This is a genomic window from Microcoleus vaginatus PCC 9802, assembly GCA_022701275.1.
GTDB classification, from domain to species: Bacteria; Cyanobacteriota; Cyanobacteriia; order Cyanobacteriales; family Microcoleaceae; genus Microcoleus; species Microcoleus vaginatus_A.
Window position 1 is genome coordinate 538701 of sequence record CP031740.1, and the last position, 57671, is coordinate 596371.

Annotated in this window: 45 protein-coding genes, 2 tRNA genes and 3 pseudogenes (2 of these 50 cut by a window edge); 20 read left to right on the forward strand and 30 right to left on the reverse strand. The window is 45.3% G+C overall.

Annotated elements, in window-relative coordinates:
• From topA to D0A34_02225, 4 genes and pseudogenes are all read left to right on the forward strand, one after another.
• On the forward strand, positions 1-990 hold the 3' portion of the coding sequence (topA, locus tag D0A34_02210) for a type I DNA topoisomerase (GenBank protein ID UNU17834.1). It extends 1782 nt beyond the left edge of the window; only the last 990 of its 2772 coding nucleotides appear in the window; its start codon lies beyond the left edge, outside the window; its stop codon occupies positions 988-990.
• A 194-nt stretch (positions 991-1184) separates the two neighbouring features.
• On the forward strand, positions 1185-1430 hold the full coding sequence (locus D0A34_02215; GenBank protein ID UNU17835.1) for a hypothetical protein: 246 nt from the start codon (positions 1185-1187) through the stop codon (positions 1428-1430).
• Positions 1421-1525, forward strand: a pseudogene (locus tag D0A34_02220) (HNH endonuclease). Before D0A34_02215 ends, D0A34_02220 begins: the two are co-directional and overlap by 10 nt.
• A gap of 67 nt (positions 1526-1592) precedes the next feature.
• Positions 1593-4145 carry a helicase gene (locus D0A34_02225; GenBank protein ID UNU17836.1) on the forward strand — a complete coding sequence of 851 codons (2553 nt, stop codon included), beginning with the start codon at positions 1593-1595 and terminating at the stop codon, positions 4143-4145.
• A 150-nt stretch (positions 4146-4295) separates the two neighbouring features.
• On the opposite strand, the gene D0A34_02230 is transcribed toward D0A34_02225, so the two are convergent.
• Genes D0A34_02230 through D0A34_02240 form a run of 3 tightly spaced genes read right to left on the reverse strand, consistent with a single transcriptional unit; the run spans position 4296 to position 5326 of the window.
• Complete coding sequence (locus D0A34_02230; GenBank protein UNU17837.1) at positions 4296-4502, reverse strand: hypothetical protein; 207 nt, start codon at positions 4500-4502, stop codon at positions 4296-4298.
• Between the two features lie 18 nt (positions 4503-4520).
• Positions 4521-4949 carry an HNH endonuclease gene (locus tag D0A34_02235; protein UNU17838.1) on the reverse strand — a complete coding sequence of 143 codons (429 nt, stop codon included), beginning with the start codon at positions 4947-4949 and terminating at the stop codon, positions 4521-4523.
• Positions 4950-4954: 5 nt separating this feature from the next.
• Positions 4955-5326, reverse strand: a complete 372-nt coding sequence (locus D0A34_02240; protein ID UNU17839.1) for a hypothetical protein — start codon at positions 5324-5326, stop codon at positions 4955-4957.
• Positions 5327-5879: 553 nt separating this feature from the next.
• Between D0A34_02240 and D0A34_02245 the strand changes: the two genes are divergently transcribed.
• Positions 5880-6128, forward strand: a complete 249-nt coding sequence (locus D0A34_02245) for a hypothetical protein (GenBank protein UNU22130.1) — start codon at positions 5880-5882, stop codon at positions 6126-6128.
• Positions 6129-6264: 136 nt separating this feature from the next.
• Here the strand turns inward: D0A34_02245 and D0A34_02250 are convergent.
• Positions 6265-6525, reverse strand: a pseudogene (locus D0A34_02250) (hypothetical protein).
• A 64-nt stretch (positions 6526-6589) separates the two neighbouring features.
• A pseudogene (locus D0A34_02255) lies at positions 6590-6916 on the reverse strand (DUF433 domain-containing protein).
• Between the two features lie 747 nt (positions 6917-7663).
• Between D0A34_02255 and D0A34_02260 the strand changes: the two are divergent.
• The 5 genes from D0A34_02260 (at position 7664) to D0A34_02280 (ending at position 13948) form a co-directional block, all read left to right on the forward strand.
• On the forward strand, positions 7664-10138 hold the full coding sequence (locus D0A34_02260) for a phosphoketolase family protein (GenBank protein UNU17840.1): 2475 nt from the start codon (positions 7664-7666) through the stop codon (positions 10136-10138).
• Positions 10139-10287: 149 nt separating this feature from the next.
• Positions 10288-11370 (forward strand): hypothetical protein, encoded by a 1083-nt coding sequence (locus tag D0A34_02265; GenBank protein UNU17841.1) that lies wholly within the window; start codon positions 10288-10290, stop codon positions 11368-11370.
• On the forward strand, positions 11363-12049 hold the full coding sequence (locus D0A34_02270; GenBank protein UNU17842.1) for a hypothetical protein: 687 nt from the start codon (positions 11363-11365) through the stop codon (positions 12047-12049). The genes D0A34_02265 and D0A34_02270 overlap by 8 nt, the downstream gene beginning before the upstream one ends.
• A 32-nt stretch (positions 12050-12081) precedes the next feature.
• On the forward strand, positions 12082-12723 hold the full coding sequence (locus D0A34_02275) for a histidine phosphatase family protein (GenBank protein UNU17843.1): 642 nt from the start codon (positions 12082-12084) through the stop codon (positions 12721-12723).
• Between the two features lie 13 nt (positions 12724-12736).
• On the forward strand, positions 12737-13948 hold the full coding sequence (locus D0A34_02280) for an acetate kinase (protein UNU17844.1): 1212 nt from the start codon (positions 12737-12739) through the stop codon (positions 13946-13948).
• Positions 13949-14352: 404 nt separating this feature from the next.
• Here the strand turns inward: D0A34_02280 and D0A34_02285 are convergent, their stop codons facing one another.
• Positions 14353-16539: a HAMP domain-containing protein gene (locus D0A34_02285; GenBank protein UNU17845.1), complete on the reverse strand. Its 2187-nt coding sequence runs from the start codon at positions 16537-16539 to the stop codon at positions 14353-14355.
• On the opposite strand from D0A34_02285, the gene D0A34_02290 reads away from it, so the two are divergent.
• Positions 16538-16894: a hypothetical protein gene (locus tag D0A34_02290; protein ID UNU17846.1), complete on the forward strand. Its 357-nt coding sequence runs from the start codon at positions 16538-16540 to the stop codon at positions 16892-16894. The genes D0A34_02285 and D0A34_02290 overlap by 2 nt on opposite strands.
• Before the next feature lie 98 nt (positions 16895-16992).
• On the opposite strand, the gene D0A34_02295 is transcribed toward D0A34_02290, so the two are convergent.
• Positions 16993-22506: a GAF domain-containing protein gene (locus D0A34_02295; GenBank protein ID UNU17847.1), complete on the reverse strand. Its 5514-nt coding sequence runs from the start codon at positions 22504-22506 to the stop codon at positions 16993-16995.
• Positions 22507-23423: 917 nt separating this feature from the next.
• On the opposite strand from D0A34_02295, the gene D0A34_02300 reads away from it, so the two are divergent.
• From D0A34_02300 to D0A34_02310, 3 genes are all read left to right on the forward strand, one after another.
• Positions 23424-24950 carry a ferredoxin:protochlorophyllide reductase (ATP-dependent) subunit B gene (locus D0A34_02300; protein ID UNU17848.1) on the forward strand — a complete coding sequence of 509 codons (1527 nt, stop codon included), beginning with the start codon at positions 23424-23426 and terminating at the stop codon, positions 24948-24950.
• A gap of 82 nt (positions 24951-25032) precedes the next feature.
• A complete protein-coding gene (locus D0A34_02305) occupies positions 25033-25254 on the forward strand; it encodes a hypothetical protein (GenBank protein ID UNU17849.1) in 222 nt (73 codons plus the stop codon).
• The gene (locus D0A34_02310; GenBank protein UNU17850.1) at positions 25251-25535 is read left to right on the forward strand and encodes a type II toxin-antitoxin system mRNA interferase toxin, RelE/StbE family; all 285 of its coding nucleotides are present in this window, start codon (positions 25251-25253) and stop codon (positions 25533-25535) included. Before D0A34_02305 ends, D0A34_02310 begins: the two co-directional genes overlap by 4 nt.
• A 36-nt stretch (positions 25536-25571) precedes the next feature.
• Here the strand turns inward: D0A34_02310 and D0A34_02315 are convergent, their stop codons facing one another.
• The 4 genes from D0A34_02315 to D0A34_02330 all read right to left on the reverse strand — a co-directional run bounded on the left by D0A34_02315 (position 25572) and on the right by D0A34_02330 (position 28448).
• Complete coding sequence (locus tag D0A34_02315) at positions 25572-26006, reverse strand: PIN domain-containing protein (protein ID UNU17851.1); 435 nt, start codon at positions 26004-26006, stop codon at positions 25572-25574.
• 2 nt (positions 26007-26008) lie between these two features.
• On the reverse strand, positions 26009-26305 hold the full coding sequence (locus D0A34_02320) for a hypothetical protein (GenBank protein UNU22131.1): 297 nt from the start codon (positions 26303-26305) through the stop codon (positions 26009-26011).
• A 209-nt stretch (positions 26306-26514) separates the two neighbouring features.
• The gene (locus tag D0A34_02325) at positions 26515-27351 is read right to left on the reverse strand and encodes a GDSL family lipase (protein ID UNU22132.1); all 837 of its coding nucleotides are present in this window, start codon (positions 27349-27351) and stop codon (positions 26515-26517) included.
• 719 nt (positions 27352-28070) lie between these two features.
• Complete coding sequence (locus D0A34_02330) at positions 28071-28448, reverse strand: nitrogenase (protein UNU17852.1); 378 nt, start codon at positions 28446-28448, stop codon at positions 28071-28073.
• A gap of 470 nt (positions 28449-28918) precedes the next feature.
• On the opposite strand from D0A34_02330, the gene D0A34_02335 reads away from it, so the two are divergent.
• A complete protein-coding gene (locus tag D0A34_02335) occupies positions 28919-29509 on the forward strand; it encodes a rhomboid family intramembrane serine protease (GenBank protein ID UNU17853.1) in 591 nt (196 codons plus the stop codon).
• Positions 29510-29631: 122 nt separating this feature from the next.
• Here D0A34_02335 and D0A34_02340 read toward each other — a convergent pair whose 3' ends face one another.
• Entirely contained in the window at positions 29632-32520 is a 2889-nt protein-coding gene (locus tag D0A34_02340; protein UNU17854.1) for a PAS domain S-box protein, read from the reverse strand.
• A gap of 51 nt (positions 32521-32571) precedes the next feature.
• On the opposite strand from D0A34_02340, the gene D0A34_02345 reads away from it, so the two are divergent.
• The 4 genes from D0A34_02345 to D0A34_02360 all read left to right on the forward strand — a co-directional run bounded on the left by D0A34_02345 (position 32572) and on the right by D0A34_02360 (position 34677).
• The gene (locus D0A34_02345) at positions 32572-32769 is read left to right on the forward strand and encodes a hypothetical protein (protein ID UNU17855.1); all 198 of its coding nucleotides are present in this window, start codon (positions 32572-32574) and stop codon (positions 32767-32769) included.
• A gap of 447 nt (positions 32770-33216) precedes the next feature.
• Entirely contained in the window at positions 33217-33597 is a 381-nt protein-coding gene (locus tag D0A34_02350; GenBank protein ID UNU22133.1) for a hypothetical protein, read from the forward strand.
• Between the two features lie 222 nt (positions 33598-33819).
• The gene (locus D0A34_02355) at positions 33820-34017 is read left to right on the forward strand and encodes a DUF2949 domain-containing protein (GenBank protein ID UNU17856.1); all 198 of its coding nucleotides are present in this window, start codon (positions 33820-33822) and stop codon (positions 34015-34017) included.
• Positions 34018-34473: 456 nt separating this feature from the next.
• Complete coding sequence (locus tag D0A34_02360; GenBank protein UNU17857.1) at positions 34474-34677, forward strand: hypothetical protein; 204 nt, start codon at positions 34474-34476, stop codon at positions 34675-34677.
• Between the two features lie 109 nt (positions 34678-34786).
• Here the strand turns inward: D0A34_02360 and D0A34_02365 are convergent.
• From D0A34_02365 to D0A34_02440, 16 genes are all read right to left on the reverse strand, one after another.
• A tRNA-Met gene (locus tag D0A34_02365) sits at positions 34787-34863 on the reverse strand.
• Positions 34864-34937: 74 nt separating this feature from the next.
• Positions 34938-35014, reverse strand: a tRNA-Met gene (locus tag D0A34_02370).
• A 117-nt stretch (positions 35015-35131) separates the two neighbouring features.
• A complete protein-coding gene (locus D0A34_02375) occupies positions 35132-36085 on the reverse strand; it encodes an asparaginase (GenBank protein UNU17858.1) in 954 nt (317 codons plus the stop codon).
• A gap of 180 nt (positions 36086-36265) precedes the next feature.
• Positions 36266-36775 carry a DUF1230 family protein gene (locus D0A34_02380; GenBank protein UNU17859.1) on the reverse strand — a complete coding sequence of 170 codons (510 nt, stop codon included), beginning with the start codon at positions 36773-36775 and terminating at the stop codon, positions 36266-36268.
• A 2-nt stretch (positions 36776-36777) separates the two neighbouring features.
• Positions 36778-37197, reverse strand: a complete 420-nt coding sequence (gene rsfS, locus D0A34_02385; GenBank protein ID UNU17860.1) for a ribosome silencing factor — start codon at positions 37195-37197, stop codon at positions 36778-36780.
• Positions 37198-37335: 138 nt separating this feature from the next.
• Positions 37336-37968: an HD domain-containing protein gene (locus D0A34_02390; GenBank protein ID UNU17861.1), complete on the reverse strand. Its 633-nt coding sequence runs from the start codon at positions 37966-37968 to the stop codon at positions 37336-37338.
• Between the two features lie 191 nt (positions 37969-38159).
• The gene (locus tag D0A34_02395) at positions 38160-41156 is read right to left on the reverse strand and encodes an ATP-binding protein (protein ID UNU17862.1); all 2997 of its coding nucleotides are present in this window, start codon (positions 41154-41156) and stop codon (positions 38160-38162) included.
• Positions 41157-41167: 11 nt separating this feature from the next.
• A complete protein-coding gene (locus D0A34_02400) occupies positions 41168-41755 on the reverse strand; it encodes a hypothetical protein (GenBank protein ID UNU17863.1) in 588 nt (195 codons plus the stop codon).
• Entirely contained in the window at positions 41755-44796 is a 3042-nt protein-coding gene (locus tag D0A34_02405) for a DUF1156 domain-containing protein (protein UNU17864.1), read from the reverse strand. Before D0A34_02405 ends, D0A34_02400 begins: the two co-directional genes overlap by 1 nt.
• Positions 44793-48221, reverse strand: a complete 3429-nt coding sequence (locus D0A34_02410) for a DUF3883 domain-containing protein (GenBank protein ID UNU17865.1) — start codon at positions 48219-48221, stop codon at positions 44793-44795. Before D0A34_02410 ends, D0A34_02405 begins: the two co-directional genes overlap by 4 nt.
• Before the next feature lie 167 nt (positions 48222-48388).
• Entirely contained in the window at positions 48389-49657 is a 1269-nt protein-coding gene (wcaI, locus tag D0A34_02415) for a colanic acid biosynthesis glycosyltransferase WcaI (protein UNU17866.1), read from the reverse strand.
• A 161-nt stretch (positions 49658-49818) separates the two neighbouring features.
• Entirely contained in the window at positions 49819-50256 is a 438-nt protein-coding gene (locus D0A34_02420; protein UNU17867.1) for an ATP-binding protein, read from the reverse strand.
• A 547-nt stretch (positions 50257-50803) separates the two neighbouring features.
• A complete protein-coding gene (locus D0A34_02425; GenBank protein UNU17868.1) occupies positions 50804-51802 on the reverse strand; it encodes an STAS domain-containing protein in 999 nt (332 codons plus the stop codon).
• A 373-nt stretch (positions 51803-52175) separates the two neighbouring features.
• Positions 52176-52844: a DUF3318 domain-containing protein gene (locus tag D0A34_02430; protein UNU17869.1), complete on the reverse strand. Its 669-nt coding sequence runs from the start codon at positions 52842-52844 to the stop codon at positions 52176-52178.
• Positions 52845-53905: 1061 nt separating this feature from the next.
• Positions 53906-54139 (reverse strand): hypothetical protein, encoded by a 234-nt coding sequence (locus D0A34_02435; GenBank protein UNU17870.1) that lies wholly within the window; start codon positions 54137-54139, stop codon positions 53906-53908.
• Positions 54140-54161: 22 nt separating this feature from the next.
• On the reverse strand, positions 54162-55217 hold the full coding sequence (locus D0A34_02440) for a hypothetical protein (GenBank protein UNU17871.1): 1056 nt from the start codon (positions 55215-55217) through the stop codon (positions 54162-54164).
• A gap of 211 nt (positions 55218-55428) precedes the next feature.
• On the opposite strand from D0A34_02440, the gene D0A34_02445 reads away from it, so the two are divergent.
• A complete protein-coding gene (locus tag D0A34_02445) occupies positions 55429-56277 on the forward strand; it encodes a hypothetical protein (protein UNU22134.1) in 849 nt (282 codons plus the stop codon).
• Between the two features lie 166 nt (positions 56278-56443).
• Here D0A34_02445 and D0A34_02450 read toward each other — a convergent pair whose 3' ends face one another.
• Complete coding sequence (locus tag D0A34_02450; protein ID UNU17872.1) at positions 56444-57145, reverse strand: hypothetical protein; 702 nt, start codon at positions 57143-57145, stop codon at positions 56444-56446.
• Between the two features lie 113 nt (positions 57146-57258).
• A protein-coding gene (locus D0A34_02455) for a ferredoxin:protochlorophyllide reductase (ATP-dependent) subunit N (GenBank protein ID UNU22135.1) crosses the window boundary here: on the reverse strand, positions 57259-57671 show its 3' portion. It continues 988 nt past the right edge of the window; 413 of the gene's 1401 nt are visible here — the last part of the coding sequence; its start codon lies beyond the right edge, outside the window — the gene reads right to left on this strand; it ends in the stop codon at positions 57259-57261.

A 57671-nucleotide genomic window follows, 5' to 3' on the forward strand; every position in this document is an offset into this window, starting at 1 on the left:
GCGAAAGTTGCCCGAACTGTGGTACTGGAGAATATTTCTGCTAAAGTCTGCATCGGCAAATTCGGCGCATACCTGGAATCTGAAAACGAAGAAGGCCTGGTAAAAGCATCGATTCCCCAAGATTTGACGCCGGCAGATTTAGACCCGGATCAAGTGGAGTTTCTGTTAAAGCAAAAAATGGAAGGCCCGGAAAAATTGGGTCTTCACCCGGAAACTGGGGAACCGATTTATGTGCTGATTGGCAGTTATGGGCCATACGTTCAGTTAGGGGATGTTTCGGAAACGAACAAGAAACCGAAGCGGGCTTCTTTACCGAAGGGGACGGATAAGGATAGCGTGACGCTGGATATGGCGGTGAGTTTGTTGACTTTACCCCGGTTGTTGGGCAGTCACCCGGAGACGGGGGCGAAGGTGCAAGCTAATTTGGGGATGTACGGGCCTTATGTGGTGCATGACCAAGGTAAGGTGGGGAAAGATTATCGATCGATCAAACCGCCGGATGATGTTTTGACGATAACGCTCGATCGGGCATTGGAAATGTTAGCGCAACCGAAAGCCGCCCGCGGCAGCAGCAAAACAGCTACACCTTTGAAGGAATTGGGCGCGCATCCAGAATCGGGAGAACTGATCAATGTTTACGACGGCCGTTATGGGCCCTACGTCAAACACGGCGATATCAATGCTTCTTTGGCTAAGGATGAATCTGTGGAGAATTTCACATTACAAAAAGCACTGGATTTGTTAGCAGCGAAGGAAGCAGCGGGCCCAAAAACTAGCAGCAAGTCGAAGAAGTCAACTAAGACTACTGCGGCGAAGTCGGAAACTGCTGAGAAGAAAACAACTACTGCGAAGAAAACGACTGCGGCGAAGTCGGAAACTGCTGTGAAGAAAACTACTTCGGCAAAGTCGGAAACCGCTGCGAAGAAAACAACTACTGCTAAAAAGGCGGCGACTGCGACAAAGACGAAGAAAGAAACTAAGTCAAGTTAGCAGGATTTACGCACTGTACGGTCAGAAACCGGGTTTTTTGCGAAAATAATTTGTTTTAGCAGACAGATTCGCTAAAAAATCCGGTTTCTTCGATCGCGCCCTGCGTAAGTAGGTCGGCTCTTTCTAAAGTAATCCTTTCGTTCTCATGATATAATCAAGACCATCCATGTAGTAATTGGAGTAATTGAATCACCATGATAGCTGAACTTATGGTACAACCTTCCTACTGGATCGATCGTGAGATTTCGATTCAGAAAGTCAGAAATCTTTACTTATTCAAATTTACGGAAAACCTGCAAGCCAGATTAGAAGAATTAGCCGAGAGAAAAAAGGCTAATCTTTTAACTTCAGAAGAGGTTGTAGAATTAGCAAGCTTACTCGAACTAGATCGGATTTTTACCTTAATTAACGCTAAAGTTATAGCAGCCTCATGTCCGTAAACCGCGCTACTAGAAATTTAGTAAGAAGTAGAGCTAATTTTATTTGTGAATATTGCCATTCAGCGGAAGAAAGTAGCTCTATTCTATTTAGGTTGGCTAAAACTCTGAAAATTATGTTATCTTGGGTAAAAGCTTGCAAGCTAGCAAATTCGGGGTTTGGATATGGATTTCTCCCAACTTAAACGACCTACACGTAACGTCAAGCCACTAGATCCGATCGCAATTTTTGAGCGAAGACCAAGTTTACCAAATACCCCGAATGACCTATGGAGGGGGCAAACTGAGGCATTAAGTGAATGGCACAAAAATCGTGCTGCATCTGATGTGTTTATCGCCCTCAACACAGGTGCAGGAAAAACACTGGTTGGATTGCTGATAGCCCAAAGTTTAGTGAATGAAGGTGTAGAAAATGTTACTTATCTTTGTGGAACGAACGATCTTGTTTTTCAAACCTATCGAGAAGCGGAAAAATTTCGAGGAACAATAAACTGCACATTACGAATTAGTGGCAACTTCACTAACTCACTTTTTGAAACAGGAAAGGGATTTTGTATCACGAATTATGACAGTTTATTCAATGGATTAAGCATTTTACAGCGCAACCACTTTCCAGGAGCAGTGATTTTTGACGACGCTCATGTTGCTGAGCGGATGATTCGACAATCGTTTACATTGAAAATTACAGCATCAAGCCACTCAGAGCTATTCAAAGAAATTACAAATCTATTTAAGCCACATTTTAAAGAAGTGGGTAAATTGGCTTCTTTTGAGGACATTATTGACAATCCCTTTCAATCCTCAATTATGGCAAGTCCAAGTGCTATAAAAGAAAAATCGGGACGGCTCTACACTTTACTAGTTGATTCAGGCATCAAGAATGACAATAACCTCAAGTATCCATTCAATCACCTGAAAGACAACTTGGTACATTGTGCTGTTGTCTTTGATTATGGAACAGTAGAAATTGCACCACCATTTTTACCTCTCTTCAGCCTCCCAGTATTTTCAAGAAATGTCCGAAGGTTGTATCTTTCTGCAAGTCTAAACTACAAATCTGATATTGCTAGAGCTTTCGGTCGAATTCCTGACATTTCTATTGAGCCTAAAAATGATGCTGGTAATGGAGAACGATTAGTCTTATTTGCAGAGGAACTTTCTAAAAAGAAGGTTGATACTGAGTTTGTCAAATCCTTATCAGAGAAACATAAAGTTCTCATTGCTGTTCCATCTTATCCTCAAGCTAAGACATGGGAAGCAGTTGGTACTCCACCCACTTCAACGAATTTTAGTGAAAAGCTTCAGGAATTTCGCGAGGCTTCATCTGGCACCTTTGTCCTGGTATCTAGAGTAGATGGCATTGATCTTCCTCATGACACCTGCCGCATCATGATTTTAGATGAGTTGCCGAAGGGCGCTTCTCTATTGGAGCAATTCCAATGGGACGTTTTGGACATGAAAAATTTTCGTGCGGCTAAGGTTAGCAACCAAATCATTCAACTGTTTGGACGTATTAATCGTGGACGCAACGATTACGGGGCTTTCGTCATCAACGGTAAAACACTCAGCAACTGGTTAAATACTGATCGTAAGCTCGCACTATTACCAGAGCTATTGAGGAAGCAAATTCGCTTGGGAGCTGAGCTTCATAAGCAAAAAAAATTATCGGATACATCTCAATTTATTGAAGTAATTGATTCAGTTTTAAGTCGAAATCAATCTTGGATTGACTACTATGGCGAGAGCATTGATGAGATGGATTTAGATGCTGAAGCTGCTGAACGAACTCAACAAATTGAAGAACGAATGACACAAGCTGCTCTAGCTGAAGTGAAATTCATGAGCTTTGTGTGGGAGAGAGATTATGTAGCTGCTCGTCAAGCTATTGAAACGGTAATTCAAGAGACACTGCGAGCCGATACAAAGCTTTCAGGTTGGCACAACCTTTGGCTGGGGATGTGTCTAGAAAGTGAAGAAGATTATGAGGCGGCTCAAGAAGAATACTCTCGTGCTCGTCAACGGCTTGGAAATCAAATCATCGTGTCTAAGGTTGTTGGTAGTGACTCTGAAAAACTAGCTGATACTGCATCTTTAACCACAGACTTTGAACGAGACATTGATTTAATTGTGGGACGTAGTTCACCAGAAAAATACCAAAAAACTTTGCAACGCCTTCGTAGTTCTGTAATGGGGCTTGACGAACCCAACGTCTCTGTTCCGCAACAAGAAGAAGCTGTTCGTGCATTGGGTGAATGTCTAGGGTTAGCGTCTACTCGTCCAGATAATGATGACGGAACTGGACCTGATGTGTTGTGGATTGATGAAACATCTCATAAATGTCTTGCCTTTGAACTAAAGACTGATAAAAGCTCAAATCCAATCTATTACAAAAAGGAGGTTGGGCAAGGACATGATCATCTGGAGTGGGTTCGACAAAATTATCCAAATTACTTGTGCTTAGGTCTAGTTTATGTTGGAGCAGATGGCAAAAGAGATAAAGCTGCCAATCCATCTCCGGAAATGTATTTGTGTGATTTGTCGGTCTTAGCGACTGTCAAAAATCAACTGGTTGCAGGAATTGAAGATTTACGGACAGTGATACCAACCCGGCGTGCAAGCAAAGTAAAAGAGTTTTGTGCGGAGTCGCAATGGAAACTTGAAGGTCTTGCCTCAAGGGTCAAGGTGAAATCTATGCAATCTCTTGAAGTATCAAGCTGATTATTGTACCTAGCGCCATGCAGCTCAACACTGTGCTGCAACGTACAGTAGGGAGATCCTGGTGCTTAGTTTGAGTCCGCTTGCCGTCGCTGGCTTTTGTCGCTCTTGTTGCTTGCATCGTCTGTGGAACACCTTACCATTCCATCCGGTTCAACCACATTCTTGCCCCATCACCAACTCAAAAATCGGGCGATTCCCCAAAAAAAAGCGGTGACGCAAGACGCAACCGAAACCGCGAAACTTCCTCATAGCTGTTCTCACGCCACCAAAGCCGATCGCCCAAACCCCATATCCCTGACCTCGCGCTGGTCTAAAATTTCCTAGGCCACCACAAAGGCGATATGCGCGATCGACCATTTGTGACCCTCAAACGTTTTAAGGAGAAATGTCTGTGGGCGGATGCCATCCAGCACTAACCCACTGACGCCTGACACTAACAGCAATATTATTGTTTAGTTGTATTGCTGTGACTGTTGCGCCACCGCAATCTGTAAGTCCAATAATTTCTGTAGCATCTTCACTCCAAGCAAAATTTTGTGACCATTGTTGAGTGCGCGGATTAAACAACTTAACGTGCTTTTGCGTGACCAGATCGAATGCGTCAGCTTGGGTTCCTTTGTAATTATTGCACAGACTACAAGCCAGCCAGAGATTTTCTTCCTCGTCACTACCGCCAATCGCTTTAGGAATAATATGCTCAATTTCCAGTATTCCCAAAACATACATTTGTAAACTGCGACAATAACCGCACCGATTTTGAGCTTGTGCGCGAACTCTGGCTCTAACTTGTTCAGAAATTGCCATTTTGATTATCCTTTCAATGGTTCGAGCAAGCCGCGTCGCACAGCTTCATTTAAGGCTTGAGCTTGTCGCAATAGTCGAGTTTCATATATGTGGATTAAAGCCTGCAATTCAGCCAGTTCTACAGATGCGATCGTACCGGATTGTTGGCGGTCTAGCAATTCACTCAATCGTTGTTCTTGGAGTGGTTGCAGCCGGAGTTGAGTCTGAGTGATTACTTCTGAATCAGACAGTGCTGATACTGGTTTAGCGGTTGGTAAGAGAAAATTTTCCAGAGTTTCTACTAGAATCTCACTCACGGTGCGGTGGCGTTGCAGCGCTAGCAATTCTGCTTGGTGATAGACTTCATCTGGCAGATTTAGGGTGATTTGGGCGGTCATAGGTGCAAAGCTATGAAACTAATATTTATATTATGCCATATTTTACTTTGAGTATTAGACATCTGCCCAAAAGAAATGAAGCAGGATCTCGCTTGCTAAAAATACGGCGACTGCGACAAAGAAGAAAACCAAGTGAAATTAGTTTAGTTTTCACTCATCCAGCAACCCGGTTTCTTAAAAAAACCGAGTTTCTTTATTTATAAAATATTAGCCAAGCTGGCAAAAATAGGTTTGTACTTCCGTCCTTAAAATTCTCTTTTGTTCTCTTCCTTTGTGTCATAAACGTCTGCGCGGTTCGATCGCCCCTATTTTTTTTGAGACATATCAACTCAAACTCTTGTCAAGCCTAGCTTTTGGGCTTACTTGTCACCCGTCGGTCAAATCATCCTATTTACTTATTGACAATTGCTCTTCTCTGTTGAATTGTCAGGGAACGTATATATAAGGTTACAAATTGTATCACAAGCAACAGAAAGTACCCAATGTTTTATGTAGCGCCCTACAATTGAGAAAAGGAACAAGATTAAGAGGCGCGATCGCTATGGATATGAATATGGATATGAATGGAAACCTCGACTGGGAAGAAGCATTTGAGTACAGAGCGGGCTTGACAGTAGAGTTGAAGTCCCAGCCTGGGGTTTTGCATACGATCGCTTACTATGAAGTGATGATGGTACCGCCCATCTGGTTAGAAAATGACCCCCGTCCCCGCTATTCTCACGAAGTGCGAGTCGTTTCCCACCAGCCAACTGTGTCCAATATTTGCCGGATTTCACAGTGTCCTGTTTTAGTCGCCTCCTAGGTTTTTTCAGCGGGAAATATCGGCGATGGCATCTAGCCAGCAATCAAACCGATGCAGTGATTTTCGGATTGAGATTGCTTGAGTTTACTTTGTGGCGATCGCTTAAGATATAGATGGCGACGAGAGCGCGATCGACTCAAATCACTTGACCTGTTAATGTTTCAAGTGAGGAAATAGCCTGATTAATGTTACCAGCCCTTCTTGTTACATCATCTTCTCCCCTACAGACAATAATTCCAGCAGGGTCAGACTGTAAGCTGTGCAGTCTGATAAAATAACGGCAATTTTGAGTTAAAACAGCTCGATTTTCACTGACTGTAAAAGCTAACACTTCTTACTCCGGATTTTTTGGGTTATCTTTTCCGGCTGCTTGCACTGTCAGAATATTGTGCCCCATCTGGCGCAGCAATTCTACAACCACTCTGGGAAATAGTTCGTCAGCCTCAAGACGCGCCATTATTTCAATCCTCGTCATTCTCGCCGATAGCTATTTCAATTTCATCTGGAAAAGCTGCCGCATAACCCCACGCATTTGCTAAATCAGTAGCAGTTAGTGTGAGTATGTCAACTAATAGTTGAGACTGGTTCATACCCAAACGATGAAAGCTCACCAGTTCCCAAACAAGAATGCAAGTATTTCTCATACAAGCATCACCCCCACAGACACCGGGAGTTTGGCTAATTCCTTGCCAGGTGTTAGCTAAATTTTGCGTTAATAATTAGATAATTCGAGCTTTCTTTTTTGGCGTGCAAGCTAGGAGTTCAGCTTCTAATTTTTGGATGGTAATAGAAGCTATTTGATTTAGTAAATCTGTATTTATTCGCTATTATACGCAATTCCTTTCTCTCTGCTCTCTTCCTCTGCGCCCTCTGCGCCTCTGCGGTTCAGAAAAAAAAGCTTTTTCACAAATGAAATAGCATTGCTATATCTGTTTAACTTCAGGATAAATCTCTCTCCTTATAAAAATTGCTCGCCCTTTTACCCTGAGCTTAAACGAACCTAAAAAACTTTAACCCAAAACGAGTCATACCATTTTAAATTTTAGATTAAAGAATGGGGAATGACTGAGGACATAAAGCTTTGGATATTGCCTACAGTTGCATTTTGTTTGATAACTGGTATCAGCCATCAGCAGGCATCAAGTAAAATTAAGTTCACTTATAAATCCTTATGACTTCTACCTTGAGAAGTATCTTTGTGGGGACTTCCACAACACATCCTACCACCCGCAACATATACTACGGCTCAGTGCGGAGTGCACAGCCTACAAAAACTATTGTGTAAATCCTATTATGTATTGCTGAATCCCTTGATCCCCGCAAGTAGTGGCCTTTATTGCATCAAAGTCGTGCGATATTTAGCCATAAATTAACATTGATTTAAACTTTTATTTAGGTATAAACGAGCTAGAATTCAAGAGTTTGTGTGGAAGACATCGAGTTTAAAGACAAAATGTCACAGATAAAAAATTAATATCGATCGCACTTCTCGATCGCACTTTACAAAACAACCAAAACTTAGGAGTCAATCGCTGATGATGCTAGGAACAACCGAGATTCCGCAATTAAAGCCGCTTTCCGACTCAGAACTACATAAAATGAACGCCTACTGGCGGGCGGCAAACTACCTATCCGTCGGACAAATCTATCTCTTCGACAATCCGCTACTCAAAGAACCACTCAAACTCGAACACGTCAAACCCAGACTCCTAGGACATTGGGGCACCACTCCAGGCCTCAACTTCATCTACGTTCACCTCAACCGCATCATCAAAGCCCAAGACTTAAACGCTATCTACATCGCAGGCCCCGGACACGGCGGGCCGGGCTTGGTCGCCAACACCTATCTCGAAGGCACTTATACCGAATATTACTCGAACATTTCCCAAGATGAAGAGGGTATCAAACGGCTGTTCAAACAGTTCTCCTTTCCCGGCGGTATCCCCAGCCACGTCGCCCCGGAAACCCCCGGTTCGATTCACGAAGGCGGCGAACTCGGCTACGCCCTCGTCCACGCTTACGGGGCGGCCTTCGACAATCCCGATTTGATTGTGGCGGCCGTTGTCGGCGACGGGGAAGCGGAAACCGGCCCGCTGGCTGCTAGCTGGCACTCTAACAAGTTTCTCAACCCGGTTCGCGACGGGGCCGTGTTGCCGATTTTGCACTTGAACGGCTACAAAATTGCCAATCCGACGCTGTTGGCCCGCATTCCGCAAGAGGAATTGGAAAGTTTGATGGTCGGTTACGGCTACAAACCTTATTGGGTGGAAGGTTCAGACCCGGAAACCATGCACCAGTTGATGGCTGCAACGATGGATACGGCGATCGGCGAAATTAAGGCGATTCAGGAAAAAGCCCGGACGGAGGGCTATTCCGGCCGTCCCCAGTGGCCGATGATTGTGATGAAAACTCCCAAAGGCTGGACGGGGCCCAAGGATGTTGACGGTAAGAAAACTGAGGATTATTGGCGATCGCACCAAGTCCCACTTTCGGAAATGGCTTCTAAGCCGGGACACGTCCAACTTCTGGAAGATTGGATGAAAAGCTATAAGCCGGAAGAACTCTTCGACGAAAAGGGCAAGTTAATTCCCGAATTGGCAGAATTAGCGCCCAAGGGATCTCGACGCATGGGCGCAAATCCCCACGCTAACGGCGGCCTGCTGCTGCGAGACTTGAAAATGCCGGAATTTGAAGAGTACGCCGTTGATGTGCAAAAACCGGGCACTGTCATGGCAGAAGCAACCCGCGTTTGCGGCCGCTTCCTGCGAGAGGTGATGACACTGAATCAGGAAAACGCCAATTTCCGCATTGTCGGGCCTGACGAGACGGCCTCAAACCGCCTCGATCCGGTGTTTGAAGTGACGAACCGGGTGTGGGCGGGGGAAATTTTGCCCGAAGACGACCACATCTCCCCCGACGGCCGGGTGATGGAAGTCCTCAGCGAACATCTCTGTCAGGGATGGCTGGAAGGCTATTTGCTGACGGGACGCCACGGCTTTTTCTCTTGTTACGAGGCGTTTATTCACATCATCGATTCGATGTTCAACCAACACGCCAAGTGGTTGAAAACTACTAACGACATTCCTTGGCGCCGACAGATCGCCTCTCTCAACTACTTGCTAACTTCTCACGTTTGGCGGCAAGACCACAACGGTTTTTCTCACCAAGATCCGGGTTTTATCGACCACGTAATTAACAAGAAAGCGGAAGTGGTGCGGATTTATTTGCCGCCGGATGCGAACACTTTGCTGTCTGTAACGGATCACTGTCTCCGCAGCCGCCACTATGTCAACGTGATTATTGCAGGGAAGCAGCCGGCATTGCAGTATTTGGATATGGATGCTGCGATTAAACACTGTACGGCCGGCATCGGCATTTGGGAGTGGGCTAGCAATGATAAAGGCGGCGAACCGGATGTGGTGATGGCTTGCGCGGGTGATGTTCCGACGCTGGAAACTTTGGCTGCTGTTGACATTCTCCGCCGAGATTATCCGGATTTAAAAGTGCGGGTGGTTAATGTGGTGGATTTGATGACGTTGCAACCTGCTAGCGAACATCCTCACGGTTTGTCTGACAAGGATTTTGATGCTTTGTTCACGATAGATAAGCCGGTGATTTTTGCTTTTCACGGCTATCCTTGGCTGATTCACCGATTGGCTTACCGCCGCACGAATCACTCGAATATTCACGTTCGGGGTTACAAGGAAGAGGGAACGACTACGACGCCGTTTGATATGGTGGTGATGAATGACCTCGATCGATTCCATTTAGTTGCAGATGTACTCGATCGCGTTCCGAAACTGGGTTCTGTAGCAGCTTACGGCAAACAAGCTATCCGTGACAAGCTGATCGAGCACACGCAGTATATCACGAAGCACGGCGATGATATGCCGGAAATCCGCGACTGGAAGTGGCCGCACGCGGGCCCGGTTTCGCCGGAAGCGCCGCAGGAAACGAAAGATCCGGCGGGGACACCAGATCAAACCGTGCGATCGGGTGCGCCTGGATAGCGATATTCTGGGTAGGGGCACGGCAATGCCGTGTCCGGCACAGGATCGTGGATCAGGACAAAGGCTGTCGCCGTGTCCCTACGAGATTCTATTTGTTTTAGAATAAATCTGCCGTAATTCAAGATTTAGATATCCACAAGGGATTGGTCATGCTTAAAGAAATAGAAATCCAAAATTTTAGGTGCTTTGAGCAAATCAAAATTTCTGGGTTTGAAAGAGTAAATTTAATCGGCGGTAAAAATAATGCTGGCAAGACAGCCTTGTTAGAAGCATTGCTGCTCAATGACTCTCCGCAAGCTAAAAGTTTAGTAACGCTGAAAGCGCTGAGAAGGGAGCCGTCAAAAGTTATGGAAGCCATGCCTAATAGAGCTTGGGATAATTTATTTTATGTACTTGATAAAGAGAAAATTATAGTAATTTTAGGAAAATATGAGAGTAATAAAAATCATCGAATAGAAGTATTAATAGATAAATCTAGCAATTTAAAAAAAGATGTTTTTGCAGATAAAGATGCCGAGGAGATTATAGATTTTTTGTCGAGTAACGAGTCGGGTTTATCTGTACTAACTATTAAGTTGACTAGAGAAAGTGGGGAATATATGCAATCCTCTGTTATCGCTAGCTCTAAGGGTGTAATAACTTCTGCCATTCCTACTGCTGACGGCTCATCGCCTATCATTCCATCTTTTATGAGGATTTCGGGAAAAAATCTTACAGAAGCATACGATCGCGCGCGTTTGGATGACAAAGATAGCGAAGTTCTGAAAGCTTTTCAAGTTCTCGATCCGGAGCTCGAATCAGTAGAAAGTTTTTCGATCGGGGAACCGACGCTGTACTTGAGAAGAAAGGGTGAAAGTCGCTTACCTCTATCATTATTTGGAGATGCCATTAATCGAGTTGCCGACATTATTCTAAAACTGGTAAATAGCGAACACAAAATACTGTTAGTAGATGAAATAGAAAACGGCATTCACTATACAAATCAGCGAGATTTCTGGAGAGTGTTATTTCGGTTAGCGGTAGAACTAGATACCCAAATATTTGCCACAACTCACAGCCTAGAAATGCTTGAAGCATTTGCTGATGTTGGTTTAGAACCCAATCAGGAATGCCGCAGCGCCTATTTTGAACTAGCAAAGAAGCCGAAAACAAATCAAATCATCGGCATCAGACGCGACTTGGAAACTCTTAATTACGCACTAGAGCATCAAAAAGGAGTGAGAGGTGAGTAATATTGTCATAGTAGAAAGTAAAAACGATGCAATTTTTATGCAGGCAATGGTTGAGAAAATAAACTGCGATATCCAGGTAGAAAAACCTATTTATATAGATGATTATGAACGTTTGGAAGGCTTGAGCGAAACAAAATTAATTACTACTTTAAAAGCTTTAGAAGCCGACCTTCAAAAAAGAGATATACAAAAGATTGGGATTATTATTGATATTGATAACTATTCAGAGGCAGAGCGGCTGGAATTCGTAAATGAATGTATACAACAGGTGTTTGAATCTGAAACTTTGTCAAACACTAAACAATTTATAGATATTTGTGGAGATAATGGAACAAAGGCCAAATTGGCTTGTTACTTTACAAATGTTCGAGGTAAAGGCGAACTGGAAACGCTTTTAAAGGCAATAAAGGCTATAGAATCTCCTCATGCTGATTGTTTGGATAGCTGGAAAACTTGCATAGAAAAGGAGGGACAGCAAATCGACCGGAAAGGTTTTGATAAATTCTGGGTGAGCATCTATCTCAGGTATGATACTTGCTCAGATAAGGAACAGCAACAAGCTGGAAGGAAATGCACTATGTCTGGGTTTGATTATGTTATGGAACACAAAAAAGATATTTGGGATTGGGATAATCCTGCACTCGATGATTTGAAGGAGTTTTTTACACTCTTTTGCTAATATAGTAAAATTCACACACAATTAACTAACTCATGAGCTTAAGAATCTACTTTGTACGACACGGTGAAACGACTTACAGCCAAACAGGCGGTTTCTGTGGGGCTATCGACCCAGAATTAACGCCCGCAGGTTCTCAAATGGCAGAACAGTTTGCCGCCACTTACGCAAAAGTGCCCTGGGAGGCTGTTTATGTCAGTCCGATGAAACGCACAATTGCTACTGCAAAACCTTTGTGCGATGCTGTGGGAATTGAAATGCAGCTTCACGACGGACTGAGAGAAATTAATTACGGTGATTGGGAAGGCAAAACAGTAGAAGAGGTCAAAAAAGACTACGAAGAAGATTATATTAACTGGCTGACTGAACCTGCTTGGAATGCACCGACGAATGGCGGCGAGACTTCCGTGGAAATTGCTAGCCGATCGTCCTTAGTTATCGCAGAAATTCAGGAAAAGTACAAGAGTGGTAATGTTTTGGTTGTCTCGCACAAGGCGACTATTAGAATTCTTCTGTGCAGTTTGTTGGGGATTGATTTGGGACGTTATCGCTATCGCATTGGCGCTTTAGCAGCTTCTGTCAGTATTGTCAAATTTGATGTGCGCGGGCCGCTGCTGGAGGTTTTGGGCGATCGATCGTACATGGATGAAAACCTCCGCAATTTGCCCGGTACTTGAGGTTGAGTTTGCTATGAAAATATTGGTGTTAAATGCGGGCTCTAGCAGTCAAAAAAGCTGTCTTTACGAGTTAAACGATGTCCTGCCCGATCGCCCGCCGCAACCCCTCTGGGAAGCGCAAATTGACTGGAATCACCGCGAAGGTGTGGCTGAGTTGAAAGTCGAAACTGCCTCGGGAACTGAACAGGAGGAAGAATTCCCCTCAGACTCTGGCGAAGCCGCCATTTCTCGAATGCTGGAGACTCTGTGGCAGGGTAAAACTCAAGTTATTAATAGTTTAAAGGAGATTGATATTGTCGGCCACCGCGTCGTACATGGCGGACAAGACTATCAGCAAAGTACGTTAATTTCGCCGGATGTTAAAGAGGCGATCGCGCGTTTATCGGTTTTCGCCCCCGTACACAATCCCGTCAACCTCGAAGGCATCGAAACCCTTGAAAAAATCCTGGGAAATGTGCCGCAAGTAGCAGTATTTGATACAGCTTTTCACGCACAATTGCCACCCGCCGCCTTTGTTTATCCCGGCCCCTACGAATGGCTCGAAAACGGGATTCGCCGCTACGGTTTTCACGGCATTAGCCATCAATATTGCGCGCGCAGGGCGGCTCAAATTCTCAACCCTGATTTGACCGATTTGCGGCTGATTAGCTGTCATTTGGGCAACGGATGTTCTCTGGCGGCGATTCGCGGGGGCGTGAGTGTTGACACGACGATGGGTTTTACGCCTTTGGATGGTTTGATGATGGGAAGTCGATCGGGTGCGATCGATCCGGGGATTATAATTCATTTGTTAAGACGAGAAGATTTAACTTCTGAAAAATTAGATAATATTCTCAATCGTAATTCTGGTTTAAAAGGAATTTCTGGGGTATCTAGCGATATGCGGCAGATTGGAGAAGCCATTACCCAAGGTAATGAGAGAGCTCAACTTGCTTTGGATATTTACATCCACCGTTTGCGCGCCGGAATTGCGGCGATGCTGGCGAGTTTGGGTGGGTTGGATGCTTTGATTTTTACGGCGGGAGTTGGGGAAAATTCTGCTGTTGTGCGGGCTGCTGCTTGCGAAGCTTTTGGATTTATGGGTTTGAAATTGGATGGGGAGAAGAATCAACAGTCGTCGGTGGATGAAGATATTGCGGCAGTGGATTCAGCGGCGAGAGTTTTAGTCATTCACACGCAGGAGGATTGGGAAATTGCGCGAGAATGCTGGAAACTTTATCACTAATTTATTTTATGGATTCTCGCCTCTTCCGTACTTAGTGTGCTGGCGTTAACTTAAATTTATCCTGAAGGCTTGCTAGGTAAGGCTTGGAAATTATTTACATCTGCTTGCGCTGTTGAGCAACTTGCTCAAGTAGTGGCGATTGCCTTGAAATCCCAGCCAGCTATGGTGTAGGACAGCAAAAAACTAATAATTTGGCACACTAACTACCTAAGAGCCGATATTATTAGGCTGATTAATCATAATTGGGGAAAAAACTCCCTTTTTTCAGAGGGATATGACGGCCATGTCCTTGATTATATCAGTGTTCTGACGGGGTTCTCACCCTGTCAGCGCAATGCGTGGCCGGATTGTTAAGGGTTGCTAACTGGAACTGATTTGGGAAAGTCGGTTGATGGTAGCTCCGGTTACAAAACTTGCCTGGGGGCGATCGGAATTTCAATAATAAACTCGCTCCCCTCTCCTGGTGCAGAAACGCAAGTCAATTTTCCGCCGTGAGAACTGACAACAATCGAGTGAGAAATAGACAATCCCAAACCTGTTCCCGAACCCACGGGTTTAGTTGTAAAAAATGGATCGAATATCTTTTGCAGCACCTCATTGCTCATCCCCGGCCCGCTGTCGGCAATTCTAATTATGACAGAATTCCTGTCTGTCACCTCTGTAGAAATAGTAATAGCAAGCTGTTGATGAGAGTTTTCTGGGTGATCTCTTGCTACGAGGAGAGCATCGATCGCATTGGTGAGAATATTCATAAACACCTGATTGAGTTGTCCGGCGTAGCATTCCACCAGGGGTAGAGAACCGTAGTCTTGAATCACCTTAATAGACGGTCGTTCCGGTCTATCTTTGAGGCGGTGTTGCAAAATCAGTAGGGTGCTGTTAATACCCTCATGGATATCCACTGGTTTAAAGTCTGCTTCGTCCATCCGCGAAAAGTTTCGTAGCGATAGGACAATTTGGCGGATGCGATCGGTACCCATTTTCATCGAAAACAGCATTTTTGGCAGGTCTTCTTGCAAGAACTTCAGGTCGATTTCTTCGGCTGCGATTTGAATTTCGTCAGCAGGGTTAGGATAGTGCTGTTGATAAAGCTGCACGAACCCTAACAAATCTTGGGTGTATTGCTGTGTATGGACGAGGTTGCCGTGAATGAAGTTGACCGGGTTGTTAATTTCGTGGGCGACTCCAGCAACCATTTGCCCCAAACTAGACATTTTTTCGCTATGAATTATCTGTGATTGGGTGCGTTGCAATTCACTTAGGGCGTTTTTGAGTTCAACGGTGCGGTGTTCCACCCGGTCTTCTAATTCTGCATTACTTTTTTCTAAGGCGGTAAACGATTCGCGCAGTTGTCTTGCCATGTGGTTAAAGGAGTTGGCAAGGGCGTTGAGTTCTTGAATACGGCTGTCTTCTACAGCTTGGTCGAAGTTGCCAGATGTTATTGCCTCACTCGCCCAATTCAGTCGCAGAATCGGACGCGCAATCCAGCCGGAGGTGAGAACGCCCATCCCACAAGCTACCCCCAATGCTGCTAAGCAGAGCAAGATTGTGGTGCGGGTGTTGGCCTCAATCTGGGCCATGAATTCGCTTTCTGGCACACTCACCACCACTAACCAATCCAATCCATATTCGTCGCGCCAAGGAGTGACTTGCACATAGTAGAGTTCTCCCTGAAAATCAAGTCGGAGATCCGTGTCTCCAGAAATGGATTGAAACCCTTTGAAGCGTTGCTCGATTTGTTTGGCAATTCCCTGCACTATGGGATTGCGACTGTCGATCGCCTTCAAACGCCGAATCTCGTCTTTGATGGTAGTAAAGGGCTGTTCTTTCGCAGAATTAGCAATCAACATTCCATTGCGCTCGATGATGAAAACCTGCCCTGAGCTACTGACATCTATATTCCGTAAGAAATCGCTCAGTTTCAACAGATGGATATCGGCTGCGACCATTCCTAGCAAGCGATTATTTGTGGCATAAATCGGGCGACCCGCCGAGGCAACAATATAAGGATGACCGGGATAATTCCAGGTATAGATCCGCGACCAAATAGGTTTACCTGCTCTCACGGGTTCGGTGTACCAAGTTTCAGTAAAGTTATCCCAATTAGTGACACTAACAATATGGGTACGATTACCCCGGTCATCGGTGGCGTAGGTTTGGAAATTGTTTGGAGGTTTGGGACTCCAATCATCGATCGTGAGCGTTTTGCCGTCGTAGCGTCCGGCTCCGGCCCCATAACCAGTCGTTAGTCCGATGCCGATGTAAGTCAGGTCATAAGCCTGCATTTGATGCCCAAAATACTTACCGACGGTTTGGCGATCGCGCACATCCAGCAATCCCATCCGAATCGCATCGGCGTTAATCTGAATCACTTGATGCGGAATAGATAAATAAGCCTCCAGATGTTGATTCACCGAAATGCTGGTTCGATCCATCAACCGATCCGCCAGGTCGTTTACTGCTTTCTGTCCATTTTTGAACGACAAATATCCCACCAGACCGACCGCTCCAAAGATTTGCAAAACAAATGGCACGATCAGTATGAGCTGCAATCGGATCGCCTTAGTTTTGCCGAAGTGACGTATGTTCATGCTCGAAAATTACTTTTCTTTTAGTATGATCTACTATCTACAGTTCGATCATGAAGATACACACAATTTTTATTTGTTTAATGAAAAATATGAAATTTTTTATGCTTTGCCGGAGCATTGCCACCTCGTCGTGATTAAAAGTCCTCAGTGCGGCTGCAAAAGAGCGATCGCCCTATTAGGAAAACCCGATCGCTCGACTTTGCTACAGAGTTTTCACCTAGTTAAAATTGCGAATTCAAAGTTTAGTAAACTGAGATGTTGCACCATTTTCAATAAGGCTTTTATGGGCGGGTTCGGGGGCGCACCCCACAAGAAATTCATTTTTTGTGGAACAGGCCGGAAAGCCTGTTCATGAAAATGGTGAAAGATATCAGGTAAACGCAATGCGTGGCCGGATTGTTAAGGGTTGCTAACTGGAATTGATTTGGGGATGTTGGTTGATCGTAGCTCCGATTACAAAACTTGCCTGGGGGCGATCGGAATTTCAATAATAAACTCGCTCCCTTCTCCTGGTGCAGAAACGCAAGTCAATTTTCCGCCGTGAGAACTGACAACAATCGAGTGAGAAATAGACAATCCCAAACCCGTTCCTGAACCCACGGGTTTAGTTGTAAAAAATGGATCGAATATCTTGTGCAGCACCTCAGTGCTCATCCCTGGCCCGCTGTCGGCAATTCTAATTATGGCAGAATTCCTGTCTGTCACCTCTGTAGAAATTGTAATCGTAGGCTGTTGATGAGAGTTTTCCGGGCAATCTCTTGCTACGAGGAGAGCATCAATCGCATTTGTCAAAATATTCATAAATACCTGATTCAACTGAGACGCATAACAAGTAATTAGGGGTAGCGTGCTGTAATTTTTAATCACCTCAATTCCCAAACGCCCGCCCTCTTTTCTCAGGCGCGGTTGCAGCAACATCACCGTACTGTCGATGCCTTGATGGATATCTACCGACTTCATTTGCGCTTCGTCGAGGCGCGAAAAATTCCGCAAGCTTAGCACAATATCCCGGATTCTTTCCGCTCCTACTTTCATGGAATCCAGGAGCTTTTGCAAATCCTCGCTCAAAAATTCCAGCTCAATTGTTTCTATTTCTTCTAGAATTTCATCAGCCGGTTCTGGATAGTGCTGCTGATAAAGCTCAATCAATTTTAGCAAGTCTTTAACGTATTCGCTAGCCGGATTAAGATTGCCGTAGATGAAACTTACAGGATTATTAATTTCGTGAGCTACACCAGCGACCATTTGCCCCAAACTAGACATTTTTTCCGTTTGGATTAATTGAGCTTGAGTTAGTTTAAGTTCGCGCAAAGTTTGTTCTAAACGCTCGTTCTTTTCATTTAACTCCTGCGTCCGTTCTTGCACTTTCTGTTCCACAGAATTGTAAAGCAGAGCATTTTCCAAAGAAATAGCCACTTGGGAAGAAAGCAACCTTAAAACTTCCAATCTGTGGGGAGTAAATGCTCCGACAGTCAAATTGTTTTCTAAATAAAGAATGCCGATTAGTTTGCCTTGATTGATGATTGGAGTACACAAAATAGATTGCAGTTGGTGTTTAGCGATGTAAGGATCTGCTGTGAATAGTCCCTCAGCCGCCGCATTGCTCAACACCAAATCCGAGCGAGTCCTTTCCACATAATTAATCACCGTCACAGGTAAATCATGATAGTCTCCAACAGGCGTAAATTGCAGCACAGCTACATCTTCAGCAAATACTGACGCTTTAGCTGAAATCAACAGTTGACCATCTCTAACTAAAATCAGAAAACCTAATTGAGCACCTGCATTTTCTAAGGAGATTCTCATCAAAGAAGCCAGCAACTTATCGAGCACAATTTCGCTAGAAATCGCCAGAGATGCTTTCATTACCGTTGCCAAATCCAGCACTCTCGCATCGCTGCCAGTAGAAGTATGAATAGTTGTGGTAGTTTGATTGTTGTTAAAACTTCCGTTGAGAGGCGTCATTTCCCGCAACTGCGGATACTTCTGTTCTAAATCTTCTACTTTGCGAACTGCACCCCAGCGCAAGTAGCACGAGTGAGCTTCGCGCAAGTGGATTTTGGCATATTGATACTTGCCTTTACTCAACCAAAACTTAGCTGCTAGTTCATTAGCTAGGGCTTCATTTTGGACAAACTCATTGTCTTGGGCTAAATTTATAGAGAAATCGTACAATTCTACAGCTTCTGAATCTTTCTTGGAAATTCTGGCTATTTCTGCTTGTACTAAAAGATACTTGTGCAGAAAATTTTCGGCACAGTTGTCTGCCCAAATTTTCATCTGTTTTTGGTTTTCCTCTAACTTTTCCAAGTATTCCTTTTGCTTGTCTTCTGAAACATTGGGGAAAACGGCGGCTAAAGTTAGAGAAAAGAAAAAATTCCATTCGGTAGCGGGTATCGCTCCGGTAATAAAAGATAGCTGTTTTTCTACTTCAAAAGCTAGTTGTAGCGCTTCGTTGAAGTTGCCGTACCAGTACATTACCTGGCATTTGCGAATCTGATAAAGGCAGAGCGAGTACAAATTTTGATGAGCTTGACAGTTGTGTACGTATTCAGCTTCGCTGATATCTTCGCTTTCAAATACAAACTTTTCAGGAGTTAGTTTGCTCAAGTTACGCAGGATTAACTCTACCCCTAATAATATATCGGTTACGAGCTGATTTTTGGTTTTTTGGCTGAACTGCAAATATCTGCTCGTGTCTGCCAGAATTTGCGAGATTTCTTTACCTTGAAAAAATGAGTTAGCTATGCGGTTGGACAGGATATAACCCGCATACTCTAAATCTCCAGATTCTAAAGCTGCTTGATATCCTTCATTGCTGATTGCGTGGGAATCTTTGATGTGATTGAACCAGTAATAAAAAATACTGACCAGGGATGAACAAGCTCTGCACTTCAAGCCGATATTGCCAGATTTTTCGCTGAGATTCAGCGAGAGCAAGCCGAATTGATACGCAGCTTTGTAATCTCCGGAAACTGCGTTTAAGAACATACCGTAGCCAGCATAGCAAAGAGAGGCTTCGGGTACTAAACCGTATTGTAGAGAAAGATTGACTCCTTTTAAAACGCTGACTTTCCACAAGTCTGGATTTTTGAGGTACGCCGATGTCAGCAAGTTTGTAATTAATTTGACTGCCACTTTTTTGTCGGGTACAGTCATTTCGGGGGCGTCAATTAGGGAAGCTATTTCTCTACCTGCTAAAATATTTGTAGCTGCTGCAAATTCTTCGGATATGACTTTTTGTAGCCCGTCTAGCGGCAAGTCAATGCCTAGCAAGTCCAAAGCTTGGATTCCGGCTTTAACGGCTTCTTCGTACTTCGCCCGCAGGGTGTACTGGACGATCAGCAGGTTGTAAATTTCTACCTTTTCTAAGGGCGATCGCGCTTTTTCCAGAGTTATATTAATAAATTCTTCAGACTTCTCGAAATAACCGTTTAAATACTCAACATTTGCCCGCTCCATGTGCAAGGCAAAGGCTAAATCGTAGTGGGCATCCCAAATATCGGCGCTCAAACCGTCCATGCCTGCGGTCAAATACTGCAAGGCAGCAACATAAGCAGTGGCATCTTTGGCTCTGCGGGCGGCGTCTAAATTCAGCGTTGCCAGTTCAATTAATTCTCGATCGTCTTTAATTAGCGATCGAGCTACATTCAAGTGATCGACTAATTCAAAGATTCTGTCAGCGCGATATTCAGCCGGAGTGTTTTCTAAGATTTGCCTGCCTATTTTCAGATGAACTGCCTTTTTTTGCGAGTCGTCGATTAAAGCGTAAGCTGCTTGCTGTACGCGATCATGCAAAAATTTATAATTCAGAATTAATAGCGGAAACATCACGTAATCTAATGACTTGCTTTCCAATTCTGAAGTTGGCAGGATCAATCCCGACTTAATCGCGGGCAACAAATGAGAAAAAGTTTCCGACGCTTCTTTTTCATGAATTAAAGAAAGAGTATTTAAGTCAAATTCGTTGCCCAAACAAGCCACTAAACGCAAAACTTGCTGCGTTGAAGTTGGCAGCTTTCTCAATTTTTGTACCATCAAATCCACTACATTGTCAGTGATAGCGCACTGCTCAATTTGAGTCATGTCCCAATGCCAGCCGCCCTTACTACCCGACTGTGGCGGGTGAAAAACTAACAGGTTTTCCTGATACAATGTTTGCAAAAATTGATTTACAAAAAAAGGATTGCCGTCGGTTTTGCTGATTACCAATTCAGCTAACGGTTTGACCGATTCTCGATCGCTGTGCAAAGTCTCCGCAATCAAATGAGTTATGTTTTCCACCCCCAGCGGCGACAAAGCAATCTGATTAATGATAGCTTCCTGATTTCGCAGTGTCTCCACTGTCATCATTAAAGGATGAGTAGGACTAACTTCATTATCCCGATAAGCACCAATTAAAAACAGATATTGCGTAGCTTCATCTGTCATCATCAATTCGATCAGCTTGAGAGTAGCCGAATCAGCCCACTGCAAATCGTCGAGAAAAATGACCAGGGGATGTTCTGGCTGGCAAAATACCCGAATGAAATTTTGAAATACTAAATTAAAGCGGTTCAGAGATTCCGTCGGCCCCAATTCAGCTACAGGAGACTGAGCTCCGACAATTAGTTCAACTTCGGGAATAACATCAATAATAATTTGTCCGTTTTGACCGAAGGAACTGCGGAGTTTTTCGCGCCAAACTGCTAATTGAGCCTCACTTTCAGTTAACAGTTGCCGCACCAATTCCGAAAAAGCGCTGACAACCGCAGAGTAAGGAATAGTCCGCTTATACTGGTCAAACTTTCCCCAAATAAAATATCCACGCCTGCGGGTAATAGGTTTGTCTAAAATCTTGACCATTGCCGATTTGCCAATGCCAGAATAACCGGCAATCAGCATCATCTCGCTGCGGGATTTATGCTGTCCTCTCGCCAGGACTGACAAGGGACTTTCTTTTTTCGATTTGCTCTCTTTTTTGATGACAGAAATTTGGGAATCTTCGGTGCGGTAGCCTCGATTATTTGTTGCTGCTACCCGTTCAAATGCCGCTAAAAGAGTTTCAACTTCTCGCTGTCTGCCGTAAAGTTTTTGAGGTATTTGAAATTTGTCGGAAATATCTTGGCGACCGAGAGGAAACTCAGAAACAACCCCAGATGTTTGCCACTGAAACAGGCAGGATTCCAAATCTGCTTTTAGTCCCCAAGCACTTTGATAGCGCTCCTCAGGAGTTTTTGCTAACAATTTCATCACAATATCTGAAACAGTTTGAGGAATTTCTGGTGCAATTTCAGCGAGAGGTACTGGCTGTTTGGCAATGTGACAGTGAACTAACTCCATGGGATCTGTAGTGGGAAAAGGGAGTTGTCCTGCCAGGATTTCATAGAAGGTCACGCCGAGCGAATAAAAGTCGGTGCGGTAATCTACTACCCGGTTCATTCTACCGGTTTGTTCGGGCGACATATAGGCTAAAGTGCCTTCTAAAAAATTGTGATTTTTACTGGGAATATTTTCCAGGTTAGATGCTGTTGAGATGCTGAAATCTATGAGTTTCACTTGTCCTGTAGCAGGATTAAAAACTATATTAGAGGGGTTTATATCTTTATGAATTACTGTTTTTCCGTGAATTTCTCCCAATGTTTCAGCAACTTTGATTGCCGTAGTCAGAAATCCTAAAATTGTAAATTTTTGGGAAGCCATAAATATTTTTAAAGATTCCCCGCCAAAATCTTCTAAGATCATTGCCAGACTATTTCTAACCTGTTGCAACTTATACACTTTTACCACTCCGTCCAACTGGCTTAAGTTGGCAGTGATCTCATATTCGCGCTTGTATCTATTCAGTTCTTCAGGAGTTGGATAGTCTTCTTTGATAAGTTTGATAATAACAGGTTGGTTGTTCTGCTCGTTGTGGCCGCGGTAAACCAGGGAAGTGCTGCTTTCATAAATGAGAGCGAGAACTGCAACGCCGGGAATTGCCATCATAGTTGGGTTCTCTCAAATTAGGTGTGCTTGGTCAATGTTACAGGACTGACGCGCGGCGGGCTAGAAACTGGGTTTCTTCGTTGCTAGTCGTTGACAAACCCAAGATTTTTTCGTGTAAATCGGGTTTTTTTTCGTAAATCCTATGTTATTCTTCATTATCGCTCAAGAGCTATCTTTTGGGATGTGTGGGAAAGCAGGCCTTGACAGCAAAGAGCTACTGCTGACAAAACCACGCTGGGGCTTTCGTCACCTCAGCAGTTAGGTAAACAAGATCACAAATACAGGATTTGTGCAAAGATTTACTCTAATGCTCGATCGCCACGCTGACAACTAAATCATCTCAGATTCCAAGCAATCGCTTGATTTTAGCGGAGCGTCATCACATCTCGTGAAAATACGCAAGTGGTGAAAGATGTATTTTTTTCGGTGATAAGGCCCGAATTGTGGGTGCTTAAAAAAAACGGGCGGTGTAAGTCTTAACTGTAATTCGCGACCGAGGCGCTGAGGAAAGTAAGTGTTGCTTCTGAAGCTGCAATTGCCCTCAATTCTATCTCTTTTGGCGACTCGACTAACAATACTAACTGAGCGTTAGAGCGGACTAAATTTGACAAAAAATGCAGAATTATTGCACCTTGTCTGGTGCGCGGCAGCGAACCCTACATTAATCCAATTTGCCTAACTCTTAAGAAAATTTGAGGAAAGATTAAGAATTATTGCCATAAAGCCCAGGTAAAGTTGTTTGAATTGCAAGTCAAATGCCAAGCAGGCAAAGCGTTTGAGCATTTCCCAAATCTGTAAATCCTCAGAAAGTTAGTATTTCTAAAGGATTCATCCGGTGAGAAAATCAGAAACAACCTTAAAATTTAGCAGTAATCGCCCGATCGGGCAAATCTCAACCAGCACCAGGAAAAATACCTATGAAATTGGCTTATTGGATGTACGCAGGGCCAGCCCACATCGGCACTTTGCGCGTGGCAACTTCCTTCAAAAACGTCCATGCGATCATGCACGCACCCATAGGAGACGACTATTTCAACGTCATGCGTTCCATGCTGGAGAGGGAACGGGATTTCACCCCGGTAACTACCAGCGTCGTTGACAGACACGTACTGGCGCGGGGTTCCCAGGAACGGGTGGTGGACAACATCACCCGCAAAGACAGAGAAGAACACCCAGATTTAATCGTGCTCACCCCGACTTGCACCTCCAGCATTCTGCAAGAAGATTTGGAAAACTTCGTGGAGCGAGCTCAATTGGATGCCAAAGGAGATGTATTGCTGGCGGATGTTAACCATTACCGCGTCAACGAACTGCAAGCAGCCGATCGCACTTTGGATCAAATCGTCCAATTTTACATTAATAAAGCCCGCAAAAAAGGCGATTTAGTAGAAGCCAAAAGCGAAAAACCATCTGTCAACATTATCGGTATGTCTACCCTGGGTTTCCACAACCAGCACGACTGCACCGAGTTGAAGCGTTTGATGGCAGATTTGGGCATTGAAGTCAACGAAGTTATTCCCGAAGGAGCTTCGGTTCATAACTTAAAAAGACTTCCCCGCGCTTGGTTTAACTTGGTTCCTTATCGGGAATTGGGGATGATGACTGGGGAGTATTTGCAAAAAGAATTCGGTACGCCGCTGGTGGATATTACGCCGATGGGTGTGGTGGAAACTGCGCGCTGTATCCGCAAGATTCAGCAAGTTTTGAACGCTCAAGGTGCGGATGTTGATTACGAAAATTTTATTGACCAACAAACGCGGTTTGTGTCCCAGGCTGCTTGGTTTTCGCGATCGATCGACTGCCAAAACTTAACCGGCAAAAAAGCCGTCGTATTTGGCGATAATACGCACGCTGCGGCGATGACGAAGATTTTGGCTCGCGAGATGGGAATCCACGTTGTGTGGGCTGGAACCTACTGCAAACACGACGCTGACTGGTTCCGGGAACAGGTAAGCGAGTATTGCGATGAAGTGCTCGTCACGGACGATCACGGGGCGATCGGGGATGCGATCGCCAAAGCCGAACCTTCGGCAATTTTCGGTACACAAATGGAACGTCACGTTGGTAAGCGGTTGGATATTCCCTGCGGCGTAATTGCTGCACCGATTCACGTCCAAAATTTCCCGATCGGCTACAAGCCATTTTTGGGTTATGAAGGGACGAATCAGTGCGTAGATTTGGTCTACAATTCCTTCACTTTGGGAATGGAAGACCACTTGCTGGAAATCTTCGGCGGCCACGATACCAAGGAAGTAATTACCAAGGGTATTTCGGCTGATTCTGATATGGGTTGGACGAAGGATGGACAGGCAGAATTGAATAAAATCCCTGGTTTTGTGCGCGGTAAGGTGAAGCGGAATACTGAGAAGTTCGCCCGCGATCGGGGGATTGATAAGATTACCGTTGAGGTGCTTTACGCAGCGAAGGAATCTGTCGGCGCGTAGTTAGTTGTAAGGTGGGCAAATGCCCACCTCACTTAGTAAAATAGAAATGCACTGTCACTTTTCAAACCTAGAAAAGTTCTTTATGGCTAATTCTGTTGCTTTCCAGACCGCGATCGAATATGTAGAATCTCTGGCAATTGAAGAGCAAGATTTGTTAATTGAATTAATTCAGAAACGGCGAATTGAAAATCGGCGAGTCGAAATTGCTAGCAATGCAAGAGAGGTTTTGACTGCTTTAAAATCCGGCACAGCAAAGCGAGGCAACCTTGCACAGTTAAAAGCTGATTTACTGGATGAAGAATGAAAACTATAGTTTGGAACAACAGTTTTAAACGGGCTTTTAAACGGGTTATCAAGAGAAACCCGCAATTAGGTGAGAAAATATTTTCGGTTTTGGAGTTGTTAGTGAACGATCCCTTTTGTGATCCATTGAAGGCACATAAACTGCGGGGGCAATTAGAAGGACTTTGGGCTTGTTGGGTTGAGTCGGATTGCCGAATTATCTATACTTTTGAGCAAGATAATGAAACGCAAGAGGAATTGATCGTCTTGATTGATATTGGGACGCATGATGAAGTATATTAACTGCCGAGATCCCTTGTCAAACCAAGTGCGATCGGCTTAACGCGGTACTTGCACCAACTGCCTGACATCATCTCCCAGTCGAGTAAAATCATTAGGGTTAATAGTCAACAACACATCCACACCTGCTTTCAGTGCAGCTTGAGCAATTAACCCATCGTAAATCCCTCCCCCGGGTAGGTTTAAACTAACCATTTTGCTTACGGTTGTTTGGTAATCCTCAGCAGTCAGAACAACCTTATTAAAACTACTCAAATTCTCTACAATTAACTGCTGTGCTAACCCAGGATTAATCCGAGGTTGACGAGGAATGCGAGTGAGTACGGAGTAAAGTTCAGCTATAGTATGAGTTGAGACAAATCCGTCAATCTCCCGCGCTCGAACTCGCTCCAACCAAGATAAGCTTTGAGAGTGACTGGGATGATCTTCTATCAACGCTGCTATCAGAACGGATGTATCAAATAAAACGTTCATTTTTAGATAAACTTCCCGATTCTTTCTTCGCGCATATCGGGAATAATTGTATCCCAATTAATCAGTTCTTGATTTTTTATTAATGATGCTTTGACGACTAAGACTCCACCAACATAATGAACCTCGCACTCTTCATCCATATTTGCTGGTTTGCTATTGCCAGTTTCATCTGGCGGCGAAGCTACTTCCTGCTTTCTCCGCTGCCATAACAGGAAATCAGCAAAGTTGAGGATTTCTTGCAGTTCGATTTCAGAGAAATTTTTCAGTTTGTCAACAATTTGTTCTTGGATAGGCATCACGGCTATTTTTTCCTTGCTTAACACGATCGCTAGATTCAGTTTAACACCAGGCCTGAGCGAGCTCCCTTGTCAAATCAAGTGCGGCCCACGAGGAAAATTTCTACAATATCAGATGAGCCAATATTGCTCTCATGCAAAAAATTATGTCAACCTCTACGAAAAGGCAGCACCCCGCTGTTGTGGCGATCGCCCTCCAGCCTTAAAATAGTTTACCGAACCATCCTCAATTCAGATTTAATCATCCCGCTCTCCTGCACAACAGCCGACGCTGCTTCCCCTAAAATTTTGTGTGCCGCCGTCGTCGGATGAATGCCGTCCCAAAACAAAAATCGATCGGGACTACCACAAACACCTCCACCGGATAAACACGCACTCGTCACATTAGTCAAGCCATATTTAGCCGGAGAAGTAATGGCTTCCCGATAAAGCGCATTAGCATCCAGAGTCGCAATCTTTAAGTCAGAATGCTGTTGACTTAATACCTTAACCGTTCGCCTCAAACCCTGATTGTGTGATTGTGTTAATGCAGTGAGCCTTGCAGAATTAGCCCCTGTTCGCGTCGCCGGTAACTGTCCCAAATCTGGTAAATTTGCCAGCAGGATATTTTTGGCACCCACACCAGCAAGAGACGCGATCGCCCTGGCCACATTTTCAACGGGAAGGTTCGCATTATTTACCCCCTGCAAATAATCATTTGCACCCGCCCACAGTACATACAGCGCATGAGGGTTTGCCTGTTTTTGGGAGTTAGTCCATGACTGAACTTGAGTTAACAAACCAGGGACAAGGCTATTGCGATCACTCCCCGTTGTTGCACCTCCATATGCCAAATTAGTGACTCGTTCAGATGGTACCTTTAGGCGATCGGCAAGATATTCTACCCAAACCTTACCATTCGAGTAACGCCCTTGAAAGTAAGTCGAACGAGGCGGATATTGACCCCCGCTTGCTCGAAACACCATTCCCATATCCGAAAGACTGTCCCCAAATACATATAGTTCATTGACAGCCTCAGAACTTTGAGCTGATAGGATGAGTGCAACCATAAAAGATAAAAGCGCAATAATTACTGCAAAAAACGTTCTTTTTAACACTTGGTATTAGTTATATGCGTAAAACATTTGATAATTCCTGATCGATAATTACCGAGTTCGTGATTGGGACATTTAGTGTTAGTTATATTGTTGAAATTGCTTAAATATTGGCACCAATTACTAAGATATCAATTTTGGGAAAAATGTGGGGAGTAAAACTGAACTTTAATTGTTGGTTGCCTCACTCCACTGCTCAACCTACATAGATTGGTGATGTCCTTGACACTTTTCTCATGGTATCTAGCTCATAGGGATCTAGAGGGGATAAAACCGTACATCTTTTGGGAGATTACCCAATAAAGTTAGGCAAGAGGCGAACCAGCAGCATCCGGGTTTTAAGCTAGCACAAGCTTTAAAACGCTCCTTTTGTTCAGGGGTGATAGCCACTCCTCCTACGAATACAGTTCACGCTGCTGTTGACGCTCTACCTATTATCCTCTCTTGATAGTTGTTTTACCTAACCGGGATGCTCCCTACAAAAGCCTCCCAAACAAGCACCCTTGACATAACTATCAATCACGAAAAAAAAGAATTGATTCAAAACTGATTTACTCGGCGATAAAGAAATTGACCGCACTTTTGTTCCTTGAAAGCCGACCCCAAATAAAAACCCTCCCCAACAAGGAGAAGGGAGGGTGAAAAGACAGTGAAAATTTTAAGTTTTTGCAGAATTAACAATAAGGAGTTACATCTTCGCCACACTCGTCAGCCAAATAACACAAAGCTCGAAAGCGCAGCCCAACGACTTGCTCGTAAAGCGGATTTAACTTGCACAGTGGCGGAATGGATAATAAAGTGTGATCGCCAATTTTGACTTCTCGCTCAAACGGACACTGGCTGGGAATAAACTTACACAGAAACCGAGCCAACTTTTGACTTTTAATTGCAGTGTTATCAAGCCATTGTTTTAGCGGGTGCAAGGGGTCAAAGTGTGGCTTTTGACCGTAAGGTTGAGAATTTGTAGCGACATTAACGGCTGTTTCTTGTTTGCCAAATCCTACCCAATTTGGCAGAGTTCGGTAGGAGACTGTATGCTCAAATACGTTCATTTTGCTCTCTTCCTCTTTTATAACGAGGTGCCAATAACTCTTTGTAGAGCTTGTGCCATATTATCTACAATCAGTATCTACAGCATCTCGTTTGACTTTACCGGATTGAACTTCTTAAATTAATGACTTATGGCGAGAAAAGTAGTTCCTGATTTTTTTTAAAGGCGGTGTGCGCTCTAAAAAGTGTCCTCATTTCAAGCCCAACAATTGATTGATAGGGTAAAAATTCTGTCTTCTACGTTTTAGCTTCAACCTTCGGTTGACTCTCCTTTTGTAGTTCAATTACAATTGTGACGCATCGAGGTGAATTATCCTATACGTGAAAATGCGGAACTTTTAATGAAAGTTATAATATTTTTAAATAAGCTCTGCTGCAAAAAACCCTGAAACCTCGCCCCAACTATCTTTGCTCGCGATCGCTCATAAACTCCTACAATTAGAAATAATCGGTATCACCGCCCTCACCACCCATGAGTAACCCAGAAACCAAAACTATCACCCGCGAATTGCAAAGCCACGCCACCCTTCTCGGTGGCTTCGTCTCCCTCCTCTGGATTATCGAAATTGTCGATGTATTCCTGTTCCGAGGCAGGCTGAATGCCTACGGAGTCCGCCCCCGCAGCCTCGACGGACTTCAAGGCATCCTGTTGATGCCTTTTCTGCACGGCAGTTTTGCTCACTTAGCCGCCAATACCCTCCCTTTAGTGACATTGGGTTGGTTGATAATGTTGCGAGAAATTAGCGACTTTTTTATCGTCAGTGCCGTAACCGTGCTAGTCAGCGGATTCGGAGTTTGGCTGACTGGCGCGCCCTATTCCGTTCACATTGGTGCCAGCGGATTAATCTTTGGTTACTTCGGCTTTTTGCTGCTGCGGGGCTATTTTGAACGCAGCTTTACATCTATTTTGGTATCTTTAATTGTCGGTTTCTTCTACGGCAGTTTAATTTGGGGAGTTTTGCCCTCGCAGCCCGGAGTTTCCTGGCAAGCGCATTTCTTTGGCTTTGTCGGCGGAGTATTAACAGCTCAACTTTTGGGACGGCAGAAACGGCAACTTAGGTAGGATTAGGACTTATGGTGTAGGGTATCATCACCTGGGTTTATTGCCCCCAACTTATCTGAAAGAATAGGTTTTTTGTCAAGAAACCTGGTTTTTTTGTAGCAATTGCGTCCCTGGCAGCAAGACTAACTGCTGACCAATAATTCTACGCGGGCAGGCAAGCACACTGTAAAAACCGAACCGCAACCTAACTCGCTTTCAACGTGCATATCTCCCCCCATCATCACGCAAAAGTGACGGCTAATAGTCAATCCCAAACCCGTGCCGCCGTACTTGCGCGTAGTTGAGGCGTCGCCCTGCATAAAAGCTTGGAATAAATGCTGTATTTGTTCTGAGGAAATCCCAATGCCCGTATCAGCTACGCTAAAAATTATCAAGTCGGAACGTTCTGCTATTTTTTCAGTTGTTAAGCTGTCATTTTTAACTCTTTCAATGCAGAGGGTAATAGTGCCGTTTTCCGTAAATTTTGCTGCATTGCTCAGCAGGTTGAGCAATATTTGACGAGTTTTGGTAATGTCAGCATACATCACTCCCAAGTCGCTACCACAATCAACTTCAAACTTATTATAATTTTTATCTACCAAGGGTTTGACAGTCGAAACTACCTCGTCAATTAAATTAATCGGGTTGAAAGTTTCTAAGTAAAGTTCCATCCGCCCCGCTTCAATCTTAGAAATATCTAGAATGTCGCTAATTAAAGACAGCAAGTGTTTGCCGGCAGTTTGAATTTTCTGCAAATCGGGAATAAAATCTTCGCAGCCTAAATCCTCGGCGTCTTCTTTGAGCATATCGCTGTAACCAATAATCGCGTTGAGGGGAGTTCGCAATTCGTGGCTCATATTCGCTAAAAAGGCGCTTTTGGCTTGGCTTGCGGCTTGAGCTGTTTGGGCTACTTTTTGGAATTCTTCTGCTAATTTGCGCTGAGTAATATCTTCCGCAATACCGACGATACGGTAAATTTCTCCGGTTTGGCTGCGGACTGGAAAAGCCCGATCGCGCACCCAGCAAACTGAACCGTCCGAGCGCACTACCCGATACTCTTCATCATAATCGCCTCGCACCTGTTTCTCAAAAGCAGCCTTGACGCGATCGAGATCCTCCGGGTGAATAGCATCCCAAAAAGCCTCCGGTTCAGAGTGCAACCTCTGACAGCTCAAATTCCATATTTTCTCGCAAGCAGGGCTCACATAAAGTAGCGGCTTTTGATTGGGTTCTCTAATCCAAAATACCTCGTGAATATTTTCTGCCAACTGGCGAAATCGCTCCTCGCTGGCCCGCAACTTCTCCACAGCACTGTGAAATTCAGTCACATCCTGAATCAGCGATGCCACCCCAATAATGCTGCCGTCAGCATCAACCAAAGTCGTATTGTACCACTCGCAAAGAATAATTTTGCCGTCTTTTCTGATGTTCTCGTTAAGGCTGGTAACTCCTCCTTTATTAGTGAGCAAAGTTATAGATAGTTGCCTGACATACTCCTTCGCACTTTCAGGAACTATGAGCTCGACTCCGGGGCGTCCCATTGCTTCCAAGCGGTTGTATCCAAAAATTCTTTCCGCTGACAAATTCCATTCCGCTACTTTAAAGTTTAGATCCCATTCAATCGCTCCCAAAGGAGTTTGGTGAAGATGGAGAGCCAGTTTTTGCTGCGAGTTTTTCAAAGAAATAATTAATTGATTTTTGTCGGCGATCGCAGATTCTACCCGATCTTCGAGAGTAGTAAATGACTCTTCCAATTGACCGACCATCCTATTAAAAGAGCGAGCCAAGACACCCACCTCATCCTCCCGGTCTACAGATGCCATCAAGCCGGGATCTACCGCCATCCCGTCCCATTCTCCCCGGGACAAAGCCTCCGCAGCCTTGCTCAGACGCTGAATCGGTACAACAATCCACCTAGAAGTCAGAGCGCCAATCGCCGTTGCCAGCACCAAAGCACCCAGACACATCACCACAGTATACCGAGTGTTGGCATTAATCCTTTCCATAAAATCGGCTTCAGGAACCGCCACCACAATCAACCAATCGAGACCCCTGCTGTCTAAAAGCGGCGTCACCTGTAGAAATTGCCGTTGACCGTCGATCGTAAAATCTAACTGACGAGATCTCTCAATTTTGTGCAAATCCCCGAAGCGTTCTGTCAAATAGCGGGCGGTCGATCGAATCAGAACATTCTTGCTGCTCGTTGCCACAATTCGTTTCGGAACGCCGTTGCTAATAATAAATGGCAGTTCCAGAGTAGAAGTAGCCACCAATTGCCCCGACCTTTCTACAATAAAAGTCTGTCCTGATTGGCCAATTTTTAGGGTTTCCAAGAATTGATTGAGCTTGGAAAGTGCCAAGTCAGAACCCAGGATGCCAATCAGTTTCCCATCCTTGCCATAAACTGGTTGAGCCGCCGTAATCGCTAGTTTGGGAGCGTCAAAATAAGTATAAATTTTACTCCAAGTCGGTTTCCCTGCCTGCACCGGGGCTATGTACCAAGGTCGGACGCGGGGGTCGTAGTTGAGAGTAGTTTTTAATAGCTTGGTTGGTTCCCCGAACTCTGACGGCGCGTAGCTTTGAAAGTTATAGCCAGTAGATTGATTAGAAATCTGAACTTGCAACTTGCCGTCGTCGAGGCGTTCAACTCCAATAAAATCTTTTTGTTCGGAGGCGAATTGAATGAAGCTAATTTTATCAAAGGTTTTGATTTGTTTGGAGAAGTAGCGTTGCAAATTATCAGCATCCTGCACGTTCAAAATGCCGAGACGGATGGCATCGAGATTGAGCTGATTAATTTGGTGGGGTGTTTTGAGATAAGTATAAATATGTTGCTGGATACGCGATGTGACTTCTCCCCGCAGTTGTGCGGCAACATCGTTGACGGCTATGCGCCCGTTCCGCAGCGACAGCCACCCCGTCAACCCTACCGCAGCGAACGTCTGGAGGGCAAAAGGCACAACAAGGACGATGCGAATTGGCAGTTTGCCCGACATTTTTAAAATCGGGTCGGTCAGATATTTGATTGGCATGGTAAAGCAGAACGATTATGAACCCACAACATTCGGGTCAAGTACAACCTGATGAGCGCAGATTTTGAAGTTGAGAGGGTTTTAGTAGGCAAAGTGCTGTTAATAACTCGGAATCTGCTGGTGGCAACTGAATATTCAACGACTGCCACCGCCATCTTAGCGCGATCGGGAGCTTTGGGAACATTGGCGATCGAGATGAATGCAGTATCAATCCTCGATGCACTCTACACGCTCATACTACTATTATAGATTTTTGAGATTAAAGAATTGAAGAATAGGGAAAGACTGATTCTGTAAGGGTTGAGAAGTTGCCTGCTGTTGCATTCTTTTTTTTAAACTGGTCTGTGAAACCGGGTTTTTTTAGGGTGTGGCGGGCTGCAACCAACTATTGTCGTGAAAAAACTAATTGGTGAATAGCCACCCGTGCATCCATCACTAACTATTTTTCCACTCCTGACGCGCCCTAATCAAACAAATCGAGTTTTTGGTTGACTCATTCCTGAAATGACGTATTCTGGGGTTTCAACCGGTTTGCTGGGTCAGTTCTATTTTTCCCATAGCGCGATCGAAAGTTATAAGTTTTCACAGGAACTTTAATTGATATCTCCACAAGCAGCTACTTTTGATAGAGTACAACTTAATTCCGGCTCGGTACAATAAGCGCATAGTAGGATGCAACTAGCGGAGGCATGGATGATGAACGCAGTTATTGCTACTCTTGGCACTGCTCTTGGATTGAGTTCAATTTTTATCGGTTGGACGCCCGCGGTTCTCGCCCAACAAAGGCTGCAACCAGCGCCCCAAAATTCGGAAACGACTTTATCTGGGGACTCCCTCAGGACTGTGGAGGACAGAACCTTAGACTCGGACTACCAAAACTTGATTGGTGAACCAGAAACGGGGACTAATTCTGCTAGAAGGGACAGCAGCTTGGGTGACACATTTCGCCTCAAAATCGAGAGTCCCGTGGAATTTATTACTACTCCTTCGGACGCCCAGCGTCAAGGAAATCCTTTACCTCCAAAACAAACCGACAGCGGTACAGAAGCGGGAGTTCAGCTTCAGCTAGGACTTTAGCAATTTTAAATATGAATTGATGTGAAGCAAGCGATCGCGGAACCCCATTTTTGATGTTGGAACTATTGTGACTGCGATCGCCTTTTTTTATGAGTTTTATCACAAGTTGTGTGCGATTTCCATCACACCACATCGCCGATTCTCAACAGAAAATGAGGACTATAAAACTTCTGATTCAGCGCGATCGGCTACATATCTTTACAATAGCGCATAAAACTGGCGGTGAAGGTGATGGGAAAGGCTCAACTGCTCGATTATTTACGGGGGGAGTTGGCGATATCGAATTCTGCGATCGCCGTTGCTCTGCGACATGGTGAACAAGATGCCAGCCAACTGCCTATGGTTCTGTGGCAGTACGGGTTAGTTACACTGGAACAGTTAAACCTGATTTTTGATTGGCTGGAAGCTCAGCCGATTTAGCAATTTAAAATCCTGAGTTGAAAAATAGGGATATCTGATTGCAGATTTTTGACAAATAAAGCTTGCACAAACAATCGTCGAAAAGTATGGGGTTAAGTCTTGAGGTTGAGGATCGGTCTTATCTTTTCTGTTTGGGAAAAACACAAATATCCGGTAGGGACACAGCACTGCTGTGTCCTCTTTTTTGTTAAGTGTTGAAGTTGAGGAGCGGTCTTATATTTTCCGTTTGGGAAAAACACAAATATCCGGTAGGGACACAGCAGTGCTGTGTCCTCTTTTTTGTTACAGCGTATCCCAGGTTTATGAAGTGCAGCTTTAGACACGGGAATGCCTTGTCCCTACGGGGATCGATCAATAGGCGAGTGTACTTCATAAAGTTGCAATCTGCTGTCATATCGATTCCGGTTGCACCGTCCGTGATTGTTGACTGTTGACTGTTGACTGTGAGTCAAAAAAATGAAAATTGCGCGAATTATTTGTTGGCAGCTTGATTCGACTTTACGCCGGACGATGAAGCGCGGATTTGATATCATTCCGGCGCAGCCGGAATTGATATCAGTGTTGAAGTTGACGATCGGTCTTATCTTTTCCGTTTGGGAAAAACACAAATATCCGGTAGGGACACAGCACTGCTGTGTCCTCTTTTTTGTTGCCGACTAAAATAAAGTGCTTTCAATCTGTCGAAGAAGCGATCGCAGACGGCATAAAACAGACGGCATAAAACAAACCCCAGCAACTTTTAGGTTGCCGGGGCGTGTCTTATTTAATTTGGTGGCGGGAAGTGGATTTGAACCACTGACCTTCGGGTTATGAGCCCGACGAGCTACCAGGCTGCTCTATCCCGCGTCGCTTTGTCTCTCTGTAGTAGTTTCCAAAAACAAAACCCTGAAACCTTAAAGATTACAGGGTTCGCTTGAATTTGGTGGCGGGAAGTGGATTTGAACCACTGACCTTCGGGTTATGAGCCCGACGAGCTACCAGGCTGCTCTATCCCGCGTCGTTTTGTCTCTCTACTAATATAAACATATCTTTCTGAAAATTGCAACCCCTAAATCAAAAAAACTTTTTAGATTGTGGGAGGGGTTGCTGAAATCGGCTCCGACTATCGATCGCCCTAAAGCATCGAAACTTCCCCGATTACCTCCAAGCGCTTGAAGTCACTGAGAGTGAGGTAAGTTTCCGAAAGAGTTTCGGCGATCGTCGGAGTGATCCACCCCAACTGCTTGAGCAAGTGAATCGCCACAGCAAATTGAGCTCGCTTTCCTCCATCCGTCACCTTAATTGCCAAGCCCATGCCTTCGCCAACGCGACCAATGCACTGCACCCCTTCGGCGCCGGATTTGCTCACCAATTCCCCTTGAGTCAAGCGCATCAGTTCCGTGTCAAATTTGCCCTCACCGGCAACCATCATCGGGTGATGAGTCATAGCGCGGACAATCCGTTCCATATCCACATTGTTACCGGAGGCTAACTGAGCGTACAAAGACGCCATTTGCCCCAACTGCAACAGATAGGTAGGAGCGCCACAGTCGTCGCGAGCGCTGATAAACTCTTCGGCAGGCATTGCCAGCAAGTCAGCTACTTTGCCCAAAATAAGCTGCTGGACAGGATGTTTGCGGCGCAAATAAGTGTCCAGAGGCCAGTGCAGTTGCTGGCAGACAGCCAGCATTCCGGCGTGTTTGCCGGAACAGTTGTATTGCAGGGCGCTCTTTTTGCCTTCGGGAATGGGGCATTGAAGTTTAGAGGGGTCAATGTCGCAGCGCCACAGGACGTTAAATACCTGGCGCGATTGCTCGATCGTACCTTGATGGGAACTGCAAATAATCGCTAAATCTCGATCGGTCAATTCGTAGCGTTCTAAAGTGCCAGTCGCCGTCACCGCCAAAGCTTGAAAAGGCTTGAGTGAAGAACGGACAAATGAGGCCGTTTCCGAGTTACCAGCAACAGACAGAACGCGCCCGCGGTTGTCGCAGACAGCGGCCTGGGCGCGGTGCCTCGATTCCACAATACCTTCGCGCAGCAATGTGACTTCTAGTTCGGGAGCTTGGGTTCGTTTTCCCCTTGTCATATCAATTTTAGATTTTAGATTTTAGATTTTAGATTGGGGTTCAGGAAGTTATGAGTTGCGAGCTGCCAGTTAAGAGTTATAAAGTTAATCTTTCTGCCATCGTTTCTCACTCATGCACTCCGTGTGTCTTGTTGGCGGTGCGCGGCAATCTCAAAACTCAAAACTCCCTTCCATTCCCGATTACAAACAACTCCAAGTTAGTCCCCCGGCAACCAGCAATACTGTCAAACCATAAAATGTTTGCCGCAGACGCCTGAGAATTGGTTCTAGTTGGTAGTTGACAATCAACTGGTCTTGAAGCAAAACTTCGGGAGTTTTAGGCCAAGATTGACAATCGTACCAACCAGACTCTTCGTAGACGACCGTGGGATTTGAAAGGCGCGATCGCACGTAGAACCAACCCAAGTAGAGTCGCAGCAAAGCTAATCCTAGAATAAAACCGCCACCTGCGGCACTGCTGAGGACAAACTGAGCTGGATACTTGACAGGAGCAAAGCTAGAAGCAGCTATCGGCCCCGATACCAAGCAACTCCAAGCCCACACCCAAGCTAGTTTGGCCAGGTATCCGGGCCAATTGAGTGTTACCCAGCTAAAAAACCAGGAGTCTTTAAGTTCTTGGTATTCATTGACCGGTCGCTGTTCTTGCGGAACGGGACAAATAGAAGCAGAAACGTCTTTCACATTAGCCATCCTCACGGCGCGGGGGAAAAGTCAATGCGTTCGGCGTGTCCCCAGAACGCTTCTAAATTGTAGAACTCCCGCTCTTGAGGCTTCAAAATGTGAATGATCGCGTCGCCGTAGTCCATGACGACCCAACTAGCGTCTGATAGTCCTTGTGTACGCAGCGGCAAGCGTTGCCACTCTTCTTCCACTTGGTCTGCTATCGCTTGGGAGATGGCTCGTACCTGCACATTAGAAAATCCCGTGATTATCGCAAAGTAGTCTGCCAAAAAGCATACTTCTGACACCCGGAGCAATACAATATCAACGGCTTTGCGGTCATCGGCTGCTTGGGCAACGGTCATGATCAGGCCGCGGGCTTCGTCTGGGGATGTGCTGTGCGTTGCTGTAGACTGGGCCCTGGAGTATTCGAGTTGAGTTAGATCTGACATTCAGTGTTTAAGTTCCTAATTGATAGGGGTTGGGGGGAATGGGTGCGCTTTCGCGATCGGTTGTTGGCAGTTTGAGCCTGGAAATAGGAGTTAGCTTGAAGCCAAAAGTAAGGACAGAATTTCTGGTAAATTTTACTTTTAACTTGTAATTTGTTCGAGCGACTTTTCTGTCGAATTTCCTGTTTCCGGCGATCGAGCCATTTGCAGCGCCCAATTCCGCGTAAGTACGGTGCGGGGGTGGATGTAGCAGCGAGTTTCTAGCAAATATTTAAGAGAATAATCGCTAGTTTGCCACACGGCTGCATAAAGATTTTGCAAGCTTGCCTCGCGCAGTGCTTCTAGTTCGGCTGTTTTGCCACGGCTCGGCTCTATGGTATCTGCTATGAATACGGTACAACTGAGCTGACTCATGTTTGGTCGGCCAAGGGTGTGATTGGCGATTGCGTCCAAAATTTCTTGATCGACCACCCGGAATTCGTCTCTGGCGACGATCGCGCTCGCGTCTGCGTGCAGCAAATGCGGGTTTGCTTCCAATACTGAGTCTAACTCTAAACCTTCCGCCCTTGCCATTTGCAGCAGCAGTTGAGGTTTGAAGTATTTTGCCAAATCGTGCAACAAACCGGCCGATCGGGCTTTTGCTTCGTCGAGGCCGTAATGGCGAGCCAAGTCACCTGCTGTCTGTTCGACTCCGAGGATGTGTTTGATGCGAGCAGCAGGAACGCGCTCAGAGAGCCAAGCTAGGACGATTTCGCGCGCGGGTGCAAGTGTCAAATATTAACTCCGAAATTGTGTGATCTACTATTTTTATTTTAGCGTTTTGTTTCGATCGGCTGCTGCGTCGTCTGACAGGGGTGCGGTGACATCTGGGATGGGGAGGGGCGAAGGGGGCGATCGCATCAACACACCTCTCTCTGCTAGCTAGTTTCACAGTTCACCCTTAAAAGCTCAGTCAATAATTTACTTCATTCTAGAACATCCACCTCATCATTCAATCCGAGTTCTTGCAGCGCAATCTTAGTCTCATCCCGCCTTTGCTGAGACACCTCACCTTCGATAGAAACTTCTATTTTCACTGTGAGCTTAACATTTTTGTCACTGGCAAATTTACTCAGAACTTTTGTATAAAAATTCATCCACTTCTGAGGACTAATTTCACTAATCCATCTCAATCCTTTAGGTGGAAGTGGGGTGGTTGGGTGGTCTGGTAATTGATAAATAGTAGCATTTTCTTTCGCTCTGACACCATTAGAAGATTTTACGGCAAATTCAGCAATAGCACTGATTGTTTCTACTGTTGCTGTCACAGTGAAATTTCCCTCATTTTCTCCACCTGTGAGTAGGCCATTGGGTTCAATATTACCGCCTGTAGTAGTCCACTGTATTTCACCAATAGCAATTTCTTTGTCATATTGATCGCGTCCCCGTGCGATAAAAGTTTGCTTTTTACCCGGTTCGAGTTGCACTTTGGGGGGGGAAATTATCAACGCGCTCAACTTTGGGGGATCGGTGATACGTTGCAGGTAAGCGGCGGCTACCTCTGATTTAATGATAAACAAATCGTCTGAAATTTCGATTTGGCTGGCTGTTAAATCGGTTTTTAACTCGAACGGTTCGTATCGATCGCCTGATGCTTTGCCAACTAATGCTAAAGTACCATCTTTGACACCGCGAGCGATCGCCTCTTTCACCGCATCCCCTTTCAAAAGTCGCGGAAACAAAGGTGAAGCAAAGAAGACATCTCGCACAGCCTTGGTACTCCACTCCTGGAAAGCACCAGACCAATTGCGAACCAAAAACCGAGGACTCACCGCATCTTCCACATCCCCATCCAGACGCAACCGATTGATAATTAAGTCTACAATTGATTTAGCAGAACTCGACGTAACTAAACCCAAATCCACCACCCGTAACTTATTATCTTTCCCTAACAACGCCACGTATTTATAAGCGCGCCATACGGTTTCAATCAAATCGCGCTGAGCCTTTTTCAGGTTTTCAGATAATTGCTTTTTCTGCACGTCATCTAAATTGGTTTCCTCATCCCGAATGTCTTCCCAGGATAGCATCTTGCGGGCTTCTTCGCGCAATTGAACATCAGAATCGGCGATCGCAAAAATTAGCGCACTCTTAAACGTTCTCGCTGACGCACCAGACTCGCGAATCATTGACTCGATCAAATTTAGGGTACTCTCATCCTGTTTGGAATGGGTGGGAGACATCACCGCTAAAGTCACCACAGCTTGATTGGGAAGATTGTTAGGTTGTTCGGGAAAACAAATAACCTGAATTCCCTGATTAATGGCAAATAGCTTGTGAATCTCATTGAGAATTCGCTCATCAATGCGATGCCCTTGCACGTTAGCGCGGCGGTCTGCTAGAATTTTGTTGAGGTTTGGATAGAGACTAAATCGATACTTAGTTTGCCCGACAGTTAAGTAATAGCAATCGCTAGTTAGAGATTCCAAAACCGTTTCTACATTGCCAATATCTACATTTGGCTCACCTACAGCCAGTCGAATTTCTGGGACAGTTGCTTCTACGCGAGTGCAGCCACCATTGGATTCAAAAAAGATCGCAGTCGTCACTTTCCGATGCAGTCGTGATTTCTTAATATCTTCCGTAGCTTCCGCATCAAGACGAATGGCGTGAGAGTCTTTTTTGCCGCAAATATCAGTTGTCACTGGCCCTTCTAGGCGATCGTTTCCAAGTTGATCGAATACGGCGGCTCGAAATGATAGGTCATCTAGGGGTGCAGTTCCTAATCCAATTAGGGCATCGCGATGGTTGCCTTTATAACCTTCTTGGTAGGCAATAGACACCCACAAAGCTAAGAGTCGGAGGACACCTCGGGTGCGTTGAAATCGAGGCAAAGCCTGCCATTTACGCTCGAATACCGATAGCACTGTGGGATGAAAAGGGTAAGTCGCGACAAAGGCTTCCCGCGCACTTTCAATAGGGAAACTAGGCAACTGTTGCTTGTGTTCAATCACCCAATCTGCATACTCGTTACAGGTAGCAACAGCATCCTTGGGAAGCATGATTTTACCTTCAGGGGTGACAGCATTAGCAGTCCATTCAAATAAGCGACGGCGGATAATTTCTGATGTCTCAGATTCGGCGGACATCATAATTGCCTTACCCAATCTGTCGAGCACTTTTTTGAAGCGCTGTTCGTCGGCTTCGTCAGCAGCAGTATATTCCATCTCCGAGGCGGGAATAGATACTACTAAAACGACATTTTTTTCACCTCTGGCAGTTTCTGAAAGTGCTTGAATGAAGTTATAAAGCCGATCGCCATAACCTTTGTTGCGATAGGTGCTGGCGTAGTTGATAATCTCATCCAACAAAATCAAACAGGGCTTATCTTTGGGGAGAAACTTGCGGATGACATCGCCCTTGGGTTCGATAAATTGATTTTCGTGTTCGGCGACTATATTAAAAGCGGCTTCTCCTCCTAATTGATAGGCAATTTCACCCCAAGGTGTTTTGCGTAGAGGAGTGCCATCATCGCCACCGCGCCCGGTGATGGAGTCAAATTCAGTGCCGACAAATACGGCTACAGCCGCTTCGGGGATGGCGGAAATGGCTGCTTGCTTTAAGATTTTATCGACTCCCGTCCATTTGTTAGCAGCAGCGCCGTGTTTTGCTAAGTGATAGAGTAGAGTTAATGCGTGAGTTTTGCCACCGCCAAATTGGGTAGAAAGATTAAATATAGCTGAGGTTTCTGTGGTTTCACCAGAGAGTCGCCGGACTACCTGAGCGGCGAGGTATGTTAAATATTTGGTAAGATAAGTGCGATCGAAAAAGCGATCGGGTTCTTGATAATCTGCGGGCGCTCGTTTGTCTCGCACTTGGTCGAGATGTACCGCAAATTCGGAAGCATCTAAAGGTTTGCCTTCGCGCAAATCTTCGCGGGGGATAAGTCCTTCAATTTTATACCAAGGTTTGATCGTTGCCATTGCTTATTCTCCTAAGAGATTATCGTAAATTTTCCGGCATTTATTTCCAACTCCCACCATTTAAAAAAGCCGTAGGGAAAGGTAGCAGAATCGTCTCGGCTACCTACGACTACAAGGGTTTCACCTCCGAGTTTCCTCCTGTCGGCTAGACTCATGGCTTGCAGCACTTCATCACGCAGGAACGCAATCACAGAAGCGCGTTCCTCTGCACTGCGGCGGTAGCAAAATACTATTCGTAAATCTGCACGCACGCATAGCACTTTCCATAGTGAATAGGCACTGCGGTTAATATCGCTACTGTTCTCTAATTCCATCACGGCGATAGGGAACCGCCAGCGAGTATTACCAGGAGCAAAGGACATTACATCTAAAGCTAGGTATTCACTGGTTGAAACAGGAAACAAGCCTAGTGAATTTCCTCTAGCGGAAGACTGCCAACCCATCGCTGTAGAGGTGGCGACAACGGTAGTGGTTAAAGCTGTTGTCCATTTAGTAAGTTGTCCATTTAAGGCAGCTTGTTTTAAAGGGTCAGCATTTTCAGGTTGTTGCAGGGTTTGCCAGAATTTAGTTTGCCACTGGTAGGCGATATTTTGCATCATTAGAACCCCAACCCTTTTTTGCGAGCTAAAACTCCATCCACCCAGCGCTTTTCATCAGTGGCGGTGGGATACAGGGCTGAGAGGGACTGGGCTAATGTCCAGAAGCGCTTGTCACTTCCCACGCCGTCATCGACTAAGAAGCGTTTGAGGGCTTCGCTGCGTCCAGCGGCAAATAAAATCATGGTTTGGTGGATGCGATCGAGTACAGTTTTACCTTGATTCTCAATATTGGTATCGCCCCAATCTTCTGACACTTCTTCAGTAGTTTCTGTATCAAAGAGACTCAATTGCTTGTGCTCTTTTTTGGGGCGCTTGACTGGGGCTTTGCCCGCGTCTTTGCCCAACAGATATGGCGATCGCTCCGATACTGGTAGCAGTCGCGCTTGGTCGCCCTTGACTTGTACTAAACTGGTGAGGTTTTCCAAGTTAGCACCAAGTCCCTGAGCAATCTTGCGGGCGGCATCATATTCGAGGCTAAAACCTGTGATTTTTGCTTTTTTGCCAGTGCTTTCGTCGTCATCATCGCTAACATCTTCTTCCTCTTGTGGAACCGGCATGTTGCCTGTTTTCCCATCACCTTGTGGAACAGGCATCTTGCCTGTTTCTCCACCACCTGATGAAAGTGTCCACAACCACATGGCAGTTAATCGAGCATCTTCTTCAAAGCTGGAAGTATCTGCTTCTTTGAAAATAGTGCTGAGGGCTTCTTTGGAAATCGCAGCCCAGACATATTCGAGATATTCGCGCAGGGTGACAACTTCGCCGCTTGCTTTTTCAACGCTGGAATAACGGGAAAAGATTTCTAAAGCCGGGCCAAGGCAGGCAAAAATGGCATCGGCACCGACTACGCCTTCACTGGCGAGTCTGGGCATCCAGTCGTGAATACGTTGGGGGAGTTCTTGGAGTACATCCCGCCAGTCACCAATATCGTTAGTGTTGCGGGGACGGCAAACGAGATGGATAGATGAAGCGAGGGCAGCAGATTCTTGGGCGCGCTGCCGACTTGGACGCTCAGTGTCAATTGGCCACGAGCCAGTAATTGTCCACCCAGAAGCGATCGCACTGTCGAGCAGAGCTTCCCAACTTTTCATACCTTTATGGGCAAAAATTATGACTGAAAGTCCATTGGGTTTAGTAATCCGCCGTGCTTGTCTAAAAGCTAAAAGCATTTGTGAAGAGAACCAAATATGATCCTTGGGTCCTCGACCATCTATCGAGGCGGCTGGGTTTACTACAATTTCTTCTTGCTTTGGACTTTTGCTCTGTACTGACTCAAGAGAAAAAAGTGTCTTTGGATCGAGCGTTGCTCTCTTTAGCCAGCATAGAAAAAGGTCTGACAAATCTGAATAAGCAAACGCATCGTAGTATGGAGGGTCTGTAGCTACCAAGTGGGCACTGTCATCAGGAAGTGGGTGCATTTGAGCTGGAGCTTGCATAGCTATGCCAGTATGACTAATTGCCATAGAAACATGGTTTATTGCTCGAACAACCCAATCAACTTGACCCGACCAACTGCCTCCAGCATCAGCAAATGGGACTGCCTCTACAAAATCCCAGACCATCGGCAATCGATTCTGACCTCGATTAGCGCCGACTACTGTATCAGCCCATGTAGACAGACTAGAATTCAAATCCTGTAGTCTTCCAAAGGCTAACAACAAACATTGATGAACGACTATAGATTCCGTAGTTTCCTCAGTTTCCTCCAAATTACGAATAATGCTGGCAATAGTAGCGAGCGCAAGCTTTTGTCTTTTTGTGTGCAAATCACCAAAAGTTTGCATCCCATAATTCTGTACACGAAAACCCAATGTGCCATTTGGTGGTAAGGGTTCATCGGGTGCTAACGAAAGTATTGTATTGGAGTGGCGCTGCTGTTTCAGGCGAGCTTCTACCTTGTCTACAATTTCATAGTCAGATTTTGTCGGAGTCCTATAGATACGCTTTCCTGCTTCATCATTGGCAACAATTGCTAGAAGGAATCCATCATTGGCACCACCTCGCTGTTTGGATAGTTGCCTTCGCACTGACTGCACGGGAGTTGTGAAGCCGCAACAAGGGCAGGATACGGCTCCTCGACGTACAGTAGCTGTAGTAACAAGATTGGTTATATTACCTGAAATTACTTCACATACTGGTATTTCGCTACCTGCACTGTATTTGATACGAACACCTACTTTGCATGATGAGCGTTTTGTAAGCCAAAAGGTACGAGCAAGTGGTACTTTTAGCCCACAACCGGGCCCCTCACAAACAATCGTTCTCGCCCACAAATAAGCAATCGGTGTACTTCCATCAGCATCTTTCGGATAAAAATCAGCTAATTCTTTCTCTGCTTCTTCCTTAACCCACTTTCCCCACTTCCGCACTTCATCCGCTAACTTTTGCCCATATTTAGGAATATATTCCAACACCACTTTATTCAACAAAACCGCCACCGGATTCAAGTCAGAAGCAAAAGCATCTGCCCCCACCCGCAGCGCTTCCAAAGGAATCGCACCACCCCCAGCAAAGGGGTCAACAACTAGGGGACGAGTTCCGGGAACGCCGCCTAAAGCTTCATGGGCTGCTTGAGTTAAAGCGCGACTGGTTTCTAAATAGTCTTGCTGTGTGGAATTATCCCAATTAGCAAAATCTGCAATAAAATCCAATAACCGATCGCGGAGAATATTGAAATGCTGGGGATTATTAGGATCTAACTGATTTTCTGTTTTGGCTAAAAACTTCCACTCACTCCAATTTTCCGTAGAACAATGATTAGCTAAATCCTTATCCGTCACCACTTTCTTAGCAAAATCCTTAATAATGCTGGCTGCTTTATCCCGAAATTCTTGAGGGCAGAGTTCATCAACAGGATCGATCCACAAGGAAGCACAAATCACCGCCCGACACGCGGCCAAAGGTCGCCTCGCCCACCAAATATGCAGGGTGGAAATATGCCCGTGACGGATAGATTTTTCCCGTCTGGCGTGGGCGGAAATCCGCTTGATGGGGAGGTCAACTTCGATGAGGCGTTTGGGATAATTAGTTTTGTTACTCACTTGCTGGCCTCCAAAATTTTCTCTGCATCAACATGATAATGTTCAATCTTCACTAACGGTTCCCACCCCAACTGCACGGGGTCTTGTATTGGATGCACTTGTGGAGTAGAAGCGCAGTTAAAGATTACATACAACCAGTAGTCTTTTTTTAAGCGTTCTGCTGTCTTGTATTCGTTGCTGGTGAGGGCTACTTCACCCACCCGCGATCGCCCTTTAACCTCAATAAACCTCACCGCAATCGCAGTGTTTGGATCTTCTGGATGAGGTTTGCGGGAGATTAAATCAAAGCCGCGATTCTCCTTTTCTACACTCACCACCAGCCAGCCCCTCGCATTTTCATAGGCAATAACTGCCTCGACTGCAATTCGCTCAATTTCGCGATCGCTAACCATAGCTGCCATTTCAGGGGATGTGCGTTCTGGATGAGGAAGTACCCAAGCCCGTCCGTGATGTTGAATATCGGCGATCGTGCAACTGCGCTCTTTTTCCAGTTCTTCCCGCCGCGTTTCCAATCGCCCGTTTAACTCAAACAATCGGTCTTCCATTTGCTTGATGCGGCCGTCTAGTCCAGATTCCTTGGCACCAGATTCTTGTCGCGAAATTAACTCAGCAAACTGACACTGCACTTTATCAATAATTGCAAAAAAACTAATTTCCATGTGGTCGGAAATAGTCTTAACTTCCTGCTGTCGTTGAGTCCGAATTTCTGTCAAAAAACGATTCAATTCTTGTTCGATCAACGCTTGTTCTGTTTGGTCGCGACTGGGTAAATCTGCATCGTTTGGCAAACCATCAACCAAATTGGTACTATCAGTTACTGGCACCAAATCTAAAAACAAAGTCGGCTGTCGCACGGTCATTGTCCCGTCGATTTCCGTCTGCACCACATAGACACGTTCGTGCAGCTTGTTACCGCGTCCATCGGCGATGGCCGCCGAAAACACATCCAATCTCGCAGGTCGATCGCGATGCAAATCGAAAAATAGTGCCCCGTGGCGCAAATCATCCTGTACCCGCGCTAGCACATCTTCCCGCACGCACTCAAACAGCGGATGTCCGGGTGTCACCCATTCCAGCGTTGGGTCATCTGTCAACTTATGTTTATCAAACGTAATCTTTTTGTATTCATGGCCCAATTTGCCAAAGCGGGTTTCCAAACGTTCCCCGATCGGCCACAGAGTACGCGGTACTCGCCCAATGCGGTACACCTTCTGATGCTGGCGCGTTTCCTTGGGGTGAATCCCCGAAATCGGGGCCGCTTGCACAAAAAAGTCATCAATCACTTCTGGCACTAAACGTCGCTCTTTTGCTTCTGCTGATTTACCAATAATCGCACTTAAGTTCAGTTCCCGCTTGGCTAATCCTTCTAAAGCGGAATTGGTGAGGCGGCGGAATCGATCGGTGTCCACTTGCTCGACAATGCGGTTCTTAATCACATCTTCCGTCAAGTTGTGAGCGTACATCTCCCGAATCATCCGTTCTAGCTGATTGGCCGGAAAAATATCGCCCAAAACATTAAACACTTTGCCAGTGCGTTCTGGATCGATGTCAATCTCGATCGCCCGGATGCGCTCAAACAACTTCCACAACACCCGTCCTTCGCGGGTATTCGTCGAAACAAAGTTAAAAATCAGACAATCCTTATCCTGACCGTAACGGTGGATGCGACCCATCCGCTGTTCCAAGCGCACCGGATTCCAGGGAATATCATAATTAATCAGAAACCAGCAGAATTGCAAGTTAATACCCTCCCCCGCCGCTTCCGTCGCCACCAATACCTGACAATCTTCCCGAAACTCGCGTTCAGAATAAATTCGGGTATTGGGCGTATCCCTGTCTCCAATTTTCATCCCCCCGTGAATCTGAGTCACCGATAGTCCCCACTCCCGCAGCTTACCCACCAAATAATCCAAGGTGTCTTTGTGCTCGGTGAAAAGCAGCAGTTTCATCAGCGGGTCTTGGAATATGCCTTTCTGGGTAATAGCTTCTTTCAGCTTCACCAGTTTCGATTCAACTTCTCGTTTTTCCAACGTCCGCGCTTGGTCGATCAGTTTGTTCAACTGATAGATTTCTTGTTGCAATGCTACCGGGTCAACTGAAGCGACAAGTCCTTCCAAATCTCCCAGAATTTTTTCCTGTTCTGCTTCAGTCAGTTCATCAAAATCATCTGGAACTTTCTTCGCAATCTGTTCGGCCCGGTAAGCCTCTGGGTCTTCCAATCTCCGTTGGCGTTTATCGCGCATTCGTTCTAAACTTCGCCGCACTGCGTAGACACTAGACGCGAAACGACGTTGCAACATTGCCATCGTAAAACCCAATGCCCGACCGCGGGCGGAATCATCGGCCGATGCTTTGATTGACTGGTCTTCTACATATTTAGTCAAGTCGTCATAGAAATCCAATTCTTCGTCATCAATTTGAAAGTCGATGGTTTCAACTTTGCGATTAGTAAATAGCTTTTTGGCTTGACCGGTCTCTGTATCGGGGAAAGTAACGAGAGCTTCTTTGGTCCGCCGCAGATAAAACGGAGCATTATTCCGACGCATTGCTTCTTCTAAACTCGTAACATCACCATAAACATCGCGGTCTAGAAGTTCTAGGAATAAACAAAAGTTTTTGGGGTCGCCTTTATGAGGCGTGGCGGTCATTAATAAGTAGTGGTCGGTGAGCTTGGAGAGTTCTTCACCGAGTTTGTAAGCCAAGGTTTTATCATCGGAACTATAGGCGCTCATCTTGTGGGCTTCATCCACAATGATTAAGTCCCAATGACTCCGCAGGAGACTATTTTTGGCATCTTCAATGCGCGAAACCCACGATATTGAGGTGATGACTTGTTTCTTTTCTTTCCAAGGGTTAGAGCCGTAATTGGCCCGCAGGACATCGCCCCGAATCACCTCAAAATCTTCGCGGAATTTGTCTTTGAGTTCCCGCTGCCATTGAAAGGTGAGGTTGGCGGGGGTGACAATTAAGGTACGTCTGACTAAGCCTCGGACTTTGAGTTCTTTGAGTAGCAGTCCGGCCATGATGGTTTTACCAGCACCGGGGTCATCGGCTAGCAGGAAGCGGATGCGGGGTTGTTTGAGAAAGTATTCGTAGACGGCTTCTAGTTGGTGGGGCAGTGGGTCTACATGGGCGATCGCCAGGGCAAAATAAGGGTCATATTCGTAGGCTAAACCCAAGCGCAGGGCTTCCACGCCGAGGCGAAAATGCAGGGCGTTGCCGTCAAATGGTTCTTGTTCTGGGGTAGCTTCTAGTTGAGCCAAATGTTCTTTGGACAGAATTGACTCGTAGACTTGGTTGGTATTGATTCCTTTGCCGATGAGTTTAATAGCATCTCCCATCGGCACTGCCACAATTACTTTTACAGGTTCTGGGAACAGGGAGCCTCGCAGAATTACATGGGACTTCATTTGCTCTACTTGCATTCGCTTTCCATTCCCAAAACAGGATTTTATTTAATAGGATATAGCTGCTAACTTTACTTTTTTATGTATAAAACAATATAATTAACTTGCTGTTTTACACCCATCTTACTAATTTTATCTTGTCCCCTGGATCTATTTCATTTACCGGAGCGATCGCCCAACTGCGATCATTTCGGCAAAGGCTCCAAGATTTTCTCAGCATGACTCGCTGCCACCGCCGCAAATAAAGCTTCATAATGATTCAAAGCTTCCTCAAATCCGTAATTCTCCACAGCATAATTCCTGCCTTGCTCGCCCAACGCATCCACCTTAGCGGGGTGCAAGTACAAATCCTCAACAGCCTCAGCCAAAGCCTGCGGATCTTCCGGCGCTACCACCACGCCACCACCGCTTTGCTGCACTGCTTTCTGGGCCGTACCGGTTTCGGGAACCGAAGCCAAAATTGCCCGACCGCTGGCGAGAATTACTTGAATTTTTGAAGGCATATTGAAGTTAGTAACGCGGCGCTTTTGTACGACTAAACTAACATCAGCAGCAGCTAACAATTCGGGCAATTTTTCTCGCGGTTCAAATGGTAGCAGGATTACATTATTAGCTTTGTAAGTTTCGCAATCTTGTTGCAAGCGCGCTAGTGCTGTTGATTCCCCCACAATTACAAAAGCGATTTCGGGTATGTGTTTCAAACGAGCCGCTGCTTGGACAACTGTTTGCAAGCCTTGAGTGAGGGCAATATTGCCAGCATAGAGAACGACAAATTTGCCCTTGAGTTTGTGAGTTTCTCGAAATGAGTTACTTTCCTTGGGTAAGGGGCGAATGAAATTGACATCAACCCAATTGGGCACGCAAACTATTTTTTCCGGGGGTACTCCCTGAGAGTGCAATTTTTTGATAAAACCGCTGTCGATGACACTGACTTGGCTGGCTGTGCAGTATGCCAATTTTTCCAAAGCGTCAGCAATGCGAACTAGCAGTCCGTTTTTTTTGACCAAGCCGACGCGCACGGCTGCTTCTGAGACGATATCCTGAACGTTGAGGACGATCGGGCAAGCGCGAATCCAGCCGTAAAAGGCGACTGGGACGCAAATCGGTAAAGGGGGCATTGTCGAGAAAATCACGTCGGGACGCCAGCCTCTGAAGGCTTGGACGGCGCTGGAGACGACAAAACTGCCGTCTAGCAAAAGTCGGTCTAGGAGGGTGGGGTGGGGGCCGTTGACGCGCAGATAGCTGCGCTGAATTGTGACGCCGTTGTGTTCTTCGGTGAGGTAAAATTTGCCCTCATATTGCGGATAAATCCGGCGCTGCGGATAGTTGGGCATTCCGGTGACGACTCGGACTTGGTGGCCGCGCTTGACTAGGCCTTGCGCTAGTTCTGTCATCAGAGGGGCAATGCCGATCGGCTCTGGATAATAGTTATAGGAATAAATTAGAATACGCATACTATTTATTTTGAAGCAAATAGTCCAGCAGCCGCGTGCATCGAGCCTGCACCCGCAGAATTGCAGAGGATGTGGTTGGGTTCCGGGTAGGACAATAGGGGGCGAGGGGATCTTCCACTCCTGGCGAAAGAAGCCGCCCTGACCGGGCGGGTATCGCGCCCTCAGGTAATGTTTTTTCGCATTACCAGGCAGTTGCGGCGATCGTCGGTACGGATATAGCGAAGATCGTCTGTGAGCTTGTACATGAACACCAGTCCCCTTTCTCCTTCTCTGTCCAAAGGATCGCGCTGCTCTTGCATGATCGAGTGCAGCTTTGCTTCTAAGTTGAAGGGTTGACCCCTGTCCCAAATCCTAATTTCTAAATAATCGGCAAACACTTTTACCTCAATGTCTATGGGCGTCGCCGGGGGCAAGTTCTGGTGAGCGTGGCGGACAGCGTTTGTAAAGCCTTCGTTGATTATCAGTCGGCACTGCCACCAGAAATCCGCTGGTATCATGGGCAAAACGATATTCTCCAACCATTCCAAAATGGATGTTAAAGCATTCAGGTCTGTTTCAACCTGCAGGTGCCACTCGGCCTTTGGTTGCTTGTCTTTCATCTTTCTTCCCCCTGGTCGGCCCCCACCACCGCTGTACTCAGCGGCGGAGGGAGAGAAAAAGGAGGGCAAGGTCTTGGCAACATATTAGTTAAGTCAAGCTTGAGTTGAAGAAGCCCGTTTTGCCTCAAGGTGAGCATTCCTTTCGCACCATTTACTCGCACAGCAAATGAGAGACTTCCGATACTGTAACCCGCCTCGGTTGGGCGTTTAAATAGGGAAAATTCCCGAGTCAGCTTGCGAGGAAGTGATTTAAGCTTCGACCGTGTTAGCAGTCGGTACTTTTCTAAACACAGGTGAGTTCTTCTCGTCCTCGAAAATCATGCTGGGATCATTCGAGTATGACCTCGAACTCGCCAATTGCTAATTATTAATGCTCTGATTGCAGAGCTGGCAACTAGCTGTGCATTTTCTGGGCGTGTGAATTTTAACACTTAATGCTAACGTAGGTATCGCTAGCGATCATCTGCTTGACTAAGTATCGAGTTCGAGTTCCCCCCTCCCGTCGGCAACAGCACCTCAAAGTTGAGCGGTGGGTTGTTGAGGGTTCCTACACAGCGCCACTATTTTTGTTAAACAGGACTGTTACAGTTTTGACAATTAGTTTGAGGTCATACACCAGGCTCCAGTTTTGTTGGTATTTTAAATCTAAACGGATGACATCTTCAAAATCGCGGACTTGAGAGCGACCGTTGACTTGCCATTCGCCTGTCATCCCTGGTTTGACATCCAAACGCTGCCACTGAGGGACTTCGTAACGCTCAACTTCGTCTGGGGTAGGCGGTCTAGTGCCAACTAGACTCATTTCGCCTTTGAGCACGTTCCAAAACTGCGGCAGTTCGTCGAGGCTGGTTTTGCGTAAGATGCGCCCGACTTTGGTAATCCGCGGGTCGTTGTCATTTTTGAAAAATGCGCCAGAAGCCTGGTTTTTGATTTGGGCTTTCATGGCTTCGGCGTTGGTACACATCGATCGAAATTTCCAAATCCGAAATTGTCTGCCCATCCAGCCACAGCGGGTTTGACCGAAAAATATCGGGCCTGGATCGTTGATAGTGATAGCTGCAGCTATGGGTACGAGCAAAATTCCTGTAATTATCAAACCGACGATTGCCCCAACGATATCTATCAGCCGCTTCACCCACGATTGCACTGAGGGGTGCGTCATCGGTAGCTGATTGTCCGACGGGTTGTTCTCTGTGGGAGTTGAGGTTGCAGAGGGCTGCTCGATCGTCAGCACTTGATCTAGGCTGGTGAGAGCAAATACTGCCATCACCTGCGGCTTGAGGCTTCGGAGCACCAAGTCGCTATCCCGCTGTTTGGCAAATTTCAGATTGCTGACTAAAGCACCGATCCCGCTACTGTCGATGAATGTCGTCTGACTGAAGTCTAGGACAATCTTGCTGGGAACGGTGCTGCCCGAAAAAAGTTGCTGGCAGGTTGTCTTGAAGTTTACGGCTTCAAGTACGCTCAAGCGCACGGGTATGTGAACTGAGGGAATCTCGTCCGAGTACGTTACCCGAAAATCTGCCTCTGGGGTTTGACTGACCATGAAGTCCTGGTTTCAAATTTCAAGCTGATGTCTTTAGCCTATTCTGTCCTAGCAGCTCCTCCTTATGCTAGCTTTATACAAACTTTATAAAAACGCCTGCCAACTCGCCCGCCGAGAATGATATCAAAGGCAAAAATAGACTTGAGTCTAACAGTGCCAGTTTTGACCCAAAGATTTTTGAACGCAGTCGCTGCCAAACTTTGACATCGGAATCAAGATTTTTGTGGATTCAGGCCGATTAATCTTGTCGCTCATAATTTTCGTGCCTGTCTTGCACCGGATAGCCATCGCAGTTAACAGTTAACAGCTAACACAGAAGTCAACAGTTAACGGTTAACTGGAAAACCCCCGTAACCAGCGTCGGGGGATGAGGTTAAGAATTGTAGACGTTTTCTGACTGGGATGTTTCGCGGGTGATGGGTTTGACTTTGGCCTTGGCTTTGGCTGCATTGCGTTTGAGGGCCTGGAGACGAGCTTCGTATTTAGCCCGCTGCTGTTTTTTTGAGGTTTGCTCGATTAAGGTTTTTAAGGCGCTGCCAAGGCTTTTGTAGGCGTTTGGGAGAGTGTAGCCGAAGCGGGTGGCGAGGGCGAGGGCTTTTTCGTCAGCGTCTACTGCTTCTTTTAAACTTTTCTCTCCGTTATTTTTTTGGAAAAGTCTCCAGCCGGAGACGCCGCACAGGGATAGGGCCAGTAACAGCAGCAAGCCGTCTTGCACCCAAAGTTCACCGACGGCGCCGCCTAAACCAATGGCGAGGGCTGCCATTTCCCAACCGTCTCTGGGAATGGTGTCGTTTTGGATTCTGGCGACTTCGTGCCAAAATAGGAGGTTCCGCTGATCGATTGCTAGCTGTTCCCAGCGGATCAGGTCTATTTGGATTTCTACCTGGTCTTTGCCTATTTCTTCGCTGCGGATCAGGGTAGGATTAACTTCTATTGTTTTTTCTACTGTTACCCAACTTTGGAGTTCTGGGGGCAGTATGTTTTTCAAGCGCCGGATCTCACTCATCTCGGCTCTTGCTGTAGAGGTTGCATAGGATGTCATAGCTCCGGCCTATTGATTTTGCAAAGGTTAATATCTGTCTATTTCTGGAGTATAGCAAACCTTTAATCAAAATCTAGTCGAGTAACGGGGGTCGAGCGACCAATACTTGCAATTTTACTCTCTGGGGGCGATCGCAACTGCCTGGTAGATCCTTGACTTTAGACTATTTCATAAACTGTTCGATTTGTTGCCACAATTTAGACAAAGCAGACCAAACTTCCTACTTAGAAGTTATGCCTTTTTGTACTAAAACACCTCCGTCCCATACTTCAGCAATTCCGTACACACCTCGCAGTAGAGATTCATCGGTAAAACGCACCGCCCCCCAACTCTACCTCGGTCAATCGGAGCTTTTAATTTCTTATGCTGTAAATGCCACAAGTCCAGAAAGTCCTAATCGACAGCAACAGTTTTTTCGTCTTTCTCTATAAACTGCATCACTTATAAACAAATTATTTTCTGGCTGGTCAAAAGCTGAGAAACTCTAGCCACTCTCAATCATTTGTACAATAGAATAATATTTCGTTCACCTTAGTAAAATTGAATGTTATCAAGATAAAAATTTAAATAATTTCTTAATTAGGTTAAAATTAGGCAAATCAAATAACAGCATATAACAAGCTTCTTACCTTATATCCTTATATGCTCATGCTTTTTGCATAATTTTCCTCTGAGCTATAAGAAGCAAATAAAAAACAATTTATTGGGAATTTGGACGGTGATTTACCCTCGTTTTACCTTTTAACAAGCTGCTGCATTTTTTGACCTTGAGGATAGCTAGCACCCTCCCCTTTCAAGAAAGCTTCTGTTAGACATCAAGTGTTTTTCTAGTTTTGATATATTCCGCTTTTCGCGTTGAGATAGCCACACGATGCGGAGAACGGTTCCTTTGTTAAATAGCTTTTTTAACGATATTTTAATGTCGTGATTCCCAGCGAAGTATTTTCTGTGAGTGTGTGCAATAAAACTTGTTTCAACGTTTACTTTTTTAAAAGTAGCGACTAAATTAGTGTAATAGGAGTCTAACAGCTTGTTTTATGTTCCATTTCGGGATATCTTTTTTATGGTAAATAAAGTTGTGCAACTCTTCTTTTTGTCCCAAAATCCTCTCTTTTTTTGCCTTGTTTAAAATTCATTTTTTTCTCTTTTTTTGCTACATGAGCGCGATCGCCCACAGTCGGGTGTTCGATCGCGCACAGTAGCGAGTCGGAGCGCGCGCTGCTGGCACTAACTACTGGTCTACCCCCTTTTTTTCTTGCAGTGGATCTTACCAATTTCCGGGGATTTACACACATCATTCAGACGCGACTTTAATGATTAAAGTGACTTGAGAAGACCACTTTCTAACTGATAAATTGCTGCCATGATTCCGCTTTCAGGATTTGTAAGCAGGGACTTTTTGACATCTTTCAAGTATTCTACAATGTGTTCCCGCAAAATTGGTCTTTCTACTGTGACTGTGTGATTATAATCCCACAAATCCCAGATGATAATCCCGATCCCGACAATCGGGTCGATTAAACTTACTCCCAACTGACTAGCCACTGTACCGCCTGTTTTTGTGGCTACCTTGGCGGCGGCTTTGCTGGCAACTTTTGCGGTAACTTTACTACCAACTTTAGCTGCGACTCCCAAAATTAAGGGTTTAGCAACCAAGTAACCGCTACCACCAACTAATACTTTTAATGATAAATTCGAGACGTTTCCTTTGTCGCTAATTGTGGTAGCAATATCGTTCAGATATTTGTCCCACTGTACCTGCGGTATGCTATAATTGTTTTGAACTACTTTCACATTTTTGCTAACTTCTGATATGTACAAATTAGCAGTATCTTGAGTAATTAATTGAAAGCGCAGTTGAGCGTTTTTTGGCACCAGCACGCGGTTAGCAAATTCTCTTTGAAAGTCTTCGGTTAATTTTTCGGAAACAGCACGAGATGCTGCTGTCATATCAAATCTGTTGAGTACGGCAGATTTCACGAAATTAAAAGGGACGGTAAACTCCATCTTTTTTTGGTTGAAGTAATCGAAATACCAATCGAGGAAACTATTGTCTACTCGTGCAATTACTTCGGTTTCCCATTTGTCCAACTCTTTTGAGGCGAAAGTTTCGGCTGTTGTATGGGATTGTTGGATAGCGTTTTTAATGTCTTGGTTGACTTTGCTAAAATCGTGTGGCGGCGACACTACAACTGCTGTCGTTCGCGTATTTGTTAGTGACTGGGAAATTAGAAAGTTACCTAATAGGGGAATGATGACTACTAAAATTACGATCGTCCAAATCATCGGTGTCACAGTTTTGATAAACTGACCGATAACTCTGAGACGTTCTGTTTTCTCTGAATAGCTAATTTCTTCCTTGTCTTGACTCATGGCGGTTTCTCAACTGATGAGAGTGGGGCTAGTTTCGATTATAGGCGATCGTACCTGCGATCGTGTTAGGGCCGTGTGGCCTGAGATTCTGGAAAAGTTGGGGAAAAGTCCGCGTGAGCGAAGCTACCCCAAAGGGAATCGCCAGTTTTTAATTCTTGACTGCATAGAAATTAAAGTGGTACTATTTTTGAATATATTTCAAGCTGTTAATATGACCTTAGATCCTTTGCGCCACAAGCTAGCAGCCATAAATCAAGCTTTATCTGCCCTTTCAGCAGAAACCTGCACGGCGCCCGGATGCAATCAAGCAGTTTCAAAACTTGGTCACAAATTATGCTACGAACATTGGAAAGCTAACAACGCTCCACCCGTGTCACCGCCCAAACCTAAACCCCAACAATCCTCTTCCCCCTCACTTCTGTCCGCTACCACCATCAGCGAGAAACTAGAAATATCAAAGCACAAAGTCAACCCAATTTTAGCAGAGTTAGGATTAGTAAACAAAGAGCGCAACGGCTGGGTAGCCACTAAGCGGGGAATAGGTTTTGGGGCGGTGCAAAAAACCTACCCTCAAGACAACACTCCTTATGTGCTTTGGCCGGAATCTATACTGACCAATCAAGTTTTTATGGTGACTATTGAGAGTCTTAAAGGCGAGAATTCAGAACAGAGCAAAACAGAAGTAAACACAAAGCTAGGGTTCCGCGAGAAGTTTCGGGCGAGTGCACAGCATCGAACAACTGACGGTCATTTTGTGCGGTCTAAAGCTGAAGTTTTGATTGATAATTGGCTCTATATGGCGGAGCTAGTTCACGCCTATGAACGCCGACTCCCCATAGAGGAAGAAGCTTACTGTGACTTTTATATTCCTGGGGGAAAGGTGTATATTGAATACTGGGGATATGAGAACAACCAGGAGTATCTGGCGCGTAAGAAAGTGAAGCAAGAACTATATCAGAAGTACGAACTAAACCTGATTGAGTTAACAGATGAACACATCAAGAATTTGGATGATTATTTGCCTAGAATGTTATTAAAATTTGGCGTAATTGTAAATTGAGTGAAAAGTACGAGCGCACTTTTCATCCGCGTTAATCTCTGTTAATCCGACTATCTATCACAGCTTTCCATGACTTACGCAGTGATAACGATTTTTTGTCATTGTGAGCGATAGCGAAGAATCTCAAGGTCTGATACTACCGTTACAATGCGTAATTCCTGTTTCATTAGGGGGTTGTACTTATATCTAATAAGTTATTGTAATCCTCTGTGATCTCTAGGGGAGGAATTTCAATATTTAAAAGAGACATATAACGATGACATATTGCTCTCGCCTCATCGATCAGTTTTTGCAAGTCATCTTTTTCAAGCCTAGTCATCTCTTCAGGCATTGGCGGGAGCGCGTTTTCATCTTCCTCATTTTCTAATGGATTCCTGGTTTTTTTCAAAACCTCTAAAAGTTTTTCATATTTAAAAAGTTCTTTCTTGTCATAGTGAGCTATTGCTTTGTCTCTATGATTAAAAAGTATTTCTTTCAATCCATCTAGATTCTGATCATAATCTTTGTCACCCCCTTTTTTATCTTGGAATTTAATTTGGTCTTTCTTTAATTGTTTTGTGTCTAACTTACCTATTTCCGGAGATTTTTTTTCCCAGTATTTATAATTACTCTCAACAATCTTTAAAATTTTGGGAACGCTTACAGCATCTTTATGTGAGTCATATACTTGACACAAATATAATACACACAGGTCGCGAAATCCCGTGGCAGTCCTCGTCCAGAAATGAGGTGCTTTAGCGTATTTTTCTGGCGTACTACTCAAACCATAAAATAAATCATAAGCTACCGACCAATAGTATTGAGCCTCCGATAGCCTAACATCAATAGAGTTAACCATATCACCAAATTTTTCTTTTTCAACTGTCATTTTGATAGCCTTTTATTGATTAAGTTATAAAGTAGGGTAGGCATTACCTACCCCACTTATATAATAATTAGCGCTTTTTACAACAGTGAAACCGGAAGTAGATGAGCTAGAGATTAAACCTGAGCCTCATTCTTCACCAAATTACCCCAACCCAAATCCTTCAGCGAATTATTCCGGCGCAACGGACGAGTCACCAACTCCAAAATATCCCGCGCATTACCAAAGCCGTGAATCTGAGCAAAAGTAAACTCAACAGACCACTTAGTATTAATTCCCCGCGCTTCCAAAGGATTAGCGTGAGCCATACCAGTAATCACCAAGTCAATATTCTGCTCGTAAATCCGCTGCAACTGATTGTAATTGTCCGGTTTCTCCACAATCCGAGGAGTAGGAACTCCCATCTCGTGACAAGTTTTTTCTAACAAAGCCAATTCGGCCGCCTGATAGCGCTTGTCCATGTAAGGAATGCCGATTTCCGGGCAAGTCATGCCGCAGCGAATCAAGAAACGTGCTAAAGAAATCTCTA

What these genes read in the sequence shown, in the direction of transcription:
- D0A34_02215 (UNU17835.1), top strand. Translation starts at nt 1,185, where the DNA reads ATGATAGCTGAACTTATGGTACAACCTTCCTACTGGATCGATCGTGAG.
- D0A34_02225 (UNU17836.1), top strand. Translation starts at nt 1,593, where the DNA reads ATGGATTTCTCCCAACTTAAACGACCTACACGTAACGTCAAGCCACTA.
- D0A34_02230 (UNU17837.1), bottom strand. Translation starts at nt 4,502, where the DNA reads ATGGTCGATCGCGCATATCGCCTTTGTGGTGGCCTAGGAAATTTTAGA.
- D0A34_02235 (UNU17838.1), bottom strand. Translation starts at nt 4,949, where the DNA reads ATGGCAATTTCTGAACAAGTTAGAGCCAGAGTTCGCGCACAAGCTCAA.
- D0A34_02240 (UNU17839.1), bottom strand. Translation starts at nt 5,326, where the DNA reads ATGACCGCCCAAATCACCCTAAATCTGCCAGATGAAGTCTATCACCAA.
- D0A34_02245 (UNU22130.1), top strand. Translation starts at nt 5,880, where the DNA reads ATGGATATGAATGGAAACCTCGACTGGGAAGAAGCATTTGAGTACAGA.
- D0A34_02260 (UNU17840.1), top strand. Translation starts at nt 7,664, where the DNA reads ATGATGCTAGGAACAACCGAGATTCCGCAATTAAAGCCGCTTTCCGAC.
- D0A34_02265 (UNU17841.1), top strand. Translation starts at nt 10,288, where the DNA reads ATGCTTAAAGAAATAGAAATCCAAAATTTTAGGTGCTTTGAGCAAATC.
- D0A34_02275 (UNU17843.1), top strand. Translation starts at nt 12,082, where the DNA reads ATGAGCTTAAGAATCTACTTTGTACGACACGGTGAAACGACTTACAGC.
- D0A34_02280 (UNU17844.1), top strand. Translation starts at nt 12,737, where the DNA reads ATGAAAATATTGGTGTTAAATGCGGGCTCTAGCAGTCAAAAAAGCTGT.
- D0A34_02290 (UNU17846.1), top strand. Translation starts at nt 16,538, where the DNA reads ATGCTCGAAAATTACTTTTCTTTTAGTATGATCTACTATCTACAGTTC.
- D0A34_02285 (UNU17845.1), bottom strand. Translation starts at nt 16,539, where the DNA reads ATGAACATACGTCACTTCGGCAAAACTAAGGCGATCCGATTGCAGCTC.
- D0A34_02295 (UNU17847.1), bottom strand. Translation starts at nt 22,506, where the DNA reads ATGATGGCAATTCCCGGCGTTGCAGTTCTCGCTCTCATTTATGAAAGC.
- D0A34_02300 (UNU17848.1), top strand. Translation starts at nt 23,424, where the DNA reads ATGAAATTGGCTTATTGGATGTACGCAGGGCCAGCCCACATCGGCACT.
- D0A34_02305 (UNU17849.1), top strand. Translation starts at nt 25,033, where the DNA reads ATGGCTAATTCTGTTGCTTTCCAGACCGCGATCGAATATGTAGAATCT.
- D0A34_02310 (UNU17850.1), top strand. Translation starts at nt 25,251, where the DNA reads ATGAAAACTATAGTTTGGAACAACAGTTTTAAACGGGCTTTTAAACGG.
- D0A34_02315 (UNU17851.1), bottom strand. Translation starts at nt 26,006, where the DNA reads ATGAACGTTTTATTTGATACATCCGTTCTGATAGCAGCGTTGATAGAA.
- D0A34_02325 (UNU22132.1), bottom strand. Translation starts at nt 27,351, where the DNA reads ATGGTTGCACTCATCCTATCAGCTCAAAGTTCTGAGGCTGTCAATGAA.
- D0A34_02330 (UNU17852.1), bottom strand. Translation starts at nt 28,448, where the DNA reads ATGAACGTATTTGAGCATACAGTCTCCTACCGAACTCTGCCAAATTGG.
- D0A34_02335 (UNU17853.1), top strand. Translation starts at nt 28,919, where the DNA reads ATGAGTAACCCAGAAACCAAAACTATCACCCGCGAATTGCAAAGCCAC.
- D0A34_02340 (UNU17854.1), bottom strand. Translation starts at nt 32,520, where the DNA reads ATGCCAATCAAATATCTGACCGACCCGATTTTAAAAATGTCGGGCAAA.
- D0A34_02345 (UNU17855.1), top strand. Translation starts at nt 32,572, where the DNA reads ATGAGCGCAGATTTTGAAGTTGAGAGGGTTTTAGTAGGCAAAGTGCTG.
- D0A34_02350 (UNU22133.1), top strand. Translation starts at nt 33,217, where the DNA reads ATGAACGCAGTTATTGCTACTCTTGGCACTGCTCTTGGATTGAGTTCA.
- D0A34_02360 (UNU17857.1), top strand. Translation starts at nt 34,474, where the DNA reads ATGAAAATTGCGCGAATTATTTGTTGGCAGCTTGATTCGACTTTACGC.
- D0A34_02375 (UNU17858.1), bottom strand. Translation starts at nt 36,085, where the DNA reads ATGACAAGGGGAAAACGAACCCAAGCTCCCGAACTAGAAGTCACATTG.
- D0A34_02380 (UNU17859.1), bottom strand. Translation starts at nt 36,775, where the DNA reads ATGGCTAATGTGAAAGACGTTTCTGCTTCTATTTGTCCCGTTCCGCAA.
- rsfS (UNU17860.1), bottom strand. Translation starts at nt 37,197, where the DNA reads ATGTCAGATCTAACTCAACTCGAATACTCCAGGGCCCAGTCTACAGCA.
- D0A34_02395 (UNU17862.1), bottom strand. Translation starts at nt 41,156, where the DNA reads ATGGCAACGATCAAACCTTGGTATAAAATTGAAGGACTTATCCCCCGC.
- D0A34_02400 (UNU17863.1), bottom strand. Translation starts at nt 41,755, where the DNA reads ATGATGCAAAATATCGCCTACCAGTGGCAAACTAAATTCTGGCAAACC.
- D0A34_02410 (UNU17865.1), bottom strand. Translation starts at nt 48,221, where the DNA reads ATGCAAGTAGAGCAAATGAAGTCCCATGTAATTCTGCGAGGCTCCCTG.
- wcaI (UNU17866.1), bottom strand. Translation starts at nt 49,657, where the DNA reads ATGCGTATTCTAATTTATTCCTATAACTATTATCCAGAGCCGATCGGC.
- D0A34_02420 (UNU17867.1), bottom strand. Translation starts at nt 50,256, where the DNA reads ATGAAAGACAAGCAACCAAAGGCCGAGTGGCACCTGCAGGTTGAAACA.
- D0A34_02425 (UNU17868.1), bottom strand. Translation starts at nt 51,802, where the DNA reads ATGGTCAGTCAAACCCCAGAGGCAGATTTTCGGGTAACGTACTCGGAC.
- D0A34_02430 (UNU17869.1), bottom strand. Translation starts at nt 52,844, where the DNA reads ATGACATCCTATGCAACCTCTACAGCAAGAGCCGAGATGAGTGAGATC.
- D0A34_02435 (UNU17870.1), bottom strand. Translation starts at nt 54,139, where the DNA reads ATGTGTGTAAATCCCCGGAAATTGGTAAGATCCACTGCAAGAAAAAAA.
- D0A34_02440 (UNU17871.1), bottom strand. Translation starts at nt 55,217, where the DNA reads ATGAGTCAAGACAAGGAAGAAATTAGCTATTCAGAGAAAACAGAACGT.
- D0A34_02445 (UNU22134.1), top strand. Translation starts at nt 55,429, where the DNA reads ATGACCTTAGATCCTTTGCGCCACAAGCTAGCAGCCATAAATCAAGCT.
- D0A34_02450 (UNU17872.1), bottom strand. Translation starts at nt 57,145, where the DNA reads ATGACAGTTGAAAAAGAAAAATTTGGTGATATGGTTAACTCTATTGAT.